57 protein-coding genes and 1 pseudogene (1 of these 58 only partly in view) are annotated in these 55,770 nt (G+C 65.0%); 35 read left to right on the top strand and 23 right to left on the bottom strand.

Annotated features, from left to right (window positions below):
- From J7I84_RS00280 to J7I84_RS00265, 4 genes are all read right to left on the bottom strand, one after another.
- Positions 1-416, bottom strand: partial view of an amino acid ABC transporter permease gene (locus J7I84_RS00280; RefSeq protein WP_214939010.1) — the 5' portion only. 229 nt of this gene lie to the left of the window's left edge; the window shows 416 of its 645 coding nt (coding positions 1-416); its start codon is at positions 414-416; its stop codon lies beyond the left edge, outside the window.
- 8 nt (positions 417-424) lie between these two features.
- Entirely contained in the window at positions 425-1,291 is an 867-nt protein-coding gene (locus tag J7I84_RS00275; RefSeq protein ID WP_214939008.1) for a glutamate ABC transporter substrate-binding protein, read from the bottom strand.
- A 55-nt stretch (positions 1,292-1,346) separates the two neighbouring features.
- On the bottom strand, positions 1,347-2,111 hold the full coding sequence (locus tag J7I84_RS00270) for an amino acid ABC transporter ATP-binding protein (RefSeq protein ID WP_214939006.1): 765 nt from the start codon (positions 2,109-2,111) through the stop codon (positions 1,347-1,349).
- 79 nt (positions 2,112-2,190) lie between these two features.
- Positions 2,191-3,165 carry a Bug family tripartite tricarboxylate transporter substrate binding protein gene (locus J7I84_RS00265; RefSeq protein ID WP_396020019.1) on the bottom strand — a complete coding sequence of 325 codons (975 nt, stop codon included), beginning with the start codon at positions 3,163-3,165 and terminating at the stop codon, positions 2,191-2,193.
- Positions 3,166-3,268: 103 nt separating this feature from the next.
- Here J7I84_RS00265 and J7I84_RS00260 point away from each other — a divergent pair, with 103 nt between their 5' ends.
- Both J7I84_RS00260 and J7I84_RS00255 read left to right on the top strand, forming a co-directional pair.
- Positions 3,269-4,882: an ATP-binding protein gene (locus J7I84_RS00260; protein ID WP_214939002.1), complete on the top strand. Its 1,614-nt coding sequence runs from the start codon at positions 3,269-3,271 to the stop codon at positions 4,880-4,882.
- The gene (locus J7I84_RS00255; RefSeq protein ID WP_214939000.1) at positions 4,879-5,553 is read left to right on the top strand and encodes a response regulator; all 675 of its coding nucleotides are present in this window, start codon (positions 4,879-4,881) and stop codon (positions 5,551-5,553) included. Before J7I84_RS00260 ends, J7I84_RS00255 begins: the two co-directional genes overlap by 4 nt.
- Before the next feature lie 117 nt (positions 5,554-5,670).
- On the opposite strand, the gene J7I84_RS00250 is transcribed toward J7I84_RS00255, so the two are convergent.
- From J7I84_RS00250 to J7I84_RS00240, 3 genes are read right to left on the bottom strand one after another with little or no spacing between them, the layout of a single operon-like run.
- On the bottom strand, positions 5,671-6,456 hold the full coding sequence (locus J7I84_RS00250) for an amino acid ABC transporter ATP-binding protein (RefSeq protein WP_214938997.1): 786 nt from the start codon (positions 6,454-6,456) through the stop codon (positions 5,671-5,673).
- Positions 6,443-7,102, bottom strand: a complete 660-nt coding sequence (locus J7I84_RS00245) for an amino acid ABC transporter permease (protein ID WP_311381031.1) — start codon at positions 7,100-7,102, stop codon at positions 6,443-6,445. The genes J7I84_RS00250 and J7I84_RS00245 overlap by 14 nt, the downstream gene beginning before the upstream one ends.
- Before the next feature lie 42 nt (positions 7,103-7,144).
- A complete protein-coding gene (locus tag J7I84_RS00240) occupies positions 7,145-7,966 on the bottom strand; it encodes an amino acid ABC transporter substrate-binding protein (protein WP_214938992.1) in 822 nt (273 codons plus the stop codon).
- Positions 7,967-8,619: 653 nt separating this feature from the next.
- Here J7I84_RS00240 and J7I84_RS00235 point away from each other — a divergent pair.
- From J7I84_RS00235 to J7I84_RS21360, 6 genes and pseudogenes are all read left to right on the top strand, one after another.
- The gene (locus J7I84_RS00235; protein WP_214938990.1) at positions 8,620-9,672 is read left to right on the top strand and encodes a D-2-hydroxyacid dehydrogenase; all 1,053 of its coding nucleotides are present in this window, start codon (positions 8,620-8,622) and stop codon (positions 9,670-9,672) included.
- A 17-nt stretch (positions 9,673-9,689) separates the two neighbouring features.
- Positions 9,690-10,427 carry a fumarylacetoacetate hydrolase family protein gene (locus tag J7I84_RS00230; protein ID WP_214938988.1) on the top strand — a complete coding sequence of 246 codons (738 nt, stop codon included), beginning with the start codon at positions 9,690-9,692 and terminating at the stop codon, positions 10,425-10,427.
- A gap of 94 nt (positions 10,428-10,521) precedes the next feature.
- Positions 10,522-11,319 carry an IclR family transcriptional regulator gene (locus tag J7I84_RS00225; RefSeq protein ID WP_214938986.1) on the top strand — a complete coding sequence of 266 codons (798 nt, stop codon included), beginning with the start codon at positions 10,522-10,524 and terminating at the stop codon, positions 11,317-11,319.
- Between the two features lie 147 nt (positions 11,320-11,466).
- Positions 11,467-12,816, top strand: coding sequence for an MFS transporter (locus tag J7I84_RS00220; RefSeq protein WP_214938985.1), 1,350 nt, complete (start codon positions 11,467-11,469; stop codon positions 12,814-12,816).
- Positions 12,813-13,730 (top strand): NAD(P)-dependent oxidoreductase, encoded by a 918-nt coding sequence (locus tag J7I84_RS00215; protein WP_214938983.1) that lies wholly within the window; start codon positions 12,813-12,815, stop codon positions 13,728-13,730. Before J7I84_RS00220 ends, J7I84_RS00215 begins: the two co-directional genes overlap by 4 nt.
- Positions 13,727-13,804, top strand: a pseudogene (locus J7I84_RS21360) (gluconate 5-dehydrogenase); the annotation flags it as partial. The gene J7I84_RS00215 and the pseudogene J7I84_RS21360, both read left to right, overlap by 4 nt.
- Positions 13,805-13,811: 7 nt before the next feature.
- Here the strand turns inward: J7I84_RS21360 and J7I84_RS00210 are convergent.
- The gene (locus J7I84_RS00210) at positions 13,812-14,201 is read right to left on the bottom strand and encodes a YgjV family protein (RefSeq protein WP_214938981.1); all 390 of its coding nucleotides are present in this window, start codon (positions 14,199-14,201) and stop codon (positions 13,812-13,814) included.
- Positions 14,202-14,456: 255 nt separating this feature from the next.
- On the opposite strand from J7I84_RS00210, the gene J7I84_RS00205 reads away from it, so the two are divergent.
- The 4 genes from J7I84_RS00205 to J7I84_RS00190 all read left to right on the top strand — a co-directional run bounded on the left by J7I84_RS00205 (position 14,457) and on the right by J7I84_RS00190 (position 18,619).
- Positions 14,457-14,906 (top strand): helix-turn-helix transcriptional regulator, encoded by a 450-nt coding sequence (locus J7I84_RS00205; protein ID WP_214938978.1) that lies wholly within the window; start codon positions 14,457-14,459, stop codon positions 14,904-14,906.
- Positions 14,903-15,322 carry a VOC family protein gene (locus J7I84_RS00200; protein WP_214938975.1) on the top strand — a complete coding sequence of 140 codons (420 nt, stop codon included), beginning with the start codon at positions 14,903-14,905 and terminating at the stop codon, positions 15,320-15,322. The genes J7I84_RS00205 and J7I84_RS00200 overlap by 4 nt, the downstream gene beginning before the upstream one ends.
- A 94-nt stretch (positions 15,323-15,416) precedes the next feature.
- Entirely contained in the window at positions 15,417-17,819 is a 2,403-nt protein-coding gene (locus tag J7I84_RS00195) for an excinuclease ABC subunit UvrA (RefSeq protein WP_214938972.1), read from the top strand.
- A gap of 227 nt (positions 17,820-18,046) precedes the next feature.
- Entirely contained in the window at positions 18,047-18,619 is a 573-nt protein-coding gene (locus tag J7I84_RS00190) for an MOSC domain-containing protein (protein WP_214938969.1), read from the top strand.
- 41 nt (positions 18,620-18,660) lie between these two features.
- Here J7I84_RS00190 and J7I84_RS00185 read toward each other — a convergent pair whose 3' ends face one another.
- Positions 18,661-20,025 (bottom strand): MFS transporter, encoded by a 1,365-nt coding sequence (locus J7I84_RS00185; protein WP_214938965.1) that lies wholly within the window; start codon positions 20,023-20,025, stop codon positions 18,661-18,663.
- 200 nt (positions 20,026-20,225) lie between these two features.
- A complete protein-coding gene (locus tag J7I84_RS00180) occupies positions 20,226-21,098 on the bottom strand; it encodes an NAD(P)-dependent oxidoreductase (protein ID WP_214938963.1) in 873 nt (290 codons plus the stop codon).
- A gap of 134 nt (positions 21,099-21,232) precedes the next feature.
- Here J7I84_RS00180 and J7I84_RS00175 point away from each other — a divergent pair, with 134 nt between their 5' ends.
- Complete coding sequence (locus tag J7I84_RS00175; protein WP_214938960.1) at positions 21,233-21,493, top strand: DUF3072 domain-containing protein; 261 nt, start codon at positions 21,233-21,235, stop codon at positions 21,491-21,493.
- A gap of 36 nt (positions 21,494-21,529) precedes the next feature.
- On the opposite strand, the gene J7I84_RS00170 is transcribed toward J7I84_RS00175, so the two are convergent.
- Positions 21,530-21,733 (bottom strand): hypothetical protein, encoded by a 204-nt coding sequence (locus tag J7I84_RS00170; RefSeq protein WP_214938957.1) that lies wholly within the window; start codon positions 21,731-21,733, stop codon positions 21,530-21,532.
- 364 nt (positions 21,734-22,097) lie between these two features.
- Between J7I84_RS00170 and J7I84_RS00165 the strand changes: the two genes are divergently transcribed.
- Together J7I84_RS00165 and J7I84_RS00160 are read left to right on the top strand one after the other, a co-directional pair.
- Positions 22,098-23,378, top strand: a complete 1,281-nt coding sequence (locus J7I84_RS00165) for a glycosyltransferase family 87 protein (protein ID WP_214938954.1) — start codon at positions 22,098-22,100, stop codon at positions 23,376-23,378.
- Positions 23,379-23,406: 28 nt separating this feature from the next.
- The gene (locus J7I84_RS00160) at positions 23,407-24,663 is read left to right on the top strand and encodes a glycosyltransferase 87 family protein (RefSeq protein ID WP_214938951.1); all 1,257 of its coding nucleotides are present in this window, start codon (positions 23,407-23,409) and stop codon (positions 24,661-24,663) included.
- A gap of 19 nt (positions 24,664-24,682) precedes the next feature.
- Here J7I84_RS00160 and mptB read toward each other — a convergent pair whose 3' ends face one another.
- Positions 24,683-26,308, bottom strand: a complete 1,626-nt coding sequence (gene mptB / locus J7I84_RS00155) for a polyprenol phosphomannose-dependent alpha 1,6 mannosyltransferase MptB (RefSeq protein WP_214938948.1) — start codon at positions 26,306-26,308, stop codon at positions 24,683-24,685.
- Between the two features lie 148 nt (positions 26,309-26,456).
- Positions 26,457-26,846 carry a MerR family transcriptional regulator gene (locus J7I84_RS00150; RefSeq protein WP_396020018.1) on the bottom strand — a complete coding sequence of 130 codons (390 nt, stop codon included), beginning with the start codon at positions 26,844-26,846 and terminating at the stop codon, positions 26,457-26,459.
- A 194-nt stretch (positions 26,847-27,040) separates the two neighbouring features.
- Here J7I84_RS00150 and J7I84_RS00145 point away from each other — a divergent pair, with 194 nt between their 5' ends.
- Positions 27,041-28,540, top strand: a complete 1,500-nt coding sequence (locus tag J7I84_RS00145; protein WP_214938942.1) for a SulP family inorganic anion transporter — start codon at positions 27,041-27,043, stop codon at positions 28,538-28,540.
- A 60-nt stretch (positions 28,541-28,600) separates the two neighbouring features.
- Here the strand turns inward: J7I84_RS00145 and J7I84_RS00140 are convergent, their stop codons facing one another.
- The 5 genes from J7I84_RS00140 to J7I84_RS00120 form a co-directional block, all read right to left on the bottom strand.
- Complete coding sequence (locus tag J7I84_RS00140) at positions 28,601-29,722, bottom strand: FAD-binding oxidoreductase (RefSeq protein ID WP_214938940.1); 1,122 nt, start codon at positions 29,720-29,722, stop codon at positions 28,601-28,603.
- Between the two features lie 80 nt (positions 29,723-29,802).
- Positions 29,803-30,846 carry a Gfo/Idh/MocA family oxidoreductase gene (locus J7I84_RS00135; RefSeq protein ID WP_214938937.1) on the bottom strand — a complete coding sequence of 348 codons (1,044 nt, stop codon included), beginning with the start codon at positions 30,844-30,846 and terminating at the stop codon, positions 29,803-29,805.
- A complete protein-coding gene (locus J7I84_RS00130) occupies positions 30,846-31,634 on the bottom strand; it encodes an amino acid ABC transporter ATP-binding protein (RefSeq protein WP_285291122.1) in 789 nt (262 codons plus the stop codon). The genes J7I84_RS00135 and J7I84_RS00130 overlap by 1 nt, the downstream gene beginning before the upstream one ends.
- Complete coding sequence (locus J7I84_RS00125; RefSeq protein ID WP_214938934.1) at positions 31,631-32,419, bottom strand: amino acid ABC transporter permease; 789 nt, start codon at positions 32,417-32,419, stop codon at positions 31,631-31,633. The genes J7I84_RS00130 and J7I84_RS00125 overlap by 4 nt, the downstream gene beginning before the upstream one ends.
- An 89-nt stretch (positions 32,420-32,508) precedes the next feature.
- On the bottom strand, positions 32,509-33,372 hold the full coding sequence (locus J7I84_RS00120) for an ABC transporter substrate-binding protein (RefSeq protein ID WP_214938931.1): 864 nt from the start codon (positions 33,370-33,372) through the stop codon (positions 32,509-32,511).
- 173 nt (positions 33,373-33,545) lie between these two features.
- On the opposite strand from J7I84_RS00120, the gene J7I84_RS00115 reads away from it, so the two are divergent.
- Positions 33,546-34,652, top strand: a complete 1,107-nt coding sequence (locus J7I84_RS00115) for a LacI family DNA-binding transcriptional regulator (RefSeq protein WP_214938929.1) — start codon at positions 33,546-33,548, stop codon at positions 34,650-34,652.
- Here J7I84_RS00115 and J7I84_RS00110 read toward each other — a convergent pair.
- Together J7I84_RS00110 and J7I84_RS00105 are read right to left on the bottom strand one after the other, a co-directional pair.
- The gene (locus J7I84_RS00110) at positions 34,645-35,832 is read right to left on the bottom strand and encodes a mandelate racemase/muconate lactonizing enzyme family protein (RefSeq protein WP_214938926.1); all 1,188 of its coding nucleotides are present in this window, start codon (positions 35,830-35,832) and stop codon (positions 34,645-34,647) included. The genes J7I84_RS00115 and J7I84_RS00110 overlap by 8 nt on opposite strands.
- Before the next feature lie 46 nt (positions 35,833-35,878).
- A complete protein-coding gene (locus J7I84_RS00105) occupies positions 35,879-36,922 on the bottom strand; it encodes a LacI family DNA-binding transcriptional regulator (RefSeq protein WP_214938923.1) in 1,044 nt (347 codons plus the stop codon).
- 236 nt (positions 36,923-37,158) lie between these two features.
- Between J7I84_RS00105 and J7I84_RS00100 the strand changes: the two genes are divergently transcribed.
- The 7 genes from J7I84_RS00100 to J7I84_RS00070 are packed head-to-tail and all read left to right on the top strand — an operon-like array spanning position 37,159 to position 44,434.
- Positions 37,159-38,487 (top strand): extracellular solute-binding protein, encoded by a 1,329-nt coding sequence (locus tag J7I84_RS00100; protein WP_214938920.1) that lies wholly within the window; start codon positions 37,159-37,161, stop codon positions 38,485-38,487.
- Positions 38,484-39,419, top strand: a complete 936-nt coding sequence (locus J7I84_RS00095; protein ID WP_214938918.1) for a carbohydrate ABC transporter permease — start codon at positions 38,484-38,486, stop codon at positions 39,417-39,419. Before J7I84_RS00100 ends, J7I84_RS00095 begins: the two co-directional genes overlap by 4 nt.
- Position 39,420: 1 nt before the next feature.
- Positions 39,421-40,326, top strand: coding sequence for a carbohydrate ABC transporter permease (locus J7I84_RS00090; RefSeq protein WP_214938914.1), 906 nt, complete (start codon positions 39,421-39,423; stop codon positions 40,324-40,326).
- Between the two features lie 13 nt (positions 40,327-40,339).
- Positions 40,340-41,530 (top strand): Gfo/Idh/MocA family protein, encoded by a 1,191-nt coding sequence (locus J7I84_RS00085; protein WP_214938911.1) that lies wholly within the window; start codon positions 40,340-40,342, stop codon positions 41,528-41,530.
- Between the two features lie 51 nt (positions 41,531-41,581).
- Positions 41,582-42,586: a sugar phosphate isomerase/epimerase gene (locus tag J7I84_RS00080; RefSeq protein WP_214938909.1), complete on the top strand. Its 1,005-nt coding sequence runs from the start codon at positions 41,582-41,584 to the stop codon at positions 42,584-42,586.
- A gap of 49 nt (positions 42,587-42,635) precedes the next feature.
- On the top strand, positions 42,636-43,334 hold the full coding sequence (locus J7I84_RS00075) for a ThuA domain-containing protein (protein WP_214938906.1): 699 nt from the start codon (positions 42,636-42,638) through the stop codon (positions 43,332-43,334).
- On the top strand, positions 43,319-44,434 hold the full coding sequence (locus J7I84_RS00070; protein WP_214938904.1) for a Gfo/Idh/MocA family protein: 1,116 nt from the start codon (positions 43,319-43,321) through the stop codon (positions 44,432-44,434). Before J7I84_RS00075 ends, J7I84_RS00070 begins: the two co-directional genes overlap by 16 nt.
- A gap of 33 nt (positions 44,435-44,467) precedes the next feature.
- Here J7I84_RS00070 and J7I84_RS00065 read toward each other — a convergent pair whose 3' ends face one another.
- The gene (locus J7I84_RS00065; RefSeq protein WP_214938902.1) at positions 44,468-45,619 is read right to left on the bottom strand and encodes a diguanylate cyclase; all 1,152 of its coding nucleotides are present in this window, start codon (positions 45,617-45,619) and stop codon (positions 44,468-44,470) included.
- A gap of 115 nt (positions 45,620-45,734) precedes the next feature.
- Here J7I84_RS00065 and J7I84_RS00060 point away from each other — a divergent pair, with 115 nt between their 5' ends.
- Positions 45,735-46,004 (top strand): zinc-ribbon domain-containing protein, encoded by a 270-nt coding sequence (locus J7I84_RS00060; protein ID WP_311381026.1) that lies wholly within the window; start codon positions 45,735-45,737, stop codon positions 46,002-46,004.
- A gap of 82 nt (positions 46,005-46,086) precedes the next feature.
- On the opposite strand, the gene J7I84_RS00055 is transcribed toward J7I84_RS00060, so the two are convergent.
- Entirely contained in the window at positions 46,087-46,227 is a 141-nt protein-coding gene (locus tag J7I84_RS00055) for a hypothetical protein (RefSeq protein WP_214938900.1), read from the bottom strand.
- Between the two features lie 69 nt (positions 46,228-46,296).
- Between J7I84_RS00055 and rsgA the strand changes: the two genes are divergently transcribed.
- The 9 genes from rsgA (at position 46,297) to J7I84_RS00015 (ending at position 54,012) form a co-directional block, all read left to right on the top strand.
- Complete coding sequence (gene rsgA / locus J7I84_RS00050) at positions 46,297-47,454, top strand: ribosome small subunit-dependent GTPase A (RefSeq protein WP_214938898.1); 1,158 nt, start codon at positions 46,297-46,299, stop codon at positions 47,452-47,454.
- A gap of 44 nt (positions 47,455-47,498) precedes the next feature.
- Positions 47,499-48,215 carry an alpha/beta fold hydrolase gene (locus J7I84_RS00045; RefSeq protein ID WP_214938896.1) on the top strand — a complete coding sequence of 239 codons (717 nt, stop codon included), beginning with the start codon at positions 47,499-47,501 and terminating at the stop codon, positions 48,213-48,215.
- Between the two features lie 42 nt (positions 48,216-48,257).
- Positions 48,258-49,361: an agmatine/peptidylarginine deiminase gene (locus tag J7I84_RS00040; protein WP_214938894.1), complete on the top strand. Its 1,104-nt coding sequence runs from the start codon at positions 48,258-48,260 to the stop codon at positions 49,359-49,361.
- Entirely contained in the window at positions 49,358-51,121 is a 1,764-nt protein-coding gene (locus J7I84_RS00035) for an amidase (RefSeq protein ID WP_214938891.1), read from the top strand. The genes J7I84_RS00040 and J7I84_RS00035 overlap by 4 nt, the downstream gene beginning before the upstream one ends.
- A 325-nt stretch (positions 51,122-51,446) precedes the next feature.
- Positions 51,447-52,724: a D-arabinono-1,4-lactone oxidase gene (locus J7I84_RS00030; protein WP_214938888.1), complete on the top strand. Its 1,278-nt coding sequence runs from the start codon at positions 51,447-51,449 to the stop codon at positions 52,722-52,724.
- On the top strand, positions 52,721-53,065 hold the full coding sequence (locus J7I84_RS00025; protein ID WP_214938885.1) for a hypothetical protein: 345 nt from the start codon (positions 52,721-52,723) through the stop codon (positions 53,063-53,065). Before J7I84_RS00030 ends, J7I84_RS00025 begins: the two co-directional genes overlap by 4 nt.
- Positions 53,049-53,435: a hypothetical protein gene (locus J7I84_RS21355; protein ID WP_251045842.1), complete on the top strand. Its 387-nt coding sequence runs from the start codon at positions 53,049-53,051 to the stop codon at positions 53,433-53,435. Before J7I84_RS00025 ends, J7I84_RS21355 begins: the two co-directional genes overlap by 17 nt.
- Positions 53,320-53,676: a hypothetical protein gene (locus J7I84_RS00020; protein ID WP_251045889.1), complete on the top strand. Its 357-nt coding sequence runs from the start codon at positions 53,320-53,322 to the stop codon at positions 53,674-53,676. Before J7I84_RS21355 ends, J7I84_RS00020 begins: the two co-directional genes overlap by 116 nt.
- 48 nt (positions 53,677-53,724) lie before the next feature.
- The gene (locus tag J7I84_RS00015) at positions 53,725-54,012 is read left to right on the top strand and encodes a hypothetical protein (RefSeq protein WP_214938883.1); all 288 of its coding nucleotides are present in this window, start codon (positions 53,725-53,727) and stop codon (positions 54,010-54,012) included.
- 66 nt (positions 54,013-54,078) lie between these two features.
- Here J7I84_RS00015 and J7I84_RS00010 read toward each other — a convergent pair whose 3' ends face one another.
- Positions 54,079-54,612: a MarR family winged helix-turn-helix transcriptional regulator gene (locus J7I84_RS00010; protein WP_214938880.1), complete on the bottom strand. Its 534-nt coding sequence runs from the start codon at positions 54,610-54,612 to the stop codon at positions 54,079-54,081.
- Between the two features lie 273 nt (positions 54,613-54,885).
- Here J7I84_RS00010 and J7I84_RS00005 point away from each other — a divergent pair, with 273 nt between their 5' ends.
- Complete coding sequence (locus tag J7I84_RS00005; protein WP_214938877.1) at positions 54,886-55,770, top strand: hypothetical protein; 885 nt, start codon at positions 54,886-54,888, stop codon at positions 55,768-55,770.

Here is a 55,770-nt window from a genome sequence, read left to right as displayed (position 1 = left end):
CCGAATGCTTGGGGCAGGATGAGGTGTTGCATGGCCGGGCGAGGGCCGAACCCGAGGGCCCGCAGGGCTTCCAATTCGCCGGTGGAAATGGTGTTCAGGCCTGAGCGGAGTGTTTCGCTGATAAACGGTGCCGTGTAGATCACCAGCACGACCGCTGCGGAGGCGAAGAGCGAGTACTGGATGCCAAGAAGCGGCAATCCAAAGACGAAGAGGACCATCTGGACTGGCAACGGTATGTTGCGGAACACGGTGACGTAGGCTGCGGCGGCAGCGTTGAGGGTGCGGATGGGGCTCACCCGCATGGCCGTCAGGATGGTTCCGAGGACCAGGGCCCCGCCCCAGCCCAGTACGGTCAGTTCGAGGGTGATCATGACTCCACTGCTGAAGTCTGCGATGTAGCCGGAGATGAACGACATGTCAGTCCTCAGAGGGTGATGTGAGGCGGGGTGACATCAGAAGGTTTAACAGCGCCGATCGTGTTGTCGTAAGCCTTCTTCCACTCGCCGCTGTCTTCAATTTTCTTGAGGAAGCCGTCCAGGTAGTCGTGCCAGGCGGTGTCGTCCTTGGCTGACCCGATCGCGTATTCCTCGCTGGCCATGTAGTCGCCGACGAGTTTGAAGTCGCCCTTGTTCTGGTCCATCAGGCCCAACAGCAGCGATTCGTTGGTCACGACCGCGTCGACACGCTTCTGCTTCAGTGCCTGGGCGCACTCGCTGTAGGTGCCGAACAGGGTGAGTTTTGCCTGCGGGGCAAGAGTGGGCAGAAGCTGGGCTGCCCGGGCTCCCGTGGTCGTGCAGACAGGCTTGCCGTTGAGGTCGTCTTTATTCGAGATCGACGAGTCGTCGTTTCGGATCATCGTCGAAACGCCGCTTTCCAGATAGGGGCCCTCGAAAGCGACCACCTTCTTCCGCTCATCGGTAACAGCGTACGAGGCGAGGATCGCGTCGACCTTGCCCTGCTGCAGGAATGCCTCACGGTTGGCGGTTACCGCCTCGACGTATTCGACGTTGTCTGCGCTGCCGGTGAGGTCTTTGGCGAGGAGCTTGGCCATCTCCACGTCCAGGCCTTCCATGTCACCGGTTACCGGGTTCTTGACGCCGAACATGGGCTGGTCGTATTTGACTCCGACAACGATTTTTCCGCGTTGCTGGATCTTTGCCATCGTGGTTCCGGCCGGGAAACTCTCGACCGGGCTGCTGGCCGCGGGAGCGGTGGAGCTCCCGCAACCGGTGGTCCCCAGGGCGAGGGTCGCCGCGATGGCAAGGGGGGCGATGATTCGGATCGTTTTCATGATTGTCCTTGTGATTGTTTGCGTTGGCGTCGGTGCCTTCGCTTGCTAGGTGTGGTTAGTGGACGGAGGAGAGGAAGCTGCGTGCGCGTTCACTGTTGGGTGCAGAGAAGAACGTTTCGGGGTCGGCCGATTCGATGATGGCGCCGTCAGCCATGAAGATGATCCGGTCAGCGCATGACTTTGCGAAGGACATCTCGTGGGTTACGACGAGCATGGTGGTGCCGCCTTCGGCCAGCTGGCGCATGGTGGCCAGCACGTCCTGGGTGGATTCGGGGTCAAGAGCCGATGTCGGCTCATCGAAGAGGATGACCTTTGGGTTCATGGCCAGGGCCCTGGCGATGGCGGCACGTTGCGACTGGCCGCCGGAGAGTTGTGCTGGGTAGGAGTTGGCTTTGGAGCCAATGCCCACCATGTCGAGCAGATCGCGGGCCCGTCCTTCGGCGTCGGCCTTGCTCTGGCCGAGGATCTTTCGTGGGGCCAGGGTGATGTTGTCCAGGATGGTGCGGTTGGAAAACAGATTGAACGACTGGAAGACCATGCCGACCTCGGTCCGGAACTTGAACAGTTCCTTCCCCTCGGCGGGCTGCGGCGCGCCATCGACGAGGATCTCCCCGCTGTCGATGGTTTCAAGGCGGTTGATGGTGCGGCACATGGTCGATTTGCCGGATCCTGATGGGCCGAGGACGACGACGACCTCTCCCCTTTTGACCCGCAGGTTGATATTCCGCAGGGCATGAAGAGCACCGAAGTGCTTCTCAACGGCGCGAAGTTCAACAACGATGTCGCCCTCGGTCGGTTGTCGCGGGGTGTTTTCGGGCATGGCGTATTTCCTGTCGTTGGTGCAATGGGTGCGGATTTCCTGGGCGGAATCCCGTGGAATAAGAGTGGTGCTGGAGCGGCTAGTGGATGCCGAGCTCGGTCAGGGTGTTCGCCACCCTGCTTTCCTGCTGTCTGAGGAAAGTTTCGAAATCTGCCCCTGTGCTGAAGGAGTCTTTCCAACCGTTGTCCAAGAGCGCCTGCCTCCAGCCAGGCGAATCGTGAAGCCGAGTCACCGCTCCGAGGAGCCTGTTCCGGTCTGCATCCGTCAGTCCCGGCGGGGCCATGAGTCCCCGCCAGTTGGTGAAGGCCAGGTCGATGCCGGATTCACGCAGAGTTGGCGCCTCGACGCCGTGCTGCCGTTCCTGCCCCGACACGGCCAGGACCCTCAACTGCCCTGAGGTGATTTGCTCCTCGTACTCGGCTATGCCGGAAGTTCCAAAAGTGATTTTGTTGCCCAGCAAAGCCGGCAGCAGTTCCCCACCACCGGAGTAGGAGCGGTAGTCCACATCCGTGATCCTGATGCCGGTAGCGCGGGCCATTTCCATCGGAAACAAGTGATCGGGTCCGCCGACAGCTGACCCGCCCCCGACCGTGATGGAACCAGGGTCCGCTTTCCACGCGGCCACGAGATCCCCCACTGTCCGGTACGGGGAGTTCGCCGGGACGAGGATGCCCTCCGGTTCCTCGAGGAGCTTGGCCACGGGAGTGGCGTCGGAGACCTTGATCCGGGAGCCGTTGGCGTAGTTGGACCCCACCACGCCCAGACCCATCATCATCACGAGGCTGCGGTTTCCGGTCTCGTTCATCAGCCGGGCGATGGCAACGCTGCCGCCCTCGCCCGGGACGTTGAAAATTTCCATGTGCCCCGCGATGCCCGCATCCTCCATGACGCGGGCTGCGATCCTTGCAGTGATGTCATAGCCGCCGCCCGGGCTGTTGGGAACCATCATCCGGGTCGGGTTCACCAGAGTCGCCTCGGGGGTGGAAGTTCCGCAGGCGCACAAGGCAAGGACGGTGGCGAGGGCGATGACGCGGACAGTGCTCCGAAGTGCCATCATGGTCCTCACCTCCTTGTCGTGTATGCCAAACCCTCTTTGTGCCGTGGCTACTATCAAAGCGTGACCCATGTCATGAGGTGCTGTCACTGTTAGCGAATCAATGAAAGTTGTGGTCTTTGTGGTCGCATTAGCACCGGGACGCCGGCTGAGCCTGTCCCGGCAGTTCCTGCTCCTCCAGCTGGGTGTGATCACTATTGTCCTGCTGGCGGTAACGATGGTGTCGGTAACACAGTCACGCGCGGATTTTGTGGAAGTGCACGGTCAGCGGATGCTGGCAATTGCAGAAAACCTCGCCTCCACACCCGTCGTCCGGGAGGATATTTCCGCGGCGCAGGCATCTGTCATCCTGGCCCCGGACGTGGACAAGGCACGCGCCCTCTCCGGGGCCTCAATCGTCGCCGTCACCGACCCCAAAGGGGTCGTTCTGGCCTCCTCCGAGCCGGAATCCGTTGGCGACGCGATGGACGTCGCGGCAGGGCAGAGCTCGCTCGGCCGCTCCTGGACCGGCAACCTCACCCTGGGCGGACGACAAACCATCGCAGCCCGCGTCCCCGTGTTGAAAGCGGACGGGACGGTCATGGGCCTGGCCCTGGTGGCCGAAGACTACCCCGCTTTCGGAAGCGCCTTGGCCGCAGCGGTACCCGATTTGATGTTTTTCCTCGGCATGGGCGCTGCACTCGGACTGGCCGGCTCCTGGCTGCTGTCCCGTCTGATCCGGCGTCGCACCAGGGGGCTGGAACCTGAGGAAATCGCCGAATTGGCCGACAACCGCGAAGCGCTGCTCTACAGCATCCGGGAAGGGGTCATCGGTGTCGGGCTTGATGGAAGGATCACCCTGCTCAACGAACCCGCCATCGAACTGTTGGGAGTGGAGGGTGATTCGGTCGGCAAACGCGCGCAGGAGTTACCGCTGGAAGAGAACGTCCGTGACCTGCTCCTCGGCACCACAGACGCCGAGGAGACAATGGCAGTGAGCGGGTCCAGGCTGCTGGTGCTCAACCGGAGGACTGTCGGCAGCCGTGGCAAGGCTATCGGAACCGTCACAACCCTCCGGGACCGGACAGAGCTGGCTGAACTTCAAAGCCAACTGGCGGCGAATCAAAGCATCACCGAAACACTTCGGGCGCAGACGCACGAGTTCTACAACCAGCTGCACACCGTGTCAGGCATGCTTCAGCTAGGCGACTTCGCCGAGGTGAAATCTTTCATCAGGGCGTTGACCCGCCGTCGCGCGGAGATCAACGGTGAGATCGCACGCCGTATCGGGGATTCGTCGGTAGCCGCGCTGCTCGTGGCTAAAATAAGCCTCGCCGAAGAATCTGGTATCGCCCTCCGGCTCGACGAGGAATCGCAGCTTGGCCCGCTGGAGCCATCCCTGGCAGCAGACGCCATCACCGTGCTCGGAAACTTCATTGACAATGCTGTCGACGCGATCGCCGGCCTGGAGGAGGCCACCGTACTCGTACACGTCAGCGACAAGAATTCGGTGCTCACCATTAGAGTCAGCGATCCGGGCCCTGGAGTACCCGAGGACCTCGAACAGCGGATCTTTACCCGCGGTTTCAGTACTAAACCCGCACCTGCAGCCGGACGCGGGGTAGGTCTCGCGCTGGTTCGCCTCGTCTGCTCAAAAAGAAAAGGATCAGTAACAGTGCGCAACGACTCCGGGGCCGTCTTTGAGGCAACCCTCCCCCACTCGGCGGTCCAACCATGATCAGTGTCCTCATCGTCGAAGATGACTTCCGTGTCGCGGGGATACACTCCCGCTTTGTGAACCAGACGGACGGCTTCCACGCGGTAGGAACCGTGCACAACGGAAAGTCTGCGCGTGAAGCGGTCCAAGAATGGCGCCCTGACCTCATTCTCCTGGATGTTCACCTGCCCGACGCCAACGGCCTGGAGCTCCTCAGGGAATGGCGCGCCCAGCGCGTCCCGGTCGGGGTCATCGTCATCACAGCGGCCACTGAAGCCCACAGCGTTCGCGATGCCCTTGAAGGGGGCGCCGTCCACTACATCATCAAACCCTTCGAATACGAAGACCTCGTAGCCCAGCTCCAACGCTTCCGGGACCAAACCGAAGCACTAAGCCACACTGCCGCTGCCGGGCAGGAAGACATCAACAAAATCTTCGGATACTCGTCCGCCCCCCTCACCGAGGCCATGGACATCCTGCCTAAAGGCCTCAGCCCCGAAACCGCTGCCCTCGTGGCCGAACTGCTCGAAACCGGCAAAGAAACGTCCGCCTCGGACTGCGCTGACGCACTCGGGATATCCCGGGTCAGCGTCAGGCGGTACCTGGAGTACTTCGCCGACACCGGACGCGCCACAGTACGCCTCGAGTACGGCCGGGCAGGACGTCCGGAACGGAAATACCGGCGTAGATAGACACATCCACAGATGTCGTCCACAGCAGGGGCGCCCGCGGGTGGATGGCCCTTAGAGATGGCGGGTATCACGTGATCTCGTTCTGTCCAGGGCCAGCTGATTCCCCGTTCGCCTCGATTAAAACGGATTCAGCAGCCGGTCCACGAATTGGCGGGTGCGTTCTTCCCGTGGATCGCGCAGCACCGTGTCCGGGTGACCGCGTTCGACGACGACTCCATCGGCCATGAAGATCACCTCGTCAGCGACCTCGCGGGCAAAGGCGAGTTCGTGGGTGACCACCACCATGGTCCAGCCCTCGTCCGCCAACTCCTTGATGACCGACAGGACGTCGCCGACCAGCTCTGGGTCCAACGCGGACGTTGGCTCGTCAAATAGGAGGAGTTGCGGTCGCAGGGCAAGGGCACGTACGATGCCGACACGCTGCTGCTGGCCGCCGGAGAGCTCGAAGGGATAGCTGGCTTCCTTGTCCGCAAGCCCGACCCTGGCTAGCAGTTCCCTGGCCTCTTCAATGGCTTCGGCCTTGGGGCGCTTCTGGACCTGGACCGGGCCCTCGATGACGTTTTCGAGGGCGGTCTTGTGCGGAAAGAGGTTGTAATGCTGGAACACCATTGCGCTGCGGTCCCTCATGGCGGAAAGCTGCTTCTTCGGTACCGGCAAGGAAAAATCCACTGTGAGGTCGCTGGCGAACTCGACGATACCGCCGTCTGGAACCTCCAGGCCGTTTAGGCATCGCAGAACCGTCGTCTTACCCGAACCGGACGGCCCGATCAAAGTGACCACCTCGCCCCGGCGTACGTCCATATCGATGGATTTGAGCACCTCATGCCGGCCAAATGCCTTGCGGAGTCCACGCACAGTCAGGAGGGCGGCAGCGTCCGGGAGATTGGACTCAGTGGGCGACATAGCGGTCCAATCTCTTCTCAAGTACGGACTGTCCGCTGGCGAGGACCAGGCAGATAGTCCAATAGACAACGGCTGCTTCCAGATACAGCAGCATGAATTCCTGGCTGAAGGCCGCCACCTGCTGTGCCTGGCGGAACAGTTCGGTGACGAGGATCAGTGAAGCCAACGATGTGTCTTTGACCAGGCTGATGAAGGTGTTGGACAAGGGCGGGACTGACACCCGCGCGGCCTGCGGCAGGATGATCCGCACCAGGGACTGGCGGCGTGACATCCCGATCGTGTGTCCGGCCTCCCACTGTCCTTTGGGAACGGACAAAATGGCCGCGCGGATTACCTCTGCTGCGTAGCCCCCCACGTTCAGTGAGAAAGCGATGATCGCACTCGGCCACGGACTGATGGTGATACCAATCGACGGCAGCCCGTAGAAGATGACAAACAGCTGGACCAAGAGAGGGGTGCCGCGGATGACTGAAATGTACATCCGCGCAATCGCGGAAAGGGCTGGATTGCGGCTTAGCCGCATAAGGGCGACCAGCAGGGCGAGTAGCAGGCCAAGGCCAAACGACGCCAGCGCCACGGGAATCGTGCCAGTAATCGCGCCAGTCAGAATGGGCCCCAAGGAACCCCAAACGAGATCCCAGTTGATCGTCATGGTCTGGCACTACGTTCTTCGACGGTTCCCATCCCGCTACTTGGTGACGTCGGCGTCGAAGTACTTCTGCGAAATCTTTGTCAGGGTGCCATCGCTCTGCAGTTCGGCCAACGCCTTATTGACAGCGTCGGTCAAGGTGGTTGAGCCCTTGCGGAAGGCGAAGGCACTCAGCGACTTGTCCGTGGTCTCGGCGGCAACCTTGATGCTGTCATCGTGCGAGGTCTTTTGCTGGTCCAGATAAGTGAGCTTGTCGTTGATGGTCGCATCGACGCGGCCCTGCTTGAGCAGCGTGATGGCCTGCGCCCAGCCTTCAACGGCCTGGACGTTGGCGCCACTCTGCTGGGCAAGCTTGTACCAGTTGCTCGTCAGCGACTGCGCCGTGGTTTTGCCCTTGAGGCTATCGAAAGAATTGATGCTGTTGTTGTCGGACTTGGTGACGATTACGCCGGTGCTCACGGTGTAAGGGGTGGAGAAATCGTACTTGGCCTTGCGTTCGTCAGTGATCGAAACCTGGTTGGCAACGACGTCGAACCTCTTGGCTTCGAGTCCGGCAAAGATGGCGTCAAACTGGGTCTCCTGGAACGACGGCTTCACGCCAAGTTTGTCTGCGACGGCCGTAATGATCTCCGCGTCGTACCCCGTCAGGTCGCCGCTGCCATTGGCGTGGAACGAGAAGGGTTTGTAAGTGCCCTCCGTGCCGACCTTGAGCACGCCTGCACTCTTCACGTCGCTCAAAGACGTGTCCGTTCCCCCTGCCGGTGCGGAGCTGGAAGGACTCGTGGATGCCGACCCGCATCCGGACAGCGCTAGTCCTGCAGCTGCGATGAGGCCGATTACGGAAAGTCGCATGTGCTTCATGAAGGTCCTTCGACGAGGGCGGCAAGGGGTTGCCAGCCACCTGGCCAGGTGATGGCGCTGTCCTTTGACGATAGCAAGGCCGGCAACCGGATACAGCCCGTACATGACGCAGTGTGACGCCTTGGCCTGAGACAACCTTGACGACCGCCCCGTTTCAATGATTCCGAATGCTAACGGGCCGCCAATCGGTGTCTCTAATGGGCCGGCGGACCATTCAGGGAACCGCGTTAGGTTCCCGAAACCATCTGAACTGTCTGGACCCTTGACGATTGAGGCAGCTATCGTGCGGAGTCGGCAGCCCCGGCACTATGAGCCCGCGAGCCGAGGGTTTCGACCAGATGTGAGCGCTGATCACGCCGACGCTCCCTGTTCCGCAATCCGGTCCTTATCACCCAGCCATTTTCAGGCGTAGGGCATTTGCGCACTTGCCACCCCGGGCCAGGTTTGTGGCCTTCTCTCCGAAACAACTGGGCAACACGGCTTGAAACGCGTCAGGGTGAGGCCCGAAGTCTGCTTTCCTGACACAGTCGTGCGTCGGTAACTCAACCTGACGCCGAGCCTGTCAGCCAGCCCCACTTCTTGGGTCAAAACCCTGACCCAAGATTCCACCCAAAAGGTTCACCTGACAGGACGTCGTCCATTATAGTGAACACATGACTTCCACTAAGACCGTGGCCATCGCCGTCCCGCTCGAAGCAGAGCTTGTGGACCAGATCCGCGCCGTTGATCCGTCCATTACCGTCCTCTACGAGCCAGACCTCCTGCCGCCGGAACGCTTCCCGGCCGACCACGCCGGAGATCCCGCCTTTAAACGGACGGATGAGCAGGAAGAACGCTATTGGGCCATGCTCAACAGTGCAGAAGTGCTGTACGGCTTCCCCAATGAAAATCCTAAAGGCCTGGCCCGCATCGCCCGGGAGAACCCAAGGCTGCAGTGGGTGCACGCCATGGCGGCCGGAGCCGGTGGAGCCGTCAAGGCGTCAGGGCTTGACCAGGACATCCTGCAGAAATTCAAGATCACCACCTCAGCCGGAGTGCACGCCCTCCCCCTCGCGGAGTTCGCAGCGATGGGAATCCTGAACGGCTTCAAGCGGAGCGCCGAACTCGCGCAGGACCAGGCAGCCAAGGTCTGGCCCGACCTGCGCGTGCCCACCCGGCTGGTCAACGGATCGAACCTGGTAGTCACCGGCCTCGGCGAGATCGGGCTGGAAACGGCCCGGATCGCCCGGGCGCTGGGCATGAAGGTCAGCGGTACCAAGCGGACCGTGGAGCCCATCGACGGGATCGACCAGGTTGTGGACAACGCAGGCCTTCCAGCCCTCCTGGCCACGGCAGACGCCGTCGTCAATACCCTGCCCGGCACCGCCTACACGGAAAAGCTGTTCAACCGCGAACTGTTCGCCGCCATGAAGCCCGGAACTACCTTCGTCAACGTGGGCCGTGGAACGGTGGTGGACGAGGATGCGCTGCTGGAGGCACTGGACAACGGCCAGGTGGGCTACGCCTGCCTGGACGTCTTCGCCGTGGAGCCGCTGCCCCAGGACAGTCCGCTGTGGAACCATCCCAAGGTCATGGTCTCGCCGCACACGTCGGCCCTCAGCGCCGCCGAAAACCGCCTCATCACCGAACGGTTCTGCAGCAATCTCCGCACGTTCCTCGACGGCGGGGACCTCCCCCACCTCGTGGACACGGTTCACTTCTACTAAGACGCGGCGGAGAACCGATGCGCATCGCCAGGATCCGGACAACAGCAGGTCCCCAGCACGCAGTTGAAAACGACGGCGCTTGGGAGCACATCATCGACCCGTTTGAGGAAACTCTCCGCTACACCGGCGGCACCACCGCACACAGCGAGGCCACGTTCCTCGCCCCGGTGACGCCCGCCGTCGTCCTCGGAATCGGCCACAACCGGACCTTGAATGACCACCCCCTGCCCATCCAGGCGTGGCACAAGTCCGTCCACACCATTGCCGGGCCGGGCGACGCCATCGCCGCCGTCAGGGACCAAGGCACCGTCCACGCCGAGGGTGAACTCGCCGTGGTGATCGGCAAGACAGCCACAAACCTGACCACGGAGAACGCCCTGGAGCACGTCTTCGGCTACACCTGCGTCAATGACGTCACCAACGTGGACCAGAACGCGGTGGACGAGCGGAATTTCCAGGGCAAGTCCGGCGTCAACTACACACCCCTGGGCCCCTGGATCGAAACCGAACTCCCGGATCCCGAGCAGGTGCGCATCGACGTCCGCGTCAACGGCACCGTCAAGGCCAACTCCGGCACGTTCAACCTCCCTTCCACGGTGGTTGACTGCCTGGTCTACGTCACGGCATGGCTGACCCTTGAGCCGGGCGACGTTGTGATGACCGGAGCGCCGGCCACCGCAGTGCCCGTGGTGCCCGGCGACCGGGTGGAGATCGCGGTGGAGGGCGTTGGCACCCTGAGCAGCACGGTGGCCTGACGGCAGCGGTGGGGGTCGGCGGGGTCTTTATGATGGATAGCGTTCAGTTGAGTGAACGCTCAGCGAAGTCTGCCCTGGCGACCTAAGGAGAATCATGGCCGATTCCCACCCCCCCGCTTCAGCCGAAAAACCGGGAGCCACCTCGCCGGCGCCTGCAGTGACAAGGGCAGCAGCCGTCCTGGACGCCCTCGCGGCCTCGGCTACTGGCCGGCTTACACTGAGTGACCTTTCGCGCGAAGTGGGAATTCCCAAGTCCTCCACCTCGAACCTCCTGCTGGCACTGGAGGAGGCACGCCTGATCAGCAGGCAGGGCGGTGAGTTCACCCTGGGCCGCAAGCTGGTGGAACTGGGCGCCGCCTACCTTGGCCGCATGGACGAGGTGCAGGAGTTCTACCGCTACTGCGAACAGGCTTCCGTCCTTTCCCGCGAAACCGTACGGATCGCCATGCTGGACGGCACCAACGTCATTTACCTCGCACGGTACGAGGGACATCCCGCGGTGCGGCTCACGTCCAACATCGGCGACAAGATGCCGGTATCCCTGTGCGCGGTGGGCAAGGCGTTGATTGCCCGGCTCAACTGGCACGACATCGAGGAAATGTTCCCGGACGGCGCCGAATTGCCGGTCCTCACGCCCAAGTCGCTGCGCACAGGCGCCGAACTCAAGGCCCAGCTGAGCCAGATCCGCGAGCAGGGCTTCGCCTTTGAGGATGAGGAATCCACCACGGGGGTGGTGTGCCTGGCCGTCTCCGTCCCAACCCGGGGAGCCCACGGCCCCAGCCTGGGCCTGTCCGTGACGGCCCTCAAGGCCACCTACACGCCGGAGCAGGGGTCCCAGATGGTCAAGGAACTGCAGGAACTGGCCCATTCCCTGGGCAACCCCATGGGCTAAGCGCGAAGAACCCTCAAGTAAGAAACCGAAAACTGTTGCCAGCCGTTCAGCTTGCTGTATTGTGTTCAGCATAGTGATCGACACAACAGGTGTTGCCGCTATCCCACCAGGCCAACGGGGGCCTGGAGTGCCTTAGAGGGAGTTCTCGTGACAACTCGTACTAAAACACCGCAGGCCAGCACGGACGGCGCCGTCGTCGATCCGGACCAGCTGCGAAGGGCAACACTTGCCAGCTCCGTGGGTTCCGCCCTGGAGTACTACGACTTCTACATCTACGGGCTCGCTTCGGCCCTGATCTTCGGCCCGCTGTTCTTCGCCCCACTGGGTGAGAGCGGCGCGGTCATCGCCTCCTTCGCCACCTACGGCGTCGGGTTCGCCGCCCGCCCCTTCGGCGGTGTGGTGTTCGGCCATATCGGGGACCGCTTCGGCCGCAAGATGGTGCTGATCCTGACCATCGGCCTGATGGGCCTGTCCAGCTGCGCCATCGGCCTCCTGCCCACGTTTGACCAGGCGGGAATGCTGGGGGCGGTGCTCCTGGTGACGCTGCGCATCCTCCAGGGCCTGGGCGCCGGCGCCGAGCAGGCAGGCGCCACCACCCTCATCTCGGAGGTGGCCCCGCGCCGTCGTCGTGGTTTCTTCGCCGCCCTGCCCTTCGTGGGCATCCAGCTTGGCACCCTCCTGGGTGCAGGGACGTTTGCCCTTATGGCCCTTGCGGACAAGCAAGTCCTGCAGGGCTGGCTCTGGCGCGTTCCGTTCCTGGCCAGCATCATCCTGATCGCGATTGCCATCTTTATCCGGCTCCGGCTCAAGGAGACCCCGGTCTTCCAGGAACTTGAAAAGCACAAAGCCGTGGTCAAGAATCCGGTGGGCCAGATCTGGAAGCACTCCAAGAAGAATGTGCTGATAGGTATCGGACTCCGGATGGGGGAAAACGGCAACTCGTCCATCTACTCGGCACTCCTGGTGTCCTTCATCAGCATGCCGGCCGGCGTCTTCCCCGGCGACAAGTTCATCGGCCCCACCGGCCTGCTGATCGCCGCGGGCTTCGCGGCGGTGCTGGTGGTTGCCTTCGGTGCCTTGTCCGACCGCTTTGGCCGGGTTCCCGTGTACCGCTACGGCGCGCTCTTCCAGGCCGTCATCGCGTTGCCGGCCTTCTACCTGGTGACGCTCGGCAATGTGGCCCTGGTCTGGGTGGTCATGGTGGTGGGCATCGCCCTCGGTGTACAGGCCATGCTTGGTCCGCAGTGCGCGCTGCTGCCGGAACTCTTCGGCTCGCAGCACCGCTTCACCGGTGTGGCCCTCAGCCGCGAACTGTCAGCGGTACTTGCCGGCGGCTTCGCCCCGATGATCGGCGTCGCACTGCTGGCGGCGACCAACCACTCCTGGTTGGTGCCCGCGCTCTATTCGCTGGTCCTGGCGGCAATCTCGTTCGTCACCACGTTCTTCACCCCGGAAACCAACGGCCGCGACCTGGTGCTGGTGGAGGACGCCGCGTGACGAACGCCTCCGTCGGGTTCGTCGGGCTGGGGCTGATGGGAGCTCCGATGGCCGCCAACCTGCTCAAGGCAGGGTGGCAGGTCACGGGCTGGAACCGCTCCCCCGCTGCCGTCCGGGACCTTGACGCGCTGGGCGGGACCGGCGTCACCAACGTCGCAGACCTGAGCGACAAACCCGTCATCATCTTCATGCTCCCCGATCTGCCCTTCATCGAGAATGCTGCGGCGGGGCTCTTTGAGGCGTGGCGGGCCGCGCCACCGGCACCGGGAACGCTCCTTGTGGTGATGAGCAGCGTGTCCCCGGTCGGGATACGGGCATTCGGGCTCGCCGTGGCCGACGCGAGCGGCGGCAACGCCTCGGTGCTCGACGCTCCGGTCAGCGGCGGCACCGAAGGCGCGAAGAACGGAACCCTGGCCATCATGGCCGGCGGGTCAGAGGACGACTTCCAGCGGGCCCTGCCGGTGCTGGAAGCCATGGGCGCCGCCGTGCGGCGGCTGGGTGAACTGGGCGCCGGCTCGCTCGCCAAGGCCTGCAACCAGCTGATCGTGGGAACCACGACGGCGGCACTCGCCGAGGCGGCCGAGCTTGCGGAACGTTCGGGCATGGACGTCAGCGCCCTCTTTGAGGTCCTGTCCGGTGGCCTCGCTGCCAGCAGGGTTCTGGAACTGGTGGGACCCCGCCTGGCGGCAAAGGACTACACGCCCACCGGGCCGGCGAAGTTCATGCACAAGGACCTGTCCTTCGTGCTGGAGAGCGCCGGCAATGCAGGCACCGCCACGCCCATGGCTTCCGCCGGCGCCGAGCTGTACGCGGAGCTGGTGGCGCAAGGCCTGGGCGACCTTGACCTGGCCGTGGTGCGGCAGGCGATAGCCAACTTGGCCGCCACTAACGCCGTCGGGGAGCCCTCGCCATGAGTGCGCTGTTCGACCTGAGCGGACGCACACTGGTCACGGGTTCAAGCCGGGGCATCGGCAACGCGCTGGCCCGTCGTCCCCTTAAAGGGCCAGCCGCGGCCCATCCGCCAGCGCCGGCGTGGACCCAACAACGGGGAGGGCCTCCGTGAAGGCCTCGACGACGGCCAGTTGGCCGGTGGAGTCCGGCACACCGGGGTACTGGACATGGGCGGCCTCAACCGGAGCGGCGGGTGCCTCCTCCGAACGCATGCGGACCAGCGCAACAGCAGAGATCACGAACCAGGCCACGTTGGTGACAACTGACGGCCATGCACTATGCAGGGTTCCGTTGATGATGAAGGCAACAGAGCCGAACAGGTTCGCCGTCTGGAAGCCCTTCCCGGCCTTCAGCCAGCCCATGGAAACGGCCAGGTATGCACTAAGGATGGCAACAGCGCCTGCCCAGCCGGCAATTTCCCACAGCAGTCCCATGGCGTCCTTCCGAGGTGGTGCCTGCGCAGTATCCGGGCAGGGCTAAAAGGTGATTCAAGGTTTGGTTTCGCCGGATGCCGTTCTGTTCGAACCTGCATCATCCAGCTCTGCGTTGACTCGAGCCCTGTTCGGGCGAGGACCTCATACGCTGGGCAGCGGCATAATCATACCCCGCTCCGGGAGGTCGATTTGCCACCGGAGACCCCGCCACCGGGAGTCTGGACAAGACCCCCGAGGCGTAGCACGATCAAAGCTGTGATCAGCAGTCCCGCCTCCGACCCCTACCTCCGCGAACTCACCCAACTGAGGCGCGCCAAGGACCGGATGGACCGCGAATATGCGCAACCGCTCGACGTCGAATCCCTTGCCCGGGATATCCACATGTCCGCCGGCCATTTCAGCCGCCGCTTCAAGCTCGCCTACGGCGAATCCCCGTACAGCTACCTCATGACCCGCCGGATTGAACGGGCCATGGCGCTGCTCCGCAAAGGCGACCTCAGCGTGACCGAGGTGTGCTTCGCCGTCGGCTGCTCCTCGCTGGGGACCTTCAGTACCCGCTTCAGTGAACTGGTGGGCATGCCTCCCAGCGCCTATAAGAACGAGGCGCAAAGCTCGACGGCGGGGATCCCCGCCTGCGTGGCCAAACAGGTCACCAGACCGGTCAGGAATCGAGAAGCGCCGGGTGCGGAGGCGTTACTAGCATGACAGGCATGAACATCAACATTTCCTCAACCTTCCTTCCCGCCACTGATCCGGACGCCTCCCTGGCGTTCTACCGCGACGCGCTCGGCTTCGAAATCCGCAACGACGTGGGCCGCGGCACCATGCGCTGGATCACCGTGGGCCCCGCCGGCCAGAAGGACGTTTCCATCGTCCTGCACCCGCCGGCCGTGGACCCGGGCATCACCGAGAGTGAGCGCCGCACCATCACTGAAATGATGGCCAAGGGCACCTACGCCACCATCGTCCTCTCCTCCCCCGACGTTGACGCCGCGTTCGCCAAGGTCGAGGCGAGCGGGGCCGACGTAGTCCAGGAACCCATCGACCAGCCGTACGGTATCCGCGACTGTGCCTTCCGGGATCCTGCCGGCAACACCGTCCGCATCAACCAGCAGCCCTAGTCATATAACAGCACGCGTATATAACGGACGACGCCGGAGGGAGGCTGCAGCGCAGCCTTCCCTTCGGTGCCGCTCCACGAACAAGGGGGACACCTTGAGCACGGACACCAGCACAGGCGCCGGAACAGGCACAACACAGGCGGGGGAGCATGTTGCCGACAGCCACGACCTGATCCGGGTCCAGGGCGCCCGCGAAAACAACCTCAAGGACGTCAGCCTGGAGCTGCCCAAACGGCGGCTGACCGCGTTCACGGGGGTGTCCGGCTCCGGCAAGAGCTCCCTGGTGTTCGCGACCATCGCGGCCGAATCGCAGCGGATGATCAACGAGACATACAGCGCGTTCGTCCAGGGGTTCATGCCCAGCCTGGCCCGCCCCGACGTGGACCGGCTGGAAGGGCTGACAACAGCCATCATCGTGGACCAGGAGCGGATGGGCGCCAACCCGCGCTCCACCGTAGGCACGGCCACCGATGCCAACGCCATGCTGCGGATCCTCTTCAGCCGCCTGGGTAAGCCCTACGTCGGCCCGCCCACTGCATTCTCCTTCAACGTGCCCACCCGCAAGGCCAGCGGCATCATGAGCACGGAGAAGGGCGGCCGGGTGGAAAAGAACGTGGTCCGCCAAGTGACCTACCTGGGCGGCATGTGCCCGCGCTGCGAAGGCATGGGCAACATCAGCGACATCGACCGGACGGCGCTGTACGACGACTCGAAGTCCCTCTCCGAGGGCGCGCTCACCGTACCCGGCTATTCCATGGACGGCTGGTACGGCCGGCTGTTCGAGGGCATGGGCCTGCCCATGGACAAACCGATCGCCAAGTTCACCGCGAAGCAGCTGGACACCATGCTGTACGCCGAGCCCACCAAGATCAAGGTGGAGGGCGTCAACCTCACGTTCGAAGGCGTCATCCCCAAGATCCAGAAGTCCATGCTCTCCAAGGACGTCGAGGCCATGCAGCCGCACGTGAAGAGGTTCGTGGAGCGCGCCGTCACGTTCGCCACCTGCCCGGAGTGCGGTGGAACGCGCCTGACCCCGGACGTCCTCAACTCGCGCGTCAACGGGAAAAACATCGCTGACCTGTGCACCATGCAGATCAGCGACCTGGCGCAGTGGGTCCGGGGACTGGATGAGCCCTCGGTCCGGCCGCTGCTGGCCGGGCTGCGGGACCTGCTGGATTCGTTCGCTGAAATCGGCCTGGGCTACCTGTCGCTGGACCGCCCCGCCGGCACCCTCTCTGGCGGAGAAGCGCAGCGGACCAAGATGATCCGCCACCTGGGCTCCTCCCTCACGGATGTCACCTATGTTTTCGACGAGCCCAGCATCGGCCTTCACCCGCACGACATCGAGCGGATGAACACCCTCCTGCTTCAGCTGCGTGACAAAGGCAACACCGTCCTGGTGGTGGAGCACAAACCGGAGATGATCGCCATTGCCGATCACGTCGTCGACCTCGGCCCGAAGGCCGGCACCGGCGGCGGCGAGATCGTCTACGAGGGCGACGTGGACGGGCTGCGGTCCAGCGGCACCATCACCGGCCGCCACCTGGATGACCGCGCCCGGCTCAAGGATTCCGTCAGGCAACCCACCGGCGCGCTCGAGGTCCGCGGCGCCTCAACGAACAACCTGCGCGATGTGGACGTCGATGTGCCGCTCGGCGTGCTCTGCGTGGTGACGGGCGTGGCCGGGTCCGGAAAGAGCTCGCTGATCCACGGCTCGCTGGCAAAGCGGGAAGGCGTGATCGTCATCGACCAGGGCGCCATCAAGGGCTCCCGGCGGAGCAATCCGGCCACCTACACCGGGCTGCTGGAGCCCATCCGCAAAGCCTTCGCCAAGGCCAACGGCGTAAAACCGGCACTCTTCAGCTCCAACTCCGAGGGCGCCTGCCCCACCTGCAACGGCGCCGGCGTGATCTTTACCGAGCTGGGCGTCATGGCCACCGTGGAGTCCACCTGCGAGGACTGCGAGGGGCGCCGCTTCCAGCCCGCCGTCCTCGAGTACACCCTGGGCGGCCAGAACATTGCGGACGTCCTGGACATGTCCGTGGACGCGGCGCTGGCGTATTTTGCCGAAGGCGAGGCCAGGACGCCCGCGGCGCACAAAGTCCTCGAACGCCTGGCCGACGTCGGCCTGGGCTACATCTCCCTGGGCCAGCCACTGACCACCCTGTCCGGCGGTGAACGCCAGCGGCTCAAGCTGGCCACCCAGATGGCGGAGTCCGGGGACACCTACATCCTGGATGAGCCCACGGTAGGCCTGCACCTGGCGGACGTGGAACAGCTGCTTGGCCTGCTGGACCGGCTGGTGGATGCGGGCAAGTCCGTCATCGTCATCGAACACCACCAGGCCGTGATGGCGCACGGCGACTGGATCATCGACATCGGGCCGGGAGCAGGGCACGACGGCGGCAGGATTGTTTTCGAGGGCACGCCTGCTGACCTGGTGGCTGGCCGGGCGACGCTCACCGGCCGGCATCTGGCCGCCTATATCGGGGCCTGAACCTGGTGTCCAGCCTGCCCTAAAGCCCTTCAAGGAAGGGCGCGGTGGCGGCGGCGATCTGTTGCTGCGCGGCCTGCCGGCTGATGCCTCGTTCGCCGTCGCCGGGTTGACCTCCATGGTGATGCGGTGGTGGTTTCGGTGACGGTGGGGTCCGACGCCGGCCCGGCCTCCGCCGTCGGGCCCCCTGGAGCTCCGGATTTCAATGCCGGCTGCCCTACGCTGGCTGTATGGCTGAAAGCTACCGCTACGACGTCGGGGTTCTGCACCTGCTGGTCTCCCCCGCGCACGCCTACTTTGGGCGGTCCCGGGATGGCGCCGCCGACGTTCCCACCACTGACGCCGAGACGGTGGAGGTAGTGGCGGGCAAGGGCATCGTTGGCGACCGGTTCTTCGGCAAGGCAGCGCACATGGACGCTGCGGTGACGCTGTTCGCCGTCGAGTCCCTCGAGGCCATCGCCGCCGAGCTGGACGCCGAACCGTTCAACCCCCTGCTGACGCGCCGCAACGTGGTGCTCCGCGGAGTACAACTGGCGCCGCTGCTGGGCCAGGACTTCGTGCTGGAATCCGGCGGGTCATCGGTGTCCCTGCACGGCGGCCGCCATGCCCAGCCGTGTGGCTGGATGAACGAAATGTTGGCCCCCCGTGCACATCCCGCCATGCGGGGCCGCGGCGGCATCCGCTGCCGGGCCCTGTCCGGCGGACTCCTGCACCGCGGCCCGGCCGTGCTGGTCAGCCCGGTGCCGCTGGACCCTGCGCTGGCCGGTCAGGCGAGCGTGCTGCGGCCCTCCCGGCTGCCGTAGGACGCACGCCCGGTGGGACGCGCGACGGCGAAATGCCGCTCCTACGGGCGCTGCACGCCCTGCGCTTCGAGATCCTCAAGCGACGTGCCTTTGGTGTCCGAGGACATCAGGGCGGCCACGGCGGAGACCAGGCAGATGCCGAGCGTCGTCAGCCCGATGGTAAGCGGAACATTGGCCGAGCCGGGAGGGGCGATCGCCGTGAAAATGCTCGGGAAGAACGACGCGATCATGAGCCCGATGTTCTGCGACACCGCGAAGCCGGTCACGCGGATCCGCATGGGGAACTGCTCCTGGAAGAACGTGGCAAACGTAGCGTTCCACATCTGGAAGAACATGCCCTGCACGATGACCACGCAGACGAACACCAGTGGCAGGCTCCCCTGCTCGATCGCCCACAGGTAGCCCGTTACCAGGACTCCGCCGAGGACGCCGCCGGCAGCCATCAGCATCCGCCGGCCGATCCTGTCCGACAGCGCGCCGAACAGCGGGATGGTCACCACGGCCGCGATGTTGGCCACCAGCGTCACCCACAGGAACTCGCTGCTGGAGAAGCCGTTGCCGTAGCCCTTCTGGGTGGCAAAGGAGACGCCGAAGATCAGGGTGGCCATGCCGATGACGTTGGTGAAGGTCATGAGGACGCAGCGGACCAGGACTCCGGGCCGGGTGCGCAGCAGTTCAACGAGCGGAAAGCGGCGCGTGGTTTCGGCAGTTCCGGACTGGGCCGCGTACGTCGGCGGCTCCTGTACCCGGCGGCGGATGAGGTAGCCGGCAAGGATGACGACGGCGCTGAGCAGAAACGGAATGCGCCAGCCCCAGGAGCCGAACTGGTCAGCTGGGAGGAGGGCGGCGAGCGGGAGCAGGACCGCGGTGGCGAGGATCGAACCCACCTGGGTGCCCTGCAGGCTGAAGCTTGCAAAGAAGCCGCGCCTGGCGTCTGGTGAGTGTTCCACAATCATGGCGCTGGCGCCGCCGAGTTCGCCGGCCACCGCGAAGCCCTGGATGAGGCGGAGGATCACCAGCAGGGCGGGGGCGAGGAGGCCCACCTGCCCGTAGGTGGGCAGGAGCCCGACGGCAAAGGTTGCGAAGCCCATGAGCAGCATGGCGAAGACGAGAACCTTCTTGCGTCCGTGCCGGTCACCGTACGCCCCAAGAACCACGGCGCCAACCGGGCGCGAGACGTAGCCGACGGCGTACGTCGCCAAAGAGGCAATGATCCCCACGGTGGGGTTCTCCGCCGGGAAGAAGATGGTGGGGAAGATCAGCGTGGCAGCCAGCGAGTACAGAGCGAAGTCGTAGTACTCGAGGGCGCTGCCGATCCAGCCGCTCAGGGCCGCTTTCCTCGGGTCCCGCGAACCGGTTCCGGCAGCGGGCCTGGAGGAAACCACGCGGGTTGGGGTGGTGCTCATGTTGCTTACGTCCTTCGTCTTCATTGGCAAGGAACCGGACCGCTGGATACAGCAGTGCCCACGGCTGGTGTCTGCGCCGCAGTCGGCCCGCCTGGGGCCGGAGCGTCAGCTCTTGAATCGATTCATCCAATATAGAAGGTGACGTGGATTACGTCAACGGGCAAGCGCTATCCCACAGGCGCGGCCTGGGCCGGCTGGCGCTATCGGCTAGCGTAGTAGGCCGCTGCCATGTCCTGCTTTGTGCGCCCCTGCTCCGCCGCCCTGTCCAGCCGGGCCGCGTAAGCTTCAGCGCCATCGAGTTTCAGGCCCTGTTCGGCGGCCGCGTCGACAATGAGGTGCGCATCCTTGCGCGCGGTGTCCACAGCGAAGGAAGCAGGCTCCAGGCCGCCGTCCATGATGAGGCCCATCTTGGTGCGCAGGTAGGGAAGATCAAGGCCGCCGCCGTCGAGCACGCTGAGGAACTGCTGCGGATCAACGCCCAGGGCCTCGGCCAGGCCCACCACCTCGCCGGCGGCATTGGAGGCAGCAATAACCCAGCTGTTGACCACGAGTTTGAGCCGGGCGGCAGACCCTTTCGACGGGTCATCACCAGTCCAGATGGTTCGGGCGCCAATGGCGTCAAGGACCGGCGCCACGCGCGGGCGAACCGCCTCAGGTGCCGCCGCCAGCACCAAAAGCTGGCCTGCTTCAGCAGGAGCGCGGGTGCCGGAAACAGGCGCCTCCACCAGGTCCAGGCCAAGCCCGGCAGCCAGTTTGGCCAAAACGGGCACGTCCTGGACGCCCACGGTGGTGGACTGGACCCAGGCCGTGCCGGGCCGGATCCCGGGGGCGGCGGCCTGGATGACTTCCTCCACCGCGGCGGCGTCGTAGAGCATGGTCAGGACCACGTCGGCCGCCTCAACTGCTTCGGCAGGGTTGGCGGCACGCCGGGCCCCGTCGGAAGCCAAGGGTTCCGTCTTGGCTGCGTCCCGGTTCCACACCGAAACCTCGTGGCCGGCCCGCAGGAGGTTCCGGGCCATGGCAGCCCCCATGATTCCTGTCCCGAGCACAGCCACTTTGAGTTTGGTATTCATCGAGTCATCCTCCTGGTTGCGTTGGTCTCTTCCCACCTACTCAACGTCTCCAGGATTCCCTGACTTATTCACATGACCACGTTCGGCACAGATGCTCCCGCAGAATGTCGGGCCCCCGACCTAGACTCGTACCCATGAGCGACAGCAACCAGGAAACAATCGGCAGCCCGGAACCCGAACCCAATGCAGGCCTCAACAGGGACCCGGAAGACTGGGTTACCGGGGATGAACCCATGACGGCGGCCCAGCGCAGCTACCTCGATACCCTTGCCCGCGAGGCAGGAGAAGAACTTCCCGCAGACCTGAGCAAGGCGGAGGCGTCAAAGCACATTGACAGGCTGCAGCAACGCAGCAACCGCGTAAGCGGCGAGGCGGACAGCAGCACCGGCAGTTAGAACCGGCGGACTATGTCCCGGGTTGCCTGAAGGGCTCTACCAGGCCTGGTGTTCGCGGGTGAGGCCGAATGGAACCGTCTCGCTGAGGTCGACCGTGAACTTGTCAGCCCCGTGCCGGGTAACCAGGATGCCGTAACGCTTGCCGTCAAATGCGTGGGCCTTGGCGGCTGCGACGGCAGCATCGAGCTCGCTGTCCATGCTGTGGCGGTCGGACACGGTAAGGGTCAAGGGGAAGTTCATGGATGTTGCCTGTGTCTTTCAAGGGATTGGTGGGCATACTCCCGCCTGGCGCTCCCCCTGGCTGCATGGGCGGGTGGCATTTTCGTGCCTGACCCATGGTGCCCCAGGAGCCAACTGCCAGCAACTTTAGATAAATGACGCAGGTCAGTGCCTCGGACAACTCGATCCACGCTGACAATTATTGGCCGCAAGGCCCCGTCAATTAGAGTTGGACAGGAGTGGAAGCCCATTTTCAGGGCTTCCAGCTGCCCCTGAACCCTGCCCCGTGGCCGTACCGAGACATTTTGCGCCACCGCTGACTGTGCAACGACCTGACAAGGATTCCGCCATTTCCACCGACGCTCTTTTCGGCAATCTGACCAGGATGCGCAACGTTGTCCTCCCTGCCCCCGTGCGGAGGGGGCTGAACTCCAAGCGTGGCCTGCTGGTCGGCTTCATTGTGGTCCACCTGGTCTTCCTGCTCTTCGCGGAGTCCCTCTCCCTGCGCGGCGAGGCCTTCAGCGATACCTTCATCTACCGCGACTGGGCCATGGCGGGCTTCAACGATGCGAATCTCCGGGGCGGCCCAAGCCCCTGGGTCTACCCCATCCTGGCCTTGATCCCCATGGCCATCGCCGGCCTGGCAGGACCGGCACCGTTCTTTTTCCTTTGGGTCCTCATGACCACGCTCCTCAACGGCTGGGCGCTGCTGAAACTCACAGAGCGCGGGCGCAACGCCAATGCCATCCCCGCCGGCTGGTGGTGGCTCGCCTTTACCTTCCTGATGGGCTGGCTGGGGTTCGCCCGGGTGGACGGCCTCACCGCACCGCTGGTCCTCGTGGCCCTGGCCTACGGTGTCAAACGTCCGTTCATCGCCTCCATCCTGCTGGCAGTCGGCACCTGGGTGAAGGTCTGGCCGGCGGCCATCATGCTGGCGCTTTTCGCCGTCGTCAAAAACCGCCTGCTGGTGGTGCTGGCAGGAATCGCGACGACGGCAGGCGTCGTTGCGCTGGCAGCAGCACTGGGCAGCGTCCCCAAGTTGCTGAACTTCCTCACCCAGCAGGGCGACCGCGGCATGCAGCTCGAGGCAACGTTCACCACCCCTTGGCTCTGGCTCTCTGTCCTGAACGTCGGTGGCTCCCGCATGTACATGAACACGGATATCAACTCCATGCAGGTGGACGGCCCGGGCACCGCCACCATGTCCGTCCTGATGCAGCCACTCCTGGTCCTGGCTGCCCTGCTGGTGGCGGGGCTGACTTTCTGGGCCCTCCACAACGGGAAGCAGCACAAGGTGGCCGGCGGCGTGGACCGCACGGAACTGCTGCTGGCCGGCTCCCTGACCCTGGCCACCGCCTTCGTGGTCTTCAACAAGGTGGGCTCGCCCCAGTTCATGGTATGGCTCGGCCCGGCCGTCGCCGTCGGCCTGGCGCACAGCTGGCGCGAATGGCGGATCCCCGCGCTGATGCTGATCGCCATCGCCGTGGCCACCTACTTCATCTACCCGCTTTTCTATGACGCCCTCAGCCACAACAACCCGTGGATGGCGTTGGTGCTGACCATCCGCAACGTCCTGCTGGTGGTCCTGTTCCTGTGGAGCGTCCGCCGCCTGTACTCGCTGGGCAAGAAGACCTCCGCACCCGCCCCCGCGCTCAAGGAGACCTGACATTTCCACGAGGTTCTTTGACCGTTTGGTGGCGGTCCGCAGCAAAGTCCTGCCGGCAAAGGTGGTGGCCTGGTTCGCCCGCCCGTCCAGCGTGTGGTGGGGCTTCGCCGTCGTCCATCTGTACTTCCTGGGCTGGATGGCCTCCTTCTTCCTGAACGGCGATACGTTCAGCGACACAGAGCAGTACCGGCAGTGGGCCATGGCCGGGTACAACCCCGCGGACCTGACCGGCAAGATCAGCCCTTGGGTCTACCCGGTGCTGGCGCAGATCCCCATCTTCCTCGCCAACATTGCCGGGCCAAGCCTCTACCTGCTGGTCTGGTTCCTGATCATTACGCTGCTCAACGCCGTCGGCCTGCTCTACCTGACCCGCGGGCCGCGCAGAACCAAGGGCATCGCCCCTGCGTGGTGGTGGCTGTTCTTCACCGTCTTCATGGGCTACCTCAGCTTTGCCCGGGTGGAGGGAATCACCGCCCCCATCGTGCTGATCGCGCTGCTCTACGCGGCGGAGCGGCCGGTGGTGGCGGGCGTCCTGCTCAGCATCGCCACGTGGATCAAGGTGTGGCCTGCGGCTGTCCTGGTGCCCATTGTCATCGCCAGCCACAAGCGCCTCCAGGTGGTGCTGGCGGGGGCCGCCGTCACCGCCGTCGTTGGCCTGGGCACCTGGCTGGCCGGCGGCCTGCCCCACATCATGGATTTCCTCCTGAACCAGGGCGAGCGCGGCATGCAGCTTGAGGCCACCTTCTCCACGCCCTGGGTCTGGCTGAGCGTCTTCCACATCGCGGACTCGAAGATGGCGGACAACACGGCCATCAACTCCACTGAGGTTTACGGTCCGGGCGCCGGCACCGCAGCTTTCCTGATGCAGCCGCTGCTGGTCCTCGCCGCCGTGACCGCTGCCATCCTGCTGGTCCGTGCCATGCGGCGAGGCGCCGAGCGGGAAGAGCTGTTCCTCGAGGGCTCGCTCATGATGGTTACGGCCTTCATCGTCTTCAACAAGGTGGGCTCCCCGCAGTTCATCATCTGGCTGGCGCCGGTGATCATCGCAGGCCTTACCCATGACTGGGAGCGCTGGAAGGTGCCTGCTGCCCTGCTGATGGGCATCGCGATGACAACGTTCGTGATCTACCCGCTGTTCTACACGCCGCTGATCCACGCGCACCCGGTCATGGCGGCCATCCTCACCACCCGCAACGTGCTCTTGGTGGTCCTGCTGTGGTGGTCCGTGAAGCGGACGGCCGAGCTGGGCCGCAAGGCTTCAACGCGGGTCCCGGCGGGAGCCTAACGGCTTCTGGCGCTTCCGGCTAGCGGCTTTCGGACCGGTCGACGGCGGCCGGAGCACCGGATGCGGCAGCGCGCCGTGCCGCCCTGCGCTCCACCGCCCATTGCCAGGCGCGGCGGCCCAAGTCCAGCGGCTTGCCCTCGATGAGCAGTTTGCGGGTGTGGACGTCCAGGACCAGCAGGTAGAACGTGAATGCCAGGGCGGTGAAGAACGCCAGGGACGACGCGTCGATGGGCAGTTCCACGAAGGACCAGACGGAGAGCTGGTCCTGCGCGCCGAACACCACAAAGAACGTCACCCCCACATAGAGCGACCGGATCTGCCAGTCGTCCCGGATGCCGGTAACGGCGAGGAACGGCAGGAACCAGAGGATGTACCAGGGCTGGATGATGGGTGAAAGCATCACGACGGCGGTGAACGCCAGGGCCATCCGGCGCACCGCACGCGAGTAGTCGCCGCGGAACATCAGCAGCAGGACCAGCGCAATGGCGGCCCACTTCATGGCGGTCCGGAGCCAGGTGGCAAGCGTCCCCCCGGGCAGGCCCAGGGCGTTGGCGAGCATCTCCACCTGCTGGCCAAGGAAGCCGGACGGCGAGTAGCCCGTATAACCGGGGGTGGGGTCCATGATGGCCCAGGTCCAGCCGATGCCCAGGTTGTAGGGGATCCCACTCAAAGCCAGCACGCCGAAGCTGATGCCCGCCGTCGCGCCCCACATCAGGAACTTGCGCGGCCACGAAGCGGCGGGGCCCGCCCACATGACCCCGATGAAGGGCAGCAGCAGCACGGTAATGGGCTTGATGCCGACTGACGCTGTGACCAGCAGGATGCCCAGCAGGTAGCGGCGGGTGGCAGCCAGGTAGACGCCGGCGACGGCGAGTCCCACCATGAGTGCGTCGTTGTGGGCGCTGGCGATGAAGCTGATCAGGAACAGCGGGTTGGCCACGGAGATCCAGAGAGCCCGTGCACCGTTGATGCCGTGCAGTTCGGCGAGCCTGGGCACGTAGACGACGCACAGCAGGACGCCGACGCCGGCCAGGAGCCTGAAGAGCAGGACTGACGCGTCAGGCTGGGCACCGGTCAGGCCCACCACGGCGCGCGCCAGCCACAGGAAGTACGGGCCGTACGGGGTCCTGTTCTCGGCCCAGGCGGGGTCGGCCCCCAGCGCGAACCAGTTGTTGAGGGTGGAAATACCCACCTCATACGGGTTCTGGCCCTCCTGGACCAGGCGGCCCTGGCCTGTATAGGCGTAGACGTCACGGGAGAAGACCGGGACGCAAAACAGCAACGGCAGGGACCAGGCGGAGATGGCCACCACCACGGACCGCAGCGACGACGCTCCCCAGTCCCCCAGCCGCTGGCCCAACCTCAGCCAGGACCGCATCAGGAGCATGGCACCGGCCGTCAGCAGCACGGTTGACACCGCCACACCCCACCCTTCGGTGCGGAGCGCGATCACCACCGGCTGGCGGATCATGGGCGAGCCGTTGGCGATCCAGCCCGTGCCGATGGAGCCGACAAACATCATGAGGGCGCCGATGAAACCTTCGATGGTGGCCAGGTAGGCGCGGCCTTTGGCGGGCGCGGAGGCGTCGACCGGTTTGCCCGGCCGGCTCTCCGACGTCTCAAGGTGTGACCCGCCTGCCGTCATGATTGTGTGGTCCCCTACTTTGGTACGGCGCTGGTTGCACCGGCACTATGGGCCGCCCTGCAACCCAGCCATTTTATCAGCCGCGCTTACTGCTGCCCCGGTCCGGGGCCGGGCGGGAAGGCACAGTTTGGCAACAGCGCCGGGTCCCCTACCGGGCGCGCAGCAGCGCCAGGAATTCGTCGGCCATGCCGAGTTGTTCCTCCAACTTGGCACGGCGCCGCGAGGCCTCCTCGATAAAACCGTTCAACTCAGACCGGAACTCCGTAACATCCTGGTCCGGGTGGGCCGCTTCCAGGGCGTCAATGACCTTCAGGAGGCGTGACATGGCTTCCAGGGTGAACCCCAACGGCTTCATCCTGCGGATCAACAGCAGGCGTGTGAAGTCGCGTTCGGTGTAAAGGCGGAAACCGCCTTCGGTGCGCCCGGACGGTTTCAGCAGGCCCACCTCGTCGTAATGGCGGATGGTCCGCAGGGACAGCTGCGAACGGTCCGCCAGTTCACCGATATGCATTGTGGCCACCACTTCTTCAGCGGTCATTTCTTTCACCATCACGTCACCAATCCGGCTCAACCCTCACGTTAGGGTAGTGTTGCACACGCAGCCGACAGTCACCGGCCCGCCTTTTTCCTCCACCCAATTGTCTTCCATGGCAGGGCTGGACCCGTGCGCACCGCGGCGCGCACAACGTTGCCCACCCGCTCTCGAAAGAGCCACGTCCCTGGAGTCGCTCCTTGGCCATCGCCGACCATTTCCGCCCGATCCGGCAACCGATCACCGTCCTCACCGCGCTGCGCTCTCCGCGGCAGCTGTCCCGTGAAGTGCTTGCCGGAATGGTCACCACGCTTGCCTTGGTCCCGGAGGTTATCTCGTTCTCCATCGTGGCCGGGGTCGATCCCATGGTCAGCCTTGTCGCGTCCATCGTGCTTGCCCTGACGATGTCGGTCCTGGGCGGCCGACCTGGCGTCGTCACGGCCGCGGCCGGTTCCGTGGCCCTGGTCATCGCCCCGCTGGTGCACGGGCACGGCGTCCAGTACGTCCTGCCCACTGTGCTCCTCGCCGGCGTGATCCAGGTGGTCTTTGGCCTGGCCGGCCTGGCCCGCCTGATGCGCTTCATCCCGCGGTCGGTGATGATCGGATTCGTCAACGCCCTGGGTGTGCTGATCTTCATGGCCCAGGTACCACACGTCCTGAACGTCCCCTGGCTTGCCTACGTCCTGTTTGCCTTGACGCTGGCCATTATTTTCGTCCTTCCGCGCTTTACCAGGGTGGTTCCGTCACCCCTGGTGGCCATCGTCGTCGTCACGGCGATCGCCATCATTGCAGGCCTCCCCGTTCCGAACGTGGCTGACGAGGGGCCCCTCACGGGCAAGATGCCCGGGATCACCCCTTTTCTTGTTCCGCTGGACGTTGGAACCTTCCAGCTCATCCTGCCCACCGCACTGAGCGTGGCGTTTGTCGGCCTCATGGAAACCCTTCTTACGGCGAAACTGGTGGATGACATCACCGACACCCCCTCGCACAAGGGCCGCGAGTCCTGGGGCCTGGGCGTGTCCAACATCCTCGCCGGGTTCTACGGCGGCATCGCCGGCTGCGCCATGATCGGGCAGACCGTCCTCAACGTGAAGACCGGCCAGGCGCGCACCCGCATCTCCACGGCGGTTGCCGGCGTGTTCCTGCTGGCCCTGGTGACCGGGCTCAGCCCGATCATGGGACAGATTCCCATGGTGGCCCTTGCCGCCGTCATGATGGTCGTCGCGGTCACCACAGTGGACTGGCACAGCGTCAGGCCGTCCACTCTGGGAAGGATGCCCCTGCCGGAGACCATCGTCATGGGTGTCACTGTCGCCGTCGTCGTCCTCACCGGGAACCTTGCCTACGGAGTCCTGGTGGGCGTCGTCCTCGCCATGGTGCTGTTCGCCCGCCGGGTGGCCCACGTTATTACCGTGGAGCGGACTGTGGCGGGCGACGGCGGCAGCGTGCGTTACGAGGTGGTGGGGCCGCTGTTCTTCGGAAGCAGTAATGATCTCGTGGAGCACTTCGCTTACGCGGATGATCCCGCCTCGGTGACCATTGACCTCAGCCGCGCCCAGATCTGGGACGCGTCAACGGTGGCCGCCCTCGACTCGATCGAAACCAAGTACGGGCACCACGGTGCCACGGTGGCCATCGAAGGCCTCGATGAGCGCAGCACCGGGTTCCACCGCCGCCTGACGGGGCACCTGGGCGCCTGAGCGGCCTCGTTTGCAAAGGGGCGGGGCCGCAACATACGGCCCCTCCCCCTTCCAGAAGAACTAGGAGAAGCGCCCCGGCCGGAACGTTGCCAGCATGGGGTGCTTCCGGCCGGTCAGGATCTCGCCGGAAAGGAGTTCGCCGGCGATGAGGCCCAGGGTGGCACCGGAGTGGGTGAAGGCAACGAAGCAGCCCGGCACCTGGCCCAGTTCGCCCAGCACCGGCTCGCCGTCGCCCGGGATCGGCTTGTAGCCCATCTTCCAGGAGGCCGACTTGAGTTCCGGGTTGCCGGCCACCAGCCTGGACGCTTCATCGGCCAGTTCCTGCACCACTTCTTCCGGAATGGTGAACGAGCCGTCCGGGTGCTCGGTGATGTGTTCCTCGTACCAGTCGTGGTCCAGGGCAAACGTGCCGCCCGGGTTGGGCCGGAGTGCCACGCGCGGAGTGTTCAGCACGGCGGTGACGTCGTGCTGCACCTGCTTGGTCACCACCAGCATGGACACGGGGGAACCGTTGGGGATGTGCACGCCCAGGGGTTCGACGACGGCGGGCGTCGCAGCACCGCACGCCACCAGGACGGCGTCGGCCGGGTAGGTCCCGCCCGCCGCGGTCTCCACGCCTGCGGTGCGGCCGCCCTCCACCATGACGGAGGCCTTGCCGGCGTTGAGGACCAGTTCGCCGCCGCGGGAGTGGAACTCCTCCATCAGGAAGTCGATCAAGTCCGGCAGGCTTACCCAGCCTTCGCCGGGGTTGAAGATGGCTTTCTCCGGGACGGCGTCCGCATCGATGCCGGGAGTGGCTGATGCGATCCCTTCCGGGGCGAGCAGCTTGGAATCGTAGGCAATGGACTTCTCGTAGGCGTGCCGGGCCTCTGTGGCATCACCCTGCCCCGCGGCGTTCCACATGAGGCCGCCGCCGAATTGGAGCCATTCCCGGCGGGGGTCGGAGGCGAAGAGGGTGCGGTAGCGGTCCACGCCGGCAACCCGCAGCTGGTGGTAGGGGGTGGACCGTTCGCCGGCGGAGTTGAGCCAGGACAGCGAGCGGCCGCTGGCTTCGCTGGCCAGGCCGCGCTCGGTCAGCAGGATCACGGAGGCACCTTCGCGGAGCAGGTGCACGGCTGTGGAAACGCCCAGGATGCCGCCGCCGATGATCGCGACGCGCTTGGTGGCTGTAGCAGAGGACATTGGTGTCCCTTTCTGTGGAATTCGTGGTTGTGATGGACGCGAACGGCGCATCAACGGAAAAGAGCGGGGAGTACGGGCAGTCAGGCGAGGGCGTGGATGCCCTCGATGACCTTCAGAACTTCAAGCGGACCGGAAGGATCGACGGGCAGCGGCCCCTGCCCGCGAAGGGCGGCGGCCAGCTTCGCGTAGAACTGCGGGTAGGCGCCGCGCTCGGCAGTCACGGGTGATGTTGCACCATCGACGCCCAGGAGCCCCCAGGACTCCTGGGGGTCCAGTCCGTAGGCCGGGTCCGCCGGCGGCATCCCTGCTGCGAGGGCGGGTTCCTGTCCGTCAAGACCCCACTTTGTATAGCCACCCTGGGAACCAAGGACATGAAAGCGGGCGCCGGCCTGGGCAGCCATGCCGTTCATCCACAGCCGTGAGCGGACGCCGGAGGCGTGCAGCAGTGAGACGAAGGCTTCGGTGTCGGCGGCATCCGGATGGGAACCACGGTTGGCCGTCTCTCCGTAACTCCGTTCCACCGGGCCGAACAACTGGATTGCCTGGTCGATCAGGTGGGCGCCGAGGTCATGCAGGATCCCGCCGCCTTCGGAGAGGGACACGGTGTCCCGCCAGTTCCCAAAACCTTCCGGCCGCCACCACTCAAATCGGGATTCGAAGCTGTTAACTTGCCCCAGCGCCCCGGACACCAGGACCTTCTGGAGAGTCAGGAAGTCCGCATCCCACCGGCGGTTCTGGAACACCGTCAGCTGCACCCCGCCGTCGGCCGCCCTGCTGATCAGCTCGCTACCCAAAGCGGACGAGGGCACGAAAGGCTTGTCTACCACGACGTGCATGCCGTGGGCGATGGCCGTTGCGGCCAACCCAAAGTGTGTGTGCGGCGGCGTGCCCAGGATGACGAGGTCCAGGTCAGCGGACAAGGCGAACAGTTCCTCGGGAGTGGCAACAATCCGTGCCTGGGGGTAGAGGCGTTCCGCCTCAGTGGCCCGTTCCGGCTGGGCCGTAACGATCACATCAAGGGAGAAGTCCGGGTTGGCCGAGATCAGCGGCGTGTGGAAGACCTTGCCGGAGATCCCAAAACCGACGACGGCGGTCCGGATGGGTGCCGCTGCAACGCTGTCCATCAGAGCACCTCGGAGAGGAAGCGTTGGAGGCGTTCGCTGCGGGGGTTGTCGAAGAGTTGCGTGGGGGTTCCTGCTTCGACGACTTCGCCTTCGTCCATGAAGACCACCTGGTCTGCGACCTTGCGGGCGAAGCCCATTTCGTGGGTGACCACCAGCATGGTCATGCCGCGCCGCCCCAGTCCGGCCATGAGGTTCAGGACGCCTTTGACCAGTTCGGGGTCCAGGGCGCTGGTGGCTTCATCGAAGAGCATTACTTCGGGTTCCATGGCCAGGGCGCGGGCGATGGCGACGCGCTGCTGCTGGCCGCCGGACAGGTCGCGGGGGCGGTGGTCGGCGCGTTCGGCGAGTCCTACTTCCGCGAGGCGCCGGCGGGCGAGGTCCATGGCCTGGGCTTTGGGCATTCCTTTGACGCTCCAGAGTGCCAGGGCCACGTTTTCCTCGGCGGTGTGGTCAGGGAACAGGTTGAAGTGCTGGAACACCATGCCGATGCGGGTGCGCAGGGTGTCCGGGTTGACGGCCAAGGCACTGTCACCGGCGAGGAGCACGTCGCCGCTTTTGGGTTCATGCAGCCGGTTGATGCCGCGCAGCAGCGTGGATTTGCCGGACCCGGAGGGCCCGATGATGCAGGTAGTGGTGCCCGGGGCGACGGCGAGGCTGACGTTGCGCAGTACCTCGATCTCGCCGTAGGCCATGGTCAGGTTGCGCAGTTCCAGGCTGGAGCCGTGGAATGCCGGGGCGGCTGCGGTGCCGCCCGCGGTGGTGTTTTTGGTTGGCGTGGGCGTGTTCATGTGTTGCTCCCGGTGGTGAGCGGCGAGGCCGCGTCGAGTTCCTTGACTTCCTTCAGGCCGCTGGTGGGTGGTGCAGCCCGGCGCCTGCCCGTGCGGAACTTGTTGTCGAAGTAATTCACCAGGTGCGTCAGCGGAACGGTGATCACCAGGTAGAGGAGGCCGGCGGCCACCAGGGGTGAGAGGTTGCCGGACAGGACGGCGGCGTCCTGTCCCACGCGGAAGAGTTCGCGTTCGGTGACCAGCAGGCCCAGGAAGTACACCAGGGAGGAGTCCTTCACGATGGCGATGAACTGGTTCACGAGGGCCGGCAGGACGCGGCGGACGCCCTGGGGTACCACCACCAGTGCCATGGACTTCGGGTAGCTCATGCCCAGGGCGCGGCAGGCCTCGCCCTGGCCCTTGTCCACGCTGAGGATGCCGGCACGGAAAATCTCGCCGATGTAGGCGCTGGCGATCAGGCTCAGCGCGATGATGCCCAGCGGGTACGGGGATGGGCCGAAGATCGACTGGCTCAGGCGGGCGAATCCCTGCCCGATCAGCAGAATGGTCAGGATGGCCGGCAATCCCCGGAAAAGGTCGGTGTAGATCCGGGCCGGGACCCGCAGCCACTTGGACGGCGAGATGCCCATGACGGCCACTACCATTCCCAGCACCGTGCCAAGCACGGTGGCGGCGATGGAGATGATCAGCGTGTTCAGCAGGCCGACCGCCAGCAGTTGGGGCAGGACCTCGGCCATAGCGCCGAAGTCAAAGAAGGTACGGATGATGGTGTTGAACCAGTCCATGATTGCTCTCAGACGTAGATTGGGTGGAGGTGCCAGGGAGGCCGCGGCCACCGCGGCCTCCCTGGCTTTGCGCCCGAAGGCTTAGGCGCTTACTTGCTCGGCGCCGGTGAGGCGGAGGCGGTCTGCTCGGCCTTGGGCAGGTACTGCTTGGGCATCGGGGAGCCCGGGAACCACTTCTGGTAGAGCTTCTTCCAGGTGCCGTCCTCCATGGCGGCCGCCAGGCCCTTGTTCAGGGCTTCCTTGAACGCCGTCTTGCCCTTGGCCACCGCGAACCCGGCCGGGGCGTCGAAGGATGGAATATCCGCGGCGCTGACCAGGCCGTGCTGGTCCTCATACGCCTTGGCTGCTTCGTAATCCAGGAAGTGGGCGTCCACGGTTCCGCTGTTCACGGCGGCGATGGCGGTGTTGTTATCCGGGAAACGGACCAGGCTCGCTGAGGTGAAGTTCTTCACCGCGTAGGCCTCCTGCAGGGTTCCCTGGACCACGCCCAGGCGCTTGCCGGCCAGGCCGTCAACATTCGTGATCCCCGACGTCTTGGTGGTGATCACGGTCAGGTAACCGGCCAGGTAGCCGTCCGAGAAATCCACGGTTTCCTTGCGCTTGTCGGTGATGCCGATCGCGGCAACACCTGCGTCGAACTGCCCGTTCGCTACCGCGGCAAGGAGCCCGGAGAAGTCCTGGCCGGTGAAGACCACGTTGTCCACACCGGCCCGGTGGGCCACATCCTTGAACAGTTCAACGTCGAAACCCGTGAAGTTACCGGAGGCGTCGGCGAAGGTGTAGGGCTTGGAGTCACCCAGGCTGGCAACGCGGATGGTGCCGGGCTGGATCAGGCCGTAGGGGTTGTTCTCCGTGCTGGAGGCGGCGGAGGTGGAGCCGCAGCCGGAAAGTGCCAGGACCGCGGCGAGTGCTGCGGCGGCAATTCCAGCCGGGCGGAGATTCTTTTTCTTCACAGCGTTGTCCAATCGTTGGGAGGGAGGCGGTGCTGTCAGGGCCGCCGAAGAAAGTCGCCGATGCTCTTGTTGAGTCCGGTCTCACACCCTAGGATTGAGACCGGACTCACATCGATGGATAGAAATGTAGCCCAAGTCACAGGTGGCGTCAACAGCCCTTTCGGAAGGTGAAGATGAACGGCGAAGGAGCACGACGACGGGACGTAACAGTTGCCGACGTCGCCAAGGCTGCCCAGGTTTCCAAGGCCCAGGCCGCCCGGGCGCTGGGCAATTACGGCGCCGTCAGTGACGACGTGCGAGAGCGCGTCCTCGCTGCCGCAGAGGCCCTTTCCTACCGGCCCAATGAGCTTGCCCGCAGTATGAACACAGGCAAGTCGCACACCATTGGCGTTGTGGTGGGTGACATAGAAAACCCGCACTTCGGGCTTGCCACCCGCGGAATCACGGACACGGCGAAGAAGGCCGGCTACAACGTCATCCTCGTCAATACCGACGAGGACCGGGACGCGGAAGTGGACGCGGTCCGGGTGCTGCTGGACAAACGCGTGGACGGCCTGATCATCGCTCCGGCCTCGTCCGTGGAGACCGGACACCTCCAGGAGGTGCACCGGTCCGGCCGGCCCATGGTCTTCATCGACCGCACGGCCGGCAACATGCCCGTCGAGACCATGGCCGTGGACATGGCAAGGATTTCGCGCGAGGCAACGCAGTACCTGCTCGATGCCGGGCACCGCCGCATCGCCTTCATCTCCACGCTGAGGACGGACACCCCCTACACGCCCGGGATCACGCTGGAGTCCTCCCAGATCGCAGACCGCATCGAGGGCATGCGGGAGGCTTTCCTCGACGCGGGGTTGCCTTTCCCGGAGGACCTGGTCCGGCTGAATGCCGGGGACGAGGACTCCATCCGCAGCGTCACACGCGAAGTGCTCCGGGGCCGGGATCGGGCCACAGCCGTAGTGGCTTCCGACGGCCTGATCGCACTGAGCGTCGTGGAGGCCATCCAGGAGCTGGGGCTGTCCATCCCGGCGGATGTTTCATTCCTGATGTATGACGACTTTGCGTGGACCAGGCTCACAACTCCGCCCCTCACTGTTATCGCCCAGCCCGTTTACAACATGGGTGTGGCTGCGGCCAAGGCGCTGATCCGGCAGATGGAGGGGCTGCCTCCTGCCGCTCCGGCACAGTTCACGGCTACCCTGGTGCGTCGGGGGTCGGTGGGGCCTCGTCCGGCGGTAAGGGACGTAGAACGGGAGGATGTGGCAGCGCGGCTCAGCTGATGCTGGCCGCTTCCAGGTTGAAATAGGACCGGGCGTCCGGCGGGCGGATGTCCGCCACGGCGTCGCTAAAGATGTGCATGGGATGCGGCGTGAAAGGGTGCTCAGCGATCGCGTCAAAGTCCAGCTCAATGCCCAGGCCCACGCCATCGGGGATCATGACGTCTCCCTCGGCCGTCAGTTGGAGGCGCTCACTGGAGATCTCACTGCGCCACGGCACATCGGTTGCCATGATCTCCAGGTACCGGAAATTCGGCAGCGTTGCGCCGAGCTGGAGGGTTGCAGCGGTGCTGAGGGGCCCGCTTGGGTTGTGCGGCGCGAACGGAACGTAATGCGCTGCCGCGAGCGTGGAAATGAATGACAATTCCAGCAAGCCCCCGGCGTGGGTGACGTCAGGCTGGATATAGTCCACGGCGCCGCGTGCCAGGGCGGGAAGGAAGGTGTTCCGGCCCATCCACCGCTCCCCTGCCGCAATGGGGACGGGGGACTTGGAGCGTACCTCGATAAGCGCATCAAGTCCGTCCGGCGGGCAGGGTTCTTCAAAGAAGACAGGCTGGAACTGTTCAATGTCCCTCGCCACGCGGATGGCCGTGGGAACGTCGAATCGGCCGTGCCCTTCGATGAACAGCTCAACGTCATCGCCTACTGCCTCCCGGACAGCTGCCACGGGTTCGAGCATGCGGCGCAGATCTCCGGGTCCGAGGGTGAGGTCCGCGGCCTCGAAGGGATCCCATTTGAGCCCGCGGAAGCCCTGGGCCACGGTCTGGACCGCGGCCTCGGCGAACTCCTCGGGCGTTTTGGCTCCGGAAAACCAGCCGTTGGCGTAGGCCCGGACCCGGTCGCGGACCTGCCCGCCCAGCATGCGGTGGACGGGGACTCCCAGCGCGCGGGCCGAGACATCCCACATGGCCATCTCCAGTGCGCTGAGCGCTGTCATGGAGACAGGTCCGCCACGCCAGTACGCATCCCGGTTCACTTCATAAATGGTCTGCGTTATTCGGGTGGGATCCTTGCCCCGTACGGCCTCGGCCAGGACCGCCACTGCGCCGGTGACTGCATGCTCCTGGCCTTCGAGAGTTGCCTCGGCTATCCCCGTGAGGCCCTCATCAGTGCTCAGCCGGACAAAGATGAGGTTGGTCCGGTAGAAGTCGACGACGACGGTGTCGAAATTGGTGATTTTCATGCGTTAACGTCTTTCGTAAGTGGCAAGGGCTTATCCGGGGACGTAGTCAGCCCGCCGGCGGCGCAGTGGATTCGCGGACGATCACCTGGGTAGCCAACTCCACCCGATGGGAATCCAGGACTTCCCCCCGCGCCTGCCGCAGCAGCGACCTCAAGGCCGCCCGCCCCATCTCCTCGAGCGGCTGCGCCACCGAACTCAGCGAGGGCACCGATTGCTCACCCTGGTTGGTGCCATCAAAACCGATGATGCTGATGTCTTCCGGAACCCTGATCCCATGGTGCCGGGCCTCGCTGAGGACACCCAGGGCAATGGTGTCGCTGCCGGCGAAGATGGCTGTGGGAAGGGAGTCAAGCTTCAGCAACTCCCTGAACCCGTCGACGCCGCTCTCGGTGCGGAACCGGCCGCCGGAGACAATGTACTGGGGGTCCACCTCGATGCCTTGCGCCATCAGGGCAGCCATGTACCCATGCAGTCGTGCCTGGTTGCATTCGGCGCCTTCGACCCCGCCAATGTAGGCGATATGGCGGTGTCCCAAACCCAGCAGGTGTTCGGTGGCCGCCTTGCCGCCAGCCCAGTTAGTCGCTCCAACACTTACGACGTCGGATGAGGGCGGATTGAGCGGGTCGATCACCACCACCGGGATCTGGCGGCGGCGGAATGCATGCAGTTGCGCCTCGCTGAAGGCCGACGTCACCACGATCATTCCCGCCCTTCCCTCTTCAAGCATCCGCTGTGCGCGGCGTTCCGGGGTCTGCCGGCCAGGGGTGGACTGGCCGGTCACACTCACCAGGATTTCGACGTCGGCGCTGGCGGCGAACTGCAGAATGCCGTTCAGGACCTGGATGGTGTACGCGGAGTCGAGCACATCGATCACCACTTCAACCACCGTCCCGCTTTCCGCAGCAGCCCTGCGCTGCACGGGGGACCTGTAGCCCGCCTGCTCCAGCGCCGCGAGGATCCGGGCCCTCGTTTCGGGCGCTACATCATCCCGTCCATTTACCACCTTGGAGACCGTCGGCGCCGAGACCCCGGCCTGCCTGGCCACGGTTGCGAGCGTTGGCTTGGCACGCTCCGACAATTTGGTCGTCATGGGTTCGCAATCTTTCGAAGATGAGGAGTGCATTTATTCTGCAGAACGTGGGTTGGGAGCGTCAAGCTCTGCCCAAACACCGGCTTTCTTTCCAAAATAACCTCTACGGTCCCTTGACTCCGCCGATTTTTCACGTTTTAGTTTAGGACGTGACTTAAATCACCGTTCGAAATATTTCGAATAAAGGATCGGCGCTGAAGCCCGAACCTCGACAGCAAACTCAAAATGGAGAAGCAATGAAGCAACCCCAGACCTCCCGGCGCTCTTTCCTGGCCCTCGCTGCCCTTACTCCCTTTGCCGTTGCCGCCACCTCAGCATGCGGGACGTCAGGTCCGGGTGCATCCAGCGGCAATGGTGGCGCCAGCATGTGGTTCCTGTCCGGCGAGCCGAACCAAACCAACATGCAGAAGGCTGTCGATGCCTTCAACCAGGCAAACCCCGACAATAAGATCGCGGTCACCTTTTTCCAGAACGACGCCTATAAGACCAAGATCAAGACCGCCATCGGTGCCAACCAGGCGCCCACCATCATCTACAACTGGGGTGGCGGCACCCTGAAGACCTACGCCGAGGCGAACCAGGTCGAAGACCTCACCAGCTGGCTGGATTCCGAACCAGACTTGAAGAAGAAGTTCTTCCCGTCCACCTTCAGCGCCGCCACGGTCAACGGCAAGATCTATGCCCTGCCCAACATGTACGTCGGTCCGATCGTGCTCTTCTACAACAAGGAACTGTTCCAGAAGGCCGGTGTCCAGCCGCCCAAGACCTGGGACGACGTCATGTCCCTCGTCAAGACCTTCAATGGCATGGGGGTGGCACCCTTCTCCCTGGGCGGCCAGTCACGCTGGACCTCCATGATGTGGCTTGAGTACCTGCTGGACCGCATCGGCGGACCGGATGTCTTCAAGGCGATCTTCGCCGGCAAGCCCAACGCCTGGATGGACCCGGCCGTGATCGAAACCGGCACCAAGATCCAGGAGCTCGTCTCAGCTGACGGCTTCATCAAGGGCTTCTCCTCCATCACGGCCGACTCGAACGCAGACCAGGCCCTCCTGTACACCGGCAAGGCCGCCATGATGCTGCACGGGTCCTGGACGTATGGACCGATGAAGAAGGACGGCAAGAACTTCGTCCAGGACGGCAAGCTGGGCTTCGTGCAGTTCCCCTCCATTCCCGGCGGCAAGGGTGATCCGAAGAACGGCGTCGGCAACCCGGCGAACTACCAGTCCATTTCCGCCAAGGCCAGCGACAAGGAAAAGGAGTCCGCCAAGAAATTCCTCAAGGACGGCATCATGACCGATGCCATGATCGACGCCTACATCAACTCCGGCTCCGTGCCCATCGTCAACGGCATCGAAAACAAGCTGAACACGTCCCCGGACAAGGATTTCCTCAACTTTGTCTACGACCTTGCAAAGAACGCCCCCAGCTTCCAGCAGTCCTGGGACCAGGCACTGAGCCCCACTGCCGCCGAGGCCCTTCTTAACAACATTGACCAGCTGTTCCTGAAGTCGATCACGCCGCAGCAGTTCGCCGAGAACATGAACGGCACCCTCGGGAAATGAGTAACGCCGTCTCCACCGCCCCGGGGTCCGCCGTCGGCTTCAAGAATTCCAAGCAGACTGAACAACGCAAGGCCGCCCTGGCGTGGCTCACCATCCCTGCACTGTTCTTCTTCCTGGTGTTCGCCGTTATCCCGCTGGCGGGTGTACTCATCCTCAGCTTCACCAGCTGGGACGGGATCGGTGCCATCGGGGCGGCGGGACTGGACAACTGGTTCTCCGTGCTGGCAGATCCGGGACTCTACAACGCCCTGGGCCTGACCTTCCTGATCATGATCGTCTCCTGGCTGGTCCAAACCCCCATCAGCCTCCTGCTGGGCGTCTTCACGGCAGGAAGCCAGCGGTACCGCGCCGCCCTGGCCGTGCTGTACTTCCTTCCCCTGCTGCTGTCATCAGCCGCTGTCGCCATTGCCTTCAAGGCCCTGCTTGATCCCAACTTCGGCCTGGCAACAGGGCTGGGGCTGCCATTCCTTGCTCAGGACTGGCTGGGTGTCCCGCACCTGGCCCTCGGCCTGGTCATCTTTGTCATCGCCTGGCAGTTCGTGCCCTTCCACACGCTTATCTACCAAGGTGGCGTGCGGCAGATCCCGAAGTCACTGTATGAGGCAGCGCAAATCGACGGTGCAGGAACCATCAAGCAGTTTTTCCACATCACCCTTCCGCAGTTGAAGTACACCATCATCACCTCGTCCACCCTGATGGTGGTGGGTTCGTTGACCTACTTCGACCTGATCTTCGTCCTCACCGGCGGCGGACCGGGAAACTCCACCCGGATCCTGGCCCTGGATATGTACCTCCGGGGCTTCCGGGCCAACCTCATGGGCCCGGCCAGCGTCATTGCCGTCATTCTCGTCATCATCGGCCTTGCACTCGCCTTGTTCCTCCAGCGCCTTGGAGGCAAGGACAAGCAAGGCAGCCAATTGGAAGGTTTGTAGGGTGAGTACCGTCCTGAAAAGCAATACCCAGGAGGCCCGCACCGGGTCCCTTGGCCGCCCAGCGTCCGCCAAGCGGGGGCTCGGTTCACGGCTGGGCCGGCTGAACATCCCGGGCGGCCTGGGCGGCTGGATCTGGCTGGCCATCATCATCCTGCCGGTCTACTACGTGGTGATCACCAGCCTCAAGACCCAGGCGGGCTACTTTGGCCAGAATCCCCTGGCCCTGCCCACCGAGCCCACGCTGGAGAACTACCAGTCGGTCCTCGAGGCGGATTTCGCCCAGTACTTCATGAACAGCGCCATTGTCACACTCGGTTCCGTGATCCCCACGGTGCTGATTTCCTTCATGGCGTCGTTCGCGATCGTCCGTGGCAGTGGCAGGTTCCTCAAGCTGGTCAACGGCATGTTCCTCATGGGGCTGGCCATCCCGCTGCAGGCCACCATCATCCCCATCTACCTGATGATCATCCGGCTCAACCTCTATGACAGCCTGCTGGCACTGATGCTGCCATCCATCGCCTTTGCCATCCCGCTGACGGTGCTGATTCTCTCCAACTTCATCCGCGACGTCCCGAACGAACTGTTCGAGTCCATGCGGCTGGACGGTTGCAGCGAGTGGCAGACCATGTGGCGGCTCGCGCTGCCACTCACCCGACCCGCAATCGTCACTGTCGCCATCTACAACGGACTGCATGTCTGGAACGGGTTCCTGCTTCCGCTGGTCCTCACCCAGAGCCCCAGCCTGCGCGTCCTGCCCCTGGGCCTGTGGACCTTCCAGGGCGAATTCAGCGTCAACATCCCGGCCGTACTCGCCTCCGTGGTGCTCAGCACCCTGCCCATCCTGGTGCTCTACGTTATCGGCCGGCGCCAACTGCTCGCCGGCTTGACCGCCGGCTTCAGCAAGTAGAAAGGACACCTCCATGACCACCGCAAAACCCCTGCGCGTCGGTATGGTGGGCTACGCCTTCATGGGTGCAGCCCACTCCCACGCCTGGCGGACCGCCCCGAGGTTCTTCGACCTGCCCCTGCAGCCCCAGCTCACCGCGGTCGCAGGCAGGAATGCCGACGGCGTCCGTGCCGCGGCGGACAAACTGGGCTGGGAATCGGTTGAGACGGACTGGCGCCGCCTGATCGAGCGCGACGACATCGACCTCATCGACATCTGCACTCCCGGCAACACCCACGCAGAGATTGCCATCGCCGCCCTTGAAGCAGGGAAGCACGTGCTGTGCGAAAAGCCGCTGGCAAACTCGGTGGAGGAAGCCGAGCGGATGACGCTGGCTGCGGAGACCGCGGCCAAGCAGGGCGTCCTCTCCATGTGCGGCTTCAGTTACCGCCGCACCCCGGCGCTGGCTCTGGCCAAGCGGTTTGTGGACCAGGGCAGGTTGGGCGAGATCCGGCATGTCAGGGCCCAATACCTGCAGGACTGGCTCACCGATGCCAACGCGCCCATGACCTGGCGGCTGGACAAGAGCAAGTCGGGTTCCGGCTCCCTGGGCGACATCGGAGCACACAGCATCGACGCGGCGCAGTGGGTCACAGGCCAAAACATCAGCGGGGTTTCGGCACTGTTGGAGACCTTTGTCCGGGAGCGTCCGCTGGCCGGCGACCTGGTGGGCCTGGGCGGGCACGGCGACCTAAGCAGTGACGCCCCGCGGGGAGCGGTCACCGTTGATGACGCGGCGATCTTCAGCGCAAAGTTCGACGGCGGTGCTTCAGCAGGAGCGATCGGTGTCTTTGAGGCAACGCGCTACGCCCTGGGCAGGAAGAATGCCATGCGGCTGGAAGTCAACGGCACCAAGGGTTCCCTAGCCTTCGATTTCGAGGACATGAACGTCCTGTCCTTCTACGACGCCGCAGAGTCACCCGACGCCGGGTTCCGGAAAATCTTTGTCACCGAGCCCGAGCACCCTTACGTAGGGAACTGGTGGCCCACCGGCCATGGCCTGGGGTACGAGCACGGCTTCACCCACCAAGTGGTGGACCTCGTCACGGCCATTGGCGAAGGCCGGCAGCCGGAACCGTCCTTCGCGGACGCACTGCAGGTGCAGCGGGTCCTGGCCGCCGTGGAGTCCAGCGCCGCAAGTTCAAGCCAGTGGCAAAAAGTCTGAGCAGTGGTTCGGCAAGGCAATGACCAGCTTCAAGCGATTCAAGGAACACACATGACACGACCAATCACGCTGTTTACCGGCCAGTGGGCCGACCTGCCCTTTGAGGAAGTGGCGCGGCTCGCAGGCGAGTGGGGCTTTGACGGACTGGAGATCGCCTGCTGGGGCGACCACCTGGACCCCCGCCGGGCGGCCGAGGACGACAACTACCTCCAGGGCCGGCTGGACATCCTCGAGAAGAACAACCTCAAGGTCTTCGCCATTGCCAACCACCTCACAGGCCAGGCCGTGTGTGACGACCCCATCGATGAACGCCACCAGGGCATCCTGTCGGCGGAAACCTGGGGCGACGGGGAGCCCGAAGGGGTGCGGCACCGGGCAGCGGAGGCCATGAAGGACACCGCGCGGGCGGCCGCCCGCCTCGGTGTGAAGACCGTGACGGGGTTCACCGGCTCCTCCATCTGGAAGGCCGTGGCCATGTTCCCGCCTGCCTCCCAGGCAATGATCGACGCCGGCTACCAGGACTTCGCGGACCGTTGGAACCCCATCCTCGACGTCTTCGACGAGGAGGGTGTCCGGTTCGCCCTGGAAGTCCACCCGTCCGAGATCGCCTACGACTACTGGACTGCCAAGCGGACGCTCGAAGCCATCGGGCACCGCGAGAGCTTTGGCTTGAACTTCGATCCGTCCCACTTCATCTGGCAGGACCTGGACCCGGTGATGTTCCTGCAGGACTTCGCAGACAAAATCTTCCACGTCCACGTCAAGGAATCAGTCCGCCAACTGGATGGCCGCAACGGCCGCCTCGGTTCCCACCTCGCCTGGGCAGATCCACGCCGGGGCTGGGACTTCGTCACCGCAGGGCACGGGGACGTGCAGTGGAACAGGATTTTCCGGACCCTGAACGCCATCGGCTATGACGGCCCCACCAGCATCGAATGGGAGGACGCCGGAATGGACCGGCTTATCGGTGCCCCGCAGGCGCTGGCCATGGTCCAGGAACTGGCCCGGATTGCCCCGCCGGCAGCTGCCTTCGACGCCGCTTTCGCCAGCCACTGACCCCATGCTTTGCCGGCACATGCCGGCAGCTAAACAAAAGGAAACTTCAATGACAGAACGCAAGAATGCGCTGGTCGTCCGTGGCGGCTGGGACGGCCACCAGCCCTACGAGGCCACCGAACTTTTCATTCCCTACCTCAAGGAGAACGGCTACGACGTCCGGGTGGAGGAATCCCCGAAGGTTTACGCCGACGCGGAATACATGGCAGGGGTGGACCTGATCATGCAGTGCATGACCATGAGCACCATCGAAAAGGACGAGTTCGCCGGACTGCGGGCTGCCGTGGAGAACGGCACCGGCCTGGCGGGCTGGCACGGCGGCATCGCCGATTCCTACCGGAACACCTCCGACTACCTGCACCTGATCGGCGGCCAGTTCGCCTGCCACCCGGGCAAGCACCCGGACGAGTGCGTCGGCGAGCAGTCGGACAATTACGTGCCCTACACCGTCAACATGCTGCCGGCCGCCGCCGAGCACCCCATTACCAAAGGCATCAAGGACTTCGATCTCGTGACCGAGCAGTACTGGGTGCTCTCGGATGACTACGTCGACGTCCTGGCCACCACCACCCAAAAAGTCCGCGAATGGGACCCCTGGAACCGCGAAGTGACGTCCCCCGCCATCTGGACCCGCCAGTGGGGCAAGGGCCGGATCTTCGTTTCCACTCCCGGGCACCGCGTGGAAATCCTCCAGGACCAGAACGTACGCACCATCATCGAAAGGGGCCTGCTGTGGGCAAGCCGTTGAACATCGGAATCATTGGCTGCGGAGCCATCATCGCGCAGTACCTGAAGAATTTCCGCCGTCTGGACCAGGTCCGGCTGGTGGCCGTGGCGGACCTTGACCCGGCACGCGCCCAGGCCGTGGCGGACGACTACGACGGCGTCCGCGCCATCTCCGTGGACGAACTGCTCGCCGCCGACGACGTGGACCTGGTCCTGAACCTGACCATCCCCGCCGCGCACGCCGAGGTAGCCCTGAAGGCGATCGCCGCCGGAAAGAGCGTGTACGGGGAAAAGCCGCTCGCGGCCACGACCGAAGAAGCCCGCCAAGTGCTGGACGCAGCGCGGCAGGCCGGCGTCGTCGTCGGCTGTGCCCCTGACACGGTGCTGGGCACCGGGATCCAGACCGCCCGCAAAGCCATCGACGACGGCCTGATCGGCGCCCCCATCTCGGCATCAGCCACCATGGTGACGCCCGGCCACGAGCGCTGGCACCCAAACCCGGACTTTTACTACCAGCCGGGCGGCGGCCCCCTCCTGGACATGGGCCCCTACTATGTCACCGCACTCGTGACGCTGCTGGGCCCTGTGGTGTCGGTGCTCGGTGCCGCCAGCCACACCCGGAAGGAGCGGACCATCGGATCGGGGCCGCGCCAGGGGGAAAAGGTACCCGTGAACATCGACTCGCACGTGACGGGCATCCTGGTCCACGCGTCCGGGGCGCTCTCCACCCTGTTCATGAGCTTTGATGCCGTCAAGTCCAAGTCGCCGAACATCGAGATCCATGGCGAGCGCGGATCCCTGGTGGTGCCGGACCCGAACCACTTTGACGGGGACGTCCAGCTGTTCCCCCTCGGTGCGGAGGACTGGGAAACCCTTCCCGTCTCGGCAGGGTACGTGGATTCCGGGCGAGGGTTTGGCATCGCCGACCTCGCGTCCACCCCGGAAGGCAAGGAACCGCGGGCGGGCGGGAAGCTCGCCTACCATGCCCTGGAGGTCATGGAATCTGTCCTGAAGGCCGCGAACAGCGGCATGACCGTGAGTATCCAGAGCACTGTTGAGCGGCCGGAGAGCGTCGAACTGACTGTCCTGGCCGAGCAGGCAGACGCCCTTCAGTCCAAGTAGCCATCCGGAACCGTGCCGCCCGCCGCAGTGGAGCTAGTGCAGCCCGTCGCTGCGGGCGGCACGGTTCCTGCCCATGGACTTGGCCTTGTACAGAGCTGCATCCGCTGCGGCGATGAGGTGGTCCACTTCGGAGGTACCGACGTCGTATGTTGAAATGCCGTAACTGGCGGTGGGCATCTCCATCCCCTCCTGCGTTTTGGTCCCGGCCAGGCGCCTGCTGATTTCCGCCGTAATGGTCTCCGCACGTTCGGCGCTTGCCCCCGGAACCAGGATGACGAACTCTTCCCCGCCATACCTCCCGGTCAGGTCGGTGGAGCGAACCGTGGCAATGCAGGCGTCAGCGAAGGCCTGCAGCGCCAGGTCGCCGGCGGCGTGGCCGTGGGTATCGTTGACCGCCTTGAAGTGGTCAAGATCGGCCAGGATCAAGGCCCCGGAACCGCCTGTGATGCTCCGGTCCGTCAACTGCTCCGCAGCCAGGTCCATGAAGGCCTTGCGGTTCAACAGCCCGGTGAGGTCGTCCCGCGTGGCCACCACGCGCAAGGCGCGCGTCTGCTGTTCGCTGCTCAACGCCGCCATGCTGAAGGAAACCACCACCAGCAACACCATCGTTACCAGCGTGGTGAGGGCCGATCCGAAGACGGTCACGAACACGGCGCCGGTCTGGCCCTCCACCAGGAATGCCAGCCAGCGGAAGAAATAAAAGACGGAAAGCCCTCCCGCAGCCACCGCCATGGGAATTCGCACCCGCGAGTAGCCCGGCTCGAGGCGCCAGAGCTCACGGGAGGCCAGCCCGACAGTCAGGCTCATCGCGGCGAGGAACACTGGACCGCCTGACCAGGTGTTGGTGGCCGGATGGTCAAGCAGGGAGGCCACGAGGGTCACCAGCGGAATACCGGTGAAGGCCCACCGGGGCGGCCGCACCGTCCGCAGCGAGCGGGCCCCCGCCCACACCGCAACCCCGCCGTGGACCAGCAGGGTGTTGCCCACCGGGTTGGCCCACACCTGGTGGGGCGTGCCGTCAAGCAGGAAACAGCCTGATCCCGACAGGAAGAACAGCAGGGCGCCGCACCACCAGGCGCTGTATGGCGAGCGCGTCACCCGGTAGGCAGAAAAGTAGAATAGAACCACCAGCACCAGGGCCATGAGGCCAAAAGCAATGCGCAGGGTTGCCGTATCCAGAACCATGTGCCAGAAGTCCCCCCGAAAAGCCCGAATACTGCCCGTGCAAGTATCGCATCCAACCACAGGCTGCAGATCGTCCCGTACCCCTGATCGGTGCCCTCCAAACTCGCCTAGGGTGGTGGGTACCCATCCGGACAATGAAAGGCCGGCAATGCTCCTCCTCTTCGGTTTTAAGACCGTCCACAAGGCTCTTCCGGGCCGGACGGCAACCTGCCCGCATTGCGGCGCCTTCATCCACCACCTCCTTAAGGAACAGGCCACAAAGTTCACCCTGTTCTTCATCCCCGTACTCACCGTGTCCCGGAAGTTCCGGATCACCTGCACCAACTGCGGCTACGCCTCCTCCATCACCGGACGCCAGAAGCGGGCGCTGGAACTCCGGCGGTAATGGAGGTGGCCTTCGAGGGCGCGGGTCCAGGGGGACCCGCGCCGTTTGTGTGTCAGTCCCTAGCCCCCGACGGCGTCGGGGGCTAGAGTGGGACGCGTTCCCGCCCTGCCGTCCCCGGCAGGAAGATGGTGAACTGTGAGGGAATGGAGGTGGTTTTGATGGCTGCAGTTGCCGCGCCTTGGGCGCCCCGCACCCACCACATCACCCATTCTCCCGGCTGCACACGCGTGACCTGGCTGTAACTGTCCGTCTCAGCGCCATTGCACCGGGGGACCCTCTCAAGGACACCGTCGTGCACAATTCTTCAGGCAACCCCCTGGACAACATCTCAAACACCACCCAACCAAGCGGCCTCGGCGCATACGGCTACACCCCCGCCGTCGCCCGCCACTTCGACCAACACCCCTTCCCCGGTGCCGCGGAGCGCGGACGGGTGGTCCGCGTGGACCGCACCCTGCTGCTGGTTGCCGTCGGCGACTCGCTGCTCCACCTGCCCTATCCGCTGTCCGGCGAGCCGGCCGTCACCGGCGACTGGGTCTGGATCGGCCCCAACCGGGCCGGTGACCGGCAGATTTTGGCAGTGCTGCCCCGCCGCTCGGAGCTGAGCCGGAAACGCGCGTTCGAGGACTCCTCCGAGGAGCAGGTCCTGGCCGCGAACATGGACACCGTGGGGGTGGTAGTCCCCGTGGATCGGCCGCTCACGCACAACCGCCTGGAACGAACCCTTGTTGCCGCTTGGGACTCCGGCGCCACCCCCCTGGTGATTGTCACCAAGGCGGACCTGGCGCAGGTGGCGGACGACGTCGTCGGGAAAGTCATCCTGCAGGCGGCAGGCGTGGAGGTGGTCACCACGTCCGCCGAAAACGGCGACGGGATCGACGAACTGATGTCCCGCATCCCGCCCGGCGGAACCATCGTCCTCCTGGGTCCATCAGGCGCCGGCAAATCAACCCTCATCAACGCCCTGGTGGGCGGCGAGGTCCAGCAGACCGGGGAGGTGCGGTCCGGCGATTTCAAGGGCAAGCACACCACCACATCCCGCGAGTTGGTGCCGCTGTCCAATGGCACCGTCCTGATGGACACGCCCGGGGTGCGGGGCTTCGGGCTGTTCGACGCCGGCGAAGGCCTGGGCGGGATGTTCGCCGACGTGGAGGAACTGGCCAGCGGCTGCCGGTTCACCGACTGCGCCCACGGGAATGAACCGGGCTGTGCGGTCCGGGAAGCGATCGACCACGGCGTCCTTGAGGAGCGCCGCTGGAATTCCTACCTGAAGATGCAGCGTGAGCTGGCGGCGCTGGCACGGCGGTCCGACGTCGCGGCGCAGCGCGCGTACCACCGCGAGTGGCACCAGAAGGTGGTGTCTGCCGGGAAATCGCAGCGCTGGGCGGAGCGTGAGGCCTCTGAACGTGAGGACGGGGCCGCAACGAAGAACCGGAAGCGGAGGCGGTAGGAAGGGCCGTATTCCCTGTCGGGGGCGGGGAGTAGGGTTCGGTCATGGACATCATCCTGGTTCCCGGTTTCTGGTTGGACGCCTCGTCGTGGGAGGGGGTGGCACCGGCCCTGGAAGCAGCAGGGCACCAGACCCACCCCCTTACCCTTCCGGGCAAGGAGTCCGTGGACGCGGGCAGGGCGGACATCAACCTTCAGGACCACATCGACGCGGTGGTGGCGGTCCTGGATGGCATGCCCGGCAAGGTGGTCCTGGTGGGGCATTCCGGTGGCGGCGCTATCATCCATGGCGCCGTGGATGCGCGGCCGGACAAGGTTGAGCGCGCCATCTACGTCGACAGCGGGCCGCTGGGGGAAGGCGGGGTGATTAATGACGAGTTGCGGGCTGTCGGGGAAGACGTGCCCTTGCCTTCCTGGGAGGATTTTGACGACGCCGACCTGGTGGACCTCGACGACGGGCTCCGCCAGGCGTTCCGGTCCCGTGCGGTTCCAGAACCCCGGGGCGTGGCGTACGGAAGGCAGCACCTGCATGACGAGCGGCGCTACGACGTTCCCGTCACCGTGATCACCTGCGAGTTCCCGTCCGCCATGCTTCGAGAGTGGATTGACGCCGGCAGCCCCTTCGTTGCAGAGCTTGCCCGGATCCGCGACGTGGAATACATCGACCTGCCCACGGGGCACTGGCCGCAGTTCACCAAACCGGCCCAGCTGGCCCGGGCCATCCTGGCGGCGGTCAATCGGACGGGCTTTGACCGGGTTTGAAAAACCCTTGCATGCCGGGAACGAAGTCCCCATAATAAATGAATGGCATTCATTTATTCGACAGCGGTCGGGGACAACGCGGCCCCCGCCCACGCATCCACCGGTACTCCGTCCCACATGCCGGCCGAGTGGGAAGACCACCAGCGGACCTGGATGGCCTTCCCGCCGCCCAATGACACCTTCGGGACGGTGGGAAGCTCCACCCTGGACAGGGCAAGGGCAGCTTGGAGCAAGGTGGCCCAGACCGTCGCCCGGTACGAGCCCGTCACGGTCATCGCCGATCCGCGGGACTCCACAGCCGCCCGCGAATGGCTTGGCCAGGGCATCGACGTCATGGAAGTTCCACTGGATGACGGGTGGCTGCGGGACAGCGGCCCCACGTTCGTCCATGCCCCGGACGGCTCGCTGGCCGCGACTGACTGGATCTTTAACGGCTGGGGCGCCCAGGACTGGGCTTCCTGGGCCAAGGACCAGGAGGTGGCCCGGGCGGTGGCTGCAGGCGTGAATCTGCCGGTCCGGCAAAGCCGCCTGGTAAATGAGGGCGGCGGCTTCCACGTGGACGGCGAAGGCACCGTGCTGCTGACCGAAACAGTCCAGCTCGATCCCGCGCGCAACCCCGGCGCCACTATGGAATCAGTCGAGGCGGAAATCCACGCAGCCCTGGGCACCACCAAGGCGATCTGGCTTCCGCGCGGACTGACGCGGGATTACGACGAGTTCGGCACCCGCGGCCATGTGGACATCGTGGCCACGTTTGCCGGCGCGGGCACCATCCTGCTGCACCGGCAGGACGACCCCGCCCACCCGGACCACGCGGTCTACCTCCAGCTGAAGGCAGTCCTTGGCGGCCAACTGGATGCCCAGGGCCGGCCATTGCGCATTATCGATGTGCCGGCTCCGACCACGCTCCAGGACGACGAGGGCTGGGTGGACTGGTCCTACATCAATCACTACGTGGCCAACGATGTGGTGGTGCTCTGCTCCTTCAACGATCCCAACGACAGCATCGCTGCAGGCATCCTGCAACGTGCCTATCCCGGACGCACGGTGGAACTGGTCGACGCCCGGGACATCTTCGCCTTCGGCGGCGGCATCCACTGCATCACGCAGCAGCAGCCGGCACCGCGGGAAGGGAATGCGGCATGAAACCTGCAGAGCACCTGCGGAAGCCGGAGGCAGTCGGGACGTTTGACGTGGTGGAAGCCAGCATCGGCCAACTTCGGGCGGCACTGGAGGCGGGTGATGTGACCAGCGAGGAGCTGGTCCGCCTCTACCTTGAGCGCATCGAGAAGTATGACTCATCGGGCATATGCCTGAATTCACTCGTCGTGATGAACCCGGACGCGATTGCCGAGGCGCAGGCCTCTGACCGGCGCCGTGCGGCCGGGTTCACGCTCGGGCCGCTGGATGGCATCCCCTACACGGCAAAAGACAGTTACCAGGTCAAGGGCCTCACCGTTGCTGCGGGCTCGCCGGCATTCAAGCATCTGGTGGCGCAGCGGGATGCCTTCACCATTGAGCGGTTACGGGCCGGGGGCGCCGTCCTGCTCGGACTGACCAACATGCCGCCCATGGCCAACGGAGGTATGCAGCGGGGAGTATATGGCCGTGCGGAGAGCCCGTATAACGCAGGCTTCCTGACAGCCGCGTTCGCCTCCGGATCGTCCAACGGCTCCGGAACCGCAACCGCCGCCAGTTTCGCTGCCTTTGGCCTGGCCGAGGAGACCTGGTCCTCCGGGCGGGCACCGGCGTCGAACAACGCCCTCTGCGCCTACACTCCATCACGGGGCCTCATCTCCGTCCGCGGCAACTGGCCCCTGGTCCCCACCATGGACGTGGTGGTTCCGCACACCCGCACCATGGGTGACCTGCTGGAAGTCCTGGACGTTGTCGTGGCGGACGACCCCCAAACGCGCGGCGACTTCTGGCGCGTCCAGCCCTGGATCCCGGTGCCCAAGGCATCTGCTGTCCGCCCGCCGTCGTACCTTGACCTCGCCGTTCCGGATGCAACTGCGGCGGCGGGCGTATTCGCGGGGAAGCGGCTGGGCGTGCCCCGGATGTACATCAACGCGGACCCACAGGCCGGCACTGCCCTGGCACCAGGCATCGGTGGGCCCACAGGGCAACGGATTGAAACCCGTGCGTCCATCGTTGAGCTGTGGAACGAGGCCCGCCGTGACCTGGAGGCCGCGGGCGCCGAGGTGGTGGAGGTGGACTTCCCCGTGGTGTCCAACTACGAAGGCGACCGGCGCGGCGCTCCCACCATCGCCACCCGCGGTCTGGTGTCCCCGGCGTATCTGCGCCGGGAAATCGTGGACCTCTCCGCCTGGGCATGGAATGACTTCCTTGACGCCAACGGGGACCCGCACTTGAACCGGCTTGCCGACGTCGACGGTTCCGCCATTTTCCCCGCGCCACACGGTGCCCTGCCGGACCGCTACGACGGCTTCGATGATGACATCGCGGACTACCCCGCCTGGATCCGGGAGCACGGTACTCCCGCCCTGGCCGACCTCCCGCACCTGCCCGAGGGCCTGGCAGGACTCGAGGAAACCCGCCGGGTGGACCTGGAGGAATGGATGGACCGGCTGGGCCTGGACGCCGTGGTGTTCCCGACGGCCGCCGATGTTGCCCCAGCTGATGCGGACACCAACCCGGCCTCGGCGGACATCGCCTGGCGCAACGGCGTGTGGGTGGCCAACGGCAACCTGGTCCCACGGCACCTTGGCATCCCCACAGTCACGGTTCCCATGGGATTGGCAGCTGACATCACCATGCCGGTGGGCCTCACCATCGCCGGCAAGGCCTACAGCGACACCGACCAGCTCCGGCTCGCCGCAGCCTTCGAAGCCACCCGCCACCGGCGCGTACCGCCGCCGCGCACCACGCCTGGAGGAGATGCATAAAGCGACTGACTGAACCAGCGGCAGTGGGTAGTCCAAACGCATGGCGCTGCCCCTTGCCCGCCCCGCTGCCCTCCGGCCTGACTGCTCACAATGCTTTGCCCTGTGCTGCGCGGCCTTCGGGTTCACCCGTTCGTTGACGCCCGGGTCCGCAAATTGCCGCAGCCCGCGGCAATGCGTCCACCCACCTCCCCACCGGGTTTGAGCGGCCTGGCCACTGGCCGCCCGCCGCGCCCACAGTAGCAGCCCATCCAGCGGAAGCGCCTTGACAGCCAGGATTGTTAGCGCTGACAGTGGGAGGAAACCAACGCCAAGCGAAAGCCACTCGATGAAGAACTGGGCAGGAAACCTCGAATACTCCTCCGCGGATGTCAGGCGGCCGGAATCCGTCGCGGAACTGGCAGCCATCGTGGCCAATGCGCCGCGGGTCAAGGCCCTGGGGTCCCGGCACTCGTTCAACCGTGTGGGGGACACGGACGGCGTGCATGTCCTCCTCGATGCCCTGCCGCAACAGGTGGAGCTGGATTCCGAGCGCGGCACAGTGCGCGTCAGCGGCGGCGTGAGTTACGGGGCACTGTGCCGGACCCTTGAGGAGTCCGGCGTTGCCATCCACAACCTTGCCTCGCTGCCGCACATCTCGGTGGCAGGCGCCGTACAGACCGGAACACACGGGTCCGGAGTGAACAACCCCTCGCTTGCCGGTGCCGTGCAAGCCATCGACCTGGTCCGGGCATCCGGGGAGCAGGTCACGCTGACCAGGGCGGACGGGGACGAGTTCCTGGCAAGCGTGGTGGGCATCGGGGCCCTGGGCATTGTCACCGGCCTTGAGCTTGCAGTGCGGCCCAGTTTCAGGATGCGGCAGCGCGTCCTGGAGGACCTGCCCTGGGACAACGCCCTTGCTAACTTCAACGCAATTGTCTCCGCCGCCTACAGCGTGAGCCTGTTCACCGACTACGCCGGCGAAACGGTTAACCAGGTCTGGCTCAAAGCCCTTGACGAGGAACCGGCGCTCCCCAGCCTGTTCGGCGCAACCGCCGCCCTGCGGCCGCGGCATCCCCTGCCGGACATGTCCGCGGAGAACTGCACGGCACAGTTGGACGAGCCGGGTCTGTGGCTGGACAGGCTGCCGCACTTCCGGCACGAGTTCACGCCAAGCAACGGTGACGAACTCCAAAGCGAATTCATTCTTCCCCTGGAACACGCTCCCGCTGCCCTCCAGGCAGTCCGCGGGCTGGCCGGTCAGCTTTCACCCCTGCTCTTCGTCTCGGAAATACGCACCGGCGCCGCGGACGAGTTCTGGCTCAGCCCGTTCTACCGGCAGCAGAGCGTGGCGCTGCACTTCACCTGGAAGCCGTTACAGCCTGAGGTGGAAGCCTTCCTTCCAGTCCTTGAGGATGCACTGGCACCCTTTGGTGCAAGGCCGCACTGGGGCAAGCTGTTCACCCCAGGCGGCCACGACTGGGAAAAGCTATACCCGCGCTTCGCCGACTTCCGTTCCTTCGCTGCCGGCCACGACCCCGACGGCAAGTTCCGGAATGGGCTGCTGGACAGCATCCTGGGCGTCCCGGCCCGCCGCCAACCGGCCGCCGGTACGCTGGGGGCATGACCTTTCGTGCCGCCGTCGCCTGCGCCGCAGCCCTGCCCACCGGCTTGTTGCTGCTGACCGGATGCGGTGCTATGGGGGATGCTGCGGGCGCCGCTGCCAGTGATGCCGCGTCCAAAGCTGCCTCCAGTGCCGCGCAGGAAGTCAACCGGCAGATCTGCACCTTGGTGCAGGACGGCCTGGTCAGCCCGTCGGACCGCCAGGCACTGGCCGGCCTTGTCCCGGCAGCTCGGACGGCAGGGGTTCCGCCGGAAATTACGACGCCGTTGGGCCGGATTGCCGAGGCCGGTGACCAGGTGCCGGAGGACTCCGTCCAGGCTTTGAAGGATGCCTGCCACGCCTGAGCGGGAACCCCCGGCAGATCCCTTCAGCCGCCTGCCCGATGGTGCTACCGTGACCGGCGCCAGCGGTGCACGGCTCATTGTCCTCGCCGGCGATATCCGGGCCCGCGGCCTCGTCAAGGACAACCGCTCCGAGGCCAGCAAGGCCCTTGTATCCGAGGTTGATTCCCACACCCATACCGCAGGCTCGGACAGCGCCAACCTGGAAGACCAGGTCAACCGCGTTGCCGAGGTGTGGGCCGAGGAACAGCAGAAACGTGATGGACAGGCTGGCGGTCCAGGAGGGACAGGCCAATCCGGAAGCCGCCCGCGGCGTCGGCGCGGTGGTGCACGCCCTGCAGCAGGCGCAGGTGGACACCCTGATCCTCGATGACGCCGCCTTGTCCGAACGGACCATGCTGGCCCTGGATGCCGAACCGTGGATCGCCACAGCCAGGGAGGAGGCCCTGGGCGCCGGAATCCTGGGAGAAGTTCCCGCCCCGGCGGCCCTGCTTCGCGCGGCGGCACTGACTGACGCCCGCGTTCTCATGGTCCCGGGGCCGGTCCTGCCGAAGGGTGTCCATGTCGCGGCACTGCTGCGCTGGTCCTCGGGACCGGACGTCCCGTCGTCGTAAGCCCTGCGGTTAATCCTTTTCGCCGAACCAACGATTGGAAGGTGCACCATGAGCACTGCAGATGAAAACCCGGATGATGTCCTCGACAGCGTGATGGTGCCGGAGGAGGACGCGCTTCCTACTCCCACCCGCACGGGGCACGGCAAGATGCCCGAAGACGTTGACGACGACGATTACCAGAAGGCCGTGGAGCAGGAGCGCGTAGCGGCGGGGCTGGCTGATTATGCCCCCAGTGACGTTCGACCGGCTACGGACCCCTTGCCGCCCGAGGCTGCCGATGCCGCAGACCTTGCCCAGCAGGGCCTGCCGGAGGAGGAACCGGAGGTCAACAGTTAGACGGAAGCAGTGGCCGGCCCGCGGGACCGGCCACTGCTTTGGTCAAGGCATCAACTTCGGGAGAGCTCAGTTCTGGCGTGGCTGTTCCCAGCCGCGCATGCCCGCTGCCCGTCCAGCCTGTGGACGGTGGCCGGCCCGGTGTTCCGGTGGGGCAAACGGGAGCACCCCTGAATCGCGGTTCAGCGGCACGGCGCGGACGAACTTTGTCAGTTCATCCCGGAGCACCTTCCACGCGATGTCCGGATCGTCAGGATAGGCACTGACCTCCGCCTGCCGTGCCGCTTCAACGGCGGCAACACCGGCGTCCGTCAACTCCACTTTCAGCTGCCGGCGGTCCGAGACGTGGCGGGTCCTGGTGATGAGTCCCGTCGTCTCAAGCCGGGTCAGTACCCGGCCCAGAGTCTGGCTTTGGACCCGGATCGCCTCGGCAAGCTGTTCCTGGTTCAGTGGGCCCCCCGTCAGGCCTTCCAATGCAATAACTGCCGCACGGGTGAGGCCAAGGGGGGCCAGTGCATCGTCCTGGCGCCGTTGGATCAGCCGTGCCGCCAACGTAATGAGGCGGTAGCTGCTCCGGGCGTCCGGATCGAGATTGCTGGTCATCGGCCGCGGCCTTCCTGTAGGTGGCTAAGTGCTGGTCACCCTGCGTCGCTACACCACTACAATAAGCATGCTTAGCAACACATTCGCAAGTAGGCTTACTATTTACCGGCGGGTCAACCCTATCTCCCCGGGTTGAGACTTTGAAACCGCAGCACTACCCCTTGCAATTCAAATGGGAAGTGTGCTTAGTATCTAATTAGTAACCTTGCTTACTAAGTTGCCAGCATTGCTGGTTCTTGATCGCCAGCTAACCCTTTCTGAAAGAGAGCGAAGATGACAGAGAACCAATGGCCCCAGACCCCGCACACCGCTGCAGATCCGGCCATCGCCGATCCGTGCGGCGCGACAGAGGTAGTTCCCCAGCAGGCCTCATACTCATCTGATTCGGCCGATACCTCCAAGTCCCAGGCCGCCAAGGAGGAAGCTTCAAACGTAGCCGGCCAGGCTGCATCTGCCGCCCAGGGCGTGGCCCAGACTGCTAAGGAAGAGGCCGCGAACGTGGCGCATGAGGCGAAGGCCAATGCGCAGGACCTGCTGCACCAGGCGAAGTCAGGCCTGACCAGCCAGGCCGGCACGCAGCAGCAGAAGGCCGCTGAAGGCATCCGCAACATTTCCAGCCAGCTGCACAGCATGGCCACGTCCCCGGACCAGCAGGGCATGGCCAGCGATTTGGTCCGCCAGGCAGCCGAACGCACCTCCTCGGTGGCGTCCTGGCTGGAGAACCGGGAGCCGGGAGACCTGCTGAACGAGGTCCAGCGGTTCGCCCGCAACCGTCCCGGAACATTCCTGCTCCTCGCAGCCGGCGCCGGCGTCCTGGCCGGACGCCTCACCCGCGGCCTCACCGCAGGCGCCCCCGAAACCCAGGGACAGATGCAGGGCTCCGGCCAGCGCCCCGCCGTGCAGTCACCGCCGGTAGCGCCGCTGCGCCAGGAGACGGTATACGCCGCCGGGACCGACGACCTTTTCGATGAGCCGGTTGTTACCAGCGCCACGCCGGTATCCACCAGCACCCTGCCTTCAGGCACCGCCGAGGAGACTCCGCTGCGGTTCGAGGACGACCCCTACCGGGCCGAAAACGGCGTTTACACCGGTGAAGAGCCGTTCGGCGCCGACGGGACCTCTGGAACCGGCCGCCACGGCCAGACGGGTGGTCTGTGA

It is taken from the genome of Arthrobacter sp. ISL-85, assembly GCF_018613675.1.
GTDB lineage: Bacteria > Actinomycetota > Actinomycetes > Actinomycetales > Micrococcaceae > Arthrobacter.
This window is presented reverse-complemented; position numbering and strand designations above follow the sequence as displayed.

Bases quoted from the DNA above. Each gene is read 5' to 3' on its own strand.
- J7I84_RS00275 (WP_214939008.1), bottom strand. From the start codon at position 1,291: ATGAAAACGATCCGAATCATCGCCCCCCTTGCCATCGCGGCGACCCTC.
- J7I84_RS00270 (WP_214939006.1), bottom strand. From the start codon at position 2,111: ATGCCCGAAAACACCCCGCGACAACCGACCGAGGGCGACATCGTTGTT.
- J7I84_RS00265 (WP_396020019.1), bottom strand. From the start codon at position 3,165: ATGGCACTTCGGAGCACTGTCCGCGTCATCGCCCTCGCCACCGTCCTT.
- J7I84_RS00260 (WP_214939002.1), top strand. From the start codon at position 3,269: ATGAAAGTTGTGGTCTTTGTGGTCGCATTAGCACCGGGACGCCGGCTG.
- J7I84_RS00255 (WP_214939000.1), top strand. From the start codon at position 4,879: ATGATCAGTGTCCTCATCGTCGAAGATGACTTCCGTGTCGCGGGGATA.
- J7I84_RS00250 (WP_214938997.1), bottom strand. From the start codon at position 6,456: ATGTCGCCCACTGAGTCCAATCTCCCGGACGCTGCCGCCCTCCTGACT.
- J7I84_RS00240 (WP_214938992.1), bottom strand. From the start codon at position 7,966: ATGAAGCACATGCGACTTTCCGTAATCGGCCTCATCGCAGCTGCAGGA.
- J7I84_RS00235 (WP_214938990.1), top strand. From the start codon at position 8,620: ATGACTTCCACTAAGACCGTGGCCATCGCCGTCCCGCTCGAAGCAGAG.
- J7I84_RS00230 (WP_214938988.1), top strand. From the start codon at position 9,690: ATGCGCATCGCCAGGATCCGGACAACAGCAGGTCCCCAGCACGCAGTT.
- J7I84_RS00225 (WP_214938986.1), top strand. From the start codon at position 10,522: ATGGCCGATTCCCACCCCCCCGCTTCAGCCGAAAAACCGGGAGCCACC.
- J7I84_RS00210 (WP_214938981.1), bottom strand. From the start codon at position 14,201: ATGGGACTGCTGTGGGAAATTGCCGGCTGGGCAGGCGCTGTTGCCATC.
- J7I84_RS00200 (WP_214938975.1), top strand. From the start codon at position 14,903: ATGACAGGCATGAACATCAACATTTCCTCAACCTTCCTTCCCGCCACT.
- J7I84_RS00190 (WP_214938969.1), top strand. From the start codon at position 18,047: ATGGCTGAAAGCTACCGCTACGACGTCGGGGTTCTGCACCTGCTGGTC.
- J7I84_RS00185 (WP_214938965.1), bottom strand. From the start codon at position 20,025: ATGAGCACCACCCCAACCCGCGTGGTTTCCTCCAGGCCCGCTGCCGGA.
- J7I84_RS00180 (WP_214938963.1), bottom strand. From the start codon at position 21,098: ATGAATACCAAACTCAAAGTGGCTGTGCTCGGGACAGGAATCATGGGG.
- J7I84_RS00175 (WP_214938960.1), top strand. From the start codon at position 21,233: ATGAGCGACAGCAACCAGGAAACAATCGGCAGCCCGGAACCCGAACCC.
- J7I84_RS00170 (WP_214938957.1), bottom strand. From the start codon at position 21,733: ATGAACTTCCCCTTGACCCTTACCGTGTCCGACCGCCACAGCATGGAC.
- J7I84_RS00165 (WP_214938954.1), top strand. From the start codon at position 22,098: ATGCGCAACGTTGTCCTCCCTGCCCCCGTGCGGAGGGGGCTGAACTCC.
- mptB (WP_214938948.1), bottom strand. From the start codon at position 26,308: ATGACGGCAGGCGGGTCACACCTTGAGACGTCGGAGAGCCGGCCGGGC.
- J7I84_RS00150 (WP_396020018.1), bottom strand. From the start codon at position 26,846: ATGACCGCTGAAGAAGTGGTGGCCACAATGCATATCGGTGAACTGGCG.
- J7I84_RS00140 (WP_214938940.1), bottom strand. From the start codon at position 29,722: ATGTCCTCTGCTACAGCCACCAAGCGCGTCGCGATCATCGGCGGCGGC.
- J7I84_RS00135 (WP_214938937.1), bottom strand. From the start codon at position 30,846: ATGGACAGCGTTGCAGCGGCACCCATCCGGACCGCCGTCGTCGGTTTT.
- J7I84_RS00130 (WP_285291122.1), bottom strand. From the start codon at position 31,634: ATGAACACGCCCACGCCAACCAAAAACACCACCGCGGGCGGCACCGCA.
- J7I84_RS00125 (WP_214938934.1), bottom strand. From the start codon at position 32,419: ATGGACTGGTTCAACACCATCATCCGTACCTTCTTTGACTTCGGCGCT.
- J7I84_RS00115 (WP_214938929.1), top strand. From the start codon at position 33,546: ATGAACGGCGAAGGAGCACGACGACGGGACGTAACAGTTGCCGACGTC.
- J7I84_RS00110 (WP_214938926.1), bottom strand. From the start codon at position 35,832: ATGAAAATCACCAATTTCGACACCGTCGTCGTCGACTTCTACCGGACC.
- J7I84_RS00105 (WP_214938923.1), bottom strand. From the start codon at position 36,922: ATGACGACCAAATTGTCGGAGCGTGCCAAGCCAACGCTCGCAACCGTG.
- J7I84_RS00100 (WP_214938920.1), top strand. From the start codon at position 37,159: ATGAAGCAACCCCAGACCTCCCGGCGCTCTTTCCTGGCCCTCGCTGCC.
- J7I84_RS00095 (WP_214938918.1), top strand. From the start codon at position 38,484: ATGAGTAACGCCGTCTCCACCGCCCCGGGGTCCGCCGTCGGCTTCAAG.
- J7I84_RS00085 (WP_214938911.1), top strand. From the start codon at position 40,340: ATGACCACCGCAAAACCCCTGCGCGTCGGTATGGTGGGCTACGCCTTC.
- J7I84_RS00080 (WP_214938909.1), top strand. From the start codon at position 41,582: ATGACACGACCAATCACGCTGTTTACCGGCCAGTGGGCCGACCTGCCC.
- J7I84_RS00075 (WP_214938906.1), top strand. From the start codon at position 42,636: ATGACAGAACGCAAGAATGCGCTGGTCGTCCGTGGCGGCTGGGACGGC.
- J7I84_RS00065 (WP_214938902.1), bottom strand. From the start codon at position 45,619: ATGGTTCTGGATACGGCAACCCTGCGCATTGCTTTTGGCCTCATGGCC.
- J7I84_RS00045 (WP_214938896.1), top strand. From the start codon at position 47,499: ATGGACATCATCCTGGTTCCCGGTTTCTGGTTGGACGCCTCGTCGTGG.
- J7I84_RS00040 (WP_214938894.1), top strand. From the start codon at position 48,258: ATGGCATTCATTTATTCGACAGCGGTCGGGGACAACGCGGCCCCCGCC.
- J7I84_RS00035 (WP_214938891.1), top strand. From the start codon at position 49,358: ATGAAACCTGCAGAGCACCTGCGGAAGCCGGAGGCAGTCGGGACGTTT.
- J7I84_RS00030 (WP_214938888.1), top strand. From the start codon at position 51,447: ATGAAGAACTGGGCAGGAAACCTCGAATACTCCTCCGCGGATGTCAGG.
- J7I84_RS00025 (WP_214938885.1), top strand. From the start codon at position 52,721: ATGACCTTTCGTGCCGCCGTCGCCTGCGCCGCAGCCCTGCCCACCGGC.
- J7I84_RS21355 (WP_251045842.1), top strand. From the start codon at position 53,049: ATGCCTGCCACGCCTGAGCGGGAACCCCCGGCAGATCCCTTCAGCCGC.
- J7I84_RS00015 (WP_214938883.1), top strand. From the start codon at position 53,725: ATGAGCACTGCAGATGAAAACCCGGATGATGTCCTCGACAGCGTGATG.
- J7I84_RS00010 (WP_214938880.1), bottom strand. From the start codon at position 54,612: ATGACCAGCAATCTCGATCCGGACGCCCGGAGCAGCTACCGCCTCATT.
- J7I84_RS00005 (WP_214938877.1), top strand. From the start codon at position 54,886: ATGACAGAGAACCAATGGCCCCAGACCCCGCACACCGCTGCAGATCCG.